The sequence below is a fragment of the Schaalia sp. lx-100 genome (genome assembly GCF_021083625.1).
Lineage (GTDB): Bacteria > Actinomycetota > Actinomycetes > Actinomycetales > Actinomycetaceae > Pauljensenia.
Genome location: NZ_JAJNRP010000003.1, coordinates 57672 through 115342 on the forward strand (window position 1 = coordinate 57672; position 57671 = coordinate 115342).

Below are 57671 nucleotides of genomic sequence, written 5' to 3' on the forward strand. Positions count from 1 at the left end.
GCGCTTCCGGTAGGTGGCTGACCCACGTCCAAGGCAGTATTGACCTGATGAGCGAAACAAAAACTATTGAAGCCCAAGCGCGCCCAGTCATTCACATCCGTCTGCCCGACGGCTGGGCGCGAGCAATGCTTTCAGGTGTGCAAGCAGCACTTGTCAGCTGGGGGCTTGTCATAGTGATGGTGATGGCAACCTACTGGAGTATCGCTGCGAATCCGTGGCTGAAATCTGCAACCTGGTCGGATGCTTTCGCTACAGGAGGCGACCTATGGGGGCTCGTCCTGGGCGGGACGCTGAACATGAGTGGCACCCACATTCGTGTGATCCCCACACTGATCTGCCTTATCGTGCTGCTATTCCTCAGAGCTTTTCTGATATCAAGCCGCCGTTTTCCTGCAATTTCACAATGGTGGGCTGTGATTGGTTTTGCTCTCACATCATGTGCGCTCGCTGCGGGAACCTCAGATCACCTGCAATGGCATACGACTATTGTGGGCAGCCTCATCCTCCCCATAATCGCTGTAATATGGTCTCTCCTGAGTTCGAGTGTCAATAAACACGTGCAGATACGGATTCCCGATTGGGTAAAACACGGGTTGCGTTTGGGTGTTCTTGCAGCTCTTGGGGCAGCGGGCGTAGGCTTTATGTCGCTCATTTGTGCAGTATGGGCGGCATGGGATCGGATCGTTCACATACACGAGCTTTTCTTTATTTCTTCAACTTATGACACAGTGATGACGGTCATGGCTCAGCTCATGTTCATGCCGACAGCTATCGTCTGGGCTGTGTCATGGCTGACCGGTGCAGGTTTTTATGTGGGGGCAGACGCCCTTCATTCTCCAACATCAACACCGGTAGCTCCAATACCGGTTGTCCCTCTTTTAGGTGCGCTTCCTGCGCAAACAACGGGCGCGTGGGTCATTGTTTTCCTTATTGCCGCCGGATGCGCATACGGAATCTATGTGCGTATGCGTGCGTGTGAACCTTCTATACGGGCACAGGCCGGAAGCCTCCTCACGATGAGTGTGACCCTGTGGCTTCTCAGTGTGGGTGTTGCCGGAGCTTCTCGTATGCATATTGGGTCTGAACGCATGAGTATCCTCGGGCCGGACATATGGCGCGCACCCAGCTTATTGGTCCTCGCAATGTGCGGGGCGATCACTGTGTGCGTTCTGATCGCTCACCCTGCCACTGTGGGATGGGCACGTACACAGTGCCAGCGCATGCGAGCAGAATACCGGGACGCTCGGGATACCTCTGTTCTTGCGGAAGCCGCTTTAGTAGACCCACTAGATTCTGCTGAGGTGAACCCTGAGGAGCCTAGCGCAGACTTTACGGAAAATACGCATGAATCAGCGAAAGAAAATTCAGAGGACGAAAAGGACAGCACAGAGCAAGAAAAACACAGCAAACCTGCCCTTACTGAAGCCTCACATATGCAAAAACAACAGGGAAAGCCAGCAGGTGTCACTGAAAATAGTGAAGTATCTGAGCCGGGCCCACAGGAAGTATCTCAATCGCGTCCCGGTGATGATCCTCGTGTGGAAAATAGCTCATCCACTGAAATAAAAACTGAAGACTCCTAACCTGCCCGCAGCATCACCTCTTTTATGCGAAAAAACTGAAAATAAGGATGTCGCCTCCACGTATAACTGGCAGACAACAGGCAGAGCGACCAGAAAACTGCGATATCACCCCTAGGAGCATAAAGGGTACTAGACTGCTAAATGCAAGAGGCTGCAACTGGCGAGGGTGGTTCACCACCGGGGAGTAGTCGCACTGCCCTTCGAGGCGTCGCCCGCCTGGGCGCCTGGGCTAGATAAACCATGGAGGATATCGTGTCCGTTCGTCTCGATCATCTGGAATCAATCGACTTTCGCCCTATCACTCGCGTACTGATCTCTGTCTACGACAAAACAGGGCTGGAAAGCCTTGCTGCACACCTGCATGAAGCTGGCGTAGAAATCGTATCGACTGGCTCTACCGCTGCTCGGATAGCGGATGCGGGAATTCCAGTAACCCCTGTGGATAACGTGACGGGCTTTCCGGAAATATTAGAAGGGCGAGTGAAAACCCTCCACCCGAAAATACATGCAGGCATCCTTGCTGACCAGCGTAAAGCCGATCATCGCCAACAACTTGATGAGCTACATATCGCACCATTTGATGCGGTAGTCTGCAACTTGTATCCCTTCTCAGATACTGTGAGCAGCGGGGCTTTACCTGATGAATGTGTCGAACAAATTGATATCGGTGGCCCCTCAATGGTGCGTGCCGCAGCAAAAAACTACCCGTCAGTTGCAGTAGTAACCTCACCCGCCCAATACGATGCTCTTGTACGAGCTGCACAAAGCAATGGATTCACTTTGCTCCAACGCCGCGCAATGGCAGCAGCAGCTTTCAAACACACCGCACTGTACGACACGGCTGTTGCCCAATGGTTTAGTGAACAAGTGAATGAAAACGGTGATACTGCTGAATTCCCAAGGCAGCTCTCAGATACTTTCACCCTCATTCAAACCTTACGTTATGGTGAAAATCCACATCAAAAAGCAGCTGTTTACAGTGCTCGCTCCGCCGAAGAAGCAGCACAAAAGAACGGAGAGTTTACTGCAGAACAAGCTGAACCCTATGAAGGCATCGCCCATGCGGTGCAACTGAACGGTAAACCGATGTCGTATAACAACTACACAGATGGTGACGCGGCTTTACGCGCAGCATATGACCATGAGGAACCATGCGTTGCCATCATCAAACACGCAAATCCGTGCGGTATCGCTATCGCTGATACTATTGCCGCTGCTCATCGTCAAGCCCACGCATGTGATCCCGTTTCAGCTTTCGGAGGCGTTATCGCAGCAAATCGCATGATTGATGCGGAAACGGCTCGGCAAATCGTTCCGATTTTCACTGAGGTCGTGATTGCTCCGGCTTACGAAGCGCAGGCCTTAGAAATCCTCAAAACTAAAAAGAACCTCCGCGTACTTGCTGTGAAACCTCCAGTGCGTGGCGGATATGAATTTAAGCAAATCAGTGGTGGTTTGCTTGTTCAACGTCAAGACGATGTAACCGAGGCAGGGGATGACCCTGCGCATTGGGAATGTGTGGCAGGCCAACCGGCTGATTCGCAGACTCTGCGTGACCTCGTATTTGCGTGGCGTTGTGTGCGCTCTGTCCGTTCAAACGCTATTTTACTTGCGAAAGATGGTGCCTCTGTTGGCGTAGGTATGGGGCAGGTTAACCGTGTGGACTCATGTAAGCTCGCTGTGGAACGAGCCAATACTTTAAGTTCACGCTCAACCGGGGATGCTGCAGCTCACGGAACCGATCAGGTGGCTAGTGCCGGTGGGGCGCGTGCAGACGACCTCTTGGATCATTCCCCACTGAAACGCAGTGAAGGGGCGGTTGCGGCTTCGGATGCTTTCTTCCCATTCGCTGACGGTTTACAAACCCTGATTGATGCGGGCGTGAAAGCTGTAGTTCAGCCAGGCGGTTCTGTGCGAGATCAGGAATCAATTGACGCGGCTACGCAGGCTGGCATCACCATGTACTTCACAGGGACACGGCATTTCGCGCACTGAAGAATAGGGGCTTGCGGGAACAGCAGGTAAACACTGCGGGCGTGAGGTTACCAGCCTAGGTGTTGGCGCGATATTTCTCTCTTAGCGGCTGTTTGAGGCGATATAGCCTGACGGGCAGGTAGCATGGGGGATGTGACTCAACAAAATACCCTTCGTCCCGTTCTTGTTGTTGACTTTGGTGCTCAGTATGCTCAACTGATTGCACGTCGTGTACGCGAAGCCTCGGTTTATTCAGAAATCGTGCCGCATACGATGCCTGTGCAGGATATGTTAGAAAAAAATCCTGCAGCCATTATTTTGTCCGGTGGGCCGTCATCTGTGTATGAAGACGGCGCGCCCAGTATTGATTCAGCTATTTTTGATGCCGGTGTGCCGGTCCTTGGAATTTGCTACGGTTTTCAAACAATGGCTGCGGCTCTGGGCGGGCGCGTAGGGCGGACAGGTACACGCGAATACGGTCATACGGATGCTCAGATTTCTCGGGATTCGTGTTTATTTTCTGGGACCCCTATGGATCAAGTGGTGTGGATGAGTCACGGAGATGCTGTTCAGGAAGCGCCAGAAGGCTTCCAAATTACGGCTTCGACCTTGCAAACACCTGTGGCGGCTTTTGAAGATCCGCAACGTCGTTTATACGGTTTGCAATGGCACCCAGAAGTAGGACATTCAGCTTTCGGGCAAGACGCGCTGAAGAATTTCCTATATGAGGGTGCTGGACTTGAACCTTCGTGGACTGCAGGTTCAATTATTGATGAGCAAGTTGCTGCGATTCGTCAGCAAGTGGGTGACGCGCAGGTTATTTGTGCTTTATCAGGCGGTGTGGATTCGTCGGTTGCGGCCGCTTTAGTTCACCGAGCAGTAGGGGACCAGCTGACGTGTTTCTTTATTGACCACGGTTTGCTGCGTCACGGAGAACGTGAGCAAGTTGAAGGCGATTATGCGCGTGGCATGGGCATTAAAGTCGTGACATGTGATGAATCTGCCCGCTTCCTTGATGCCTTGGCGGGAGTGAGCGACCCCGAAACGAAACGGAAGATTATTGGCCGTGAATTTATCCGGAGTTTTGAGGCTGCCCAGAAGCGTGTGATTGAAGAAATCGGCGCTGAGGGTGGTGAAGTGAAGTTCTTAGTTCAAGGCACCCTGTATCCTGACGTGGTTGAGTCTGGAGGTGGTGAAGGAGCTGCCAATATTAAGAGCCATCACAATGTGGGTGGCTTACCTGACGATATGACTTTTGAACTGGTTGAGCCTTTGCGTACTTTATTTAAGGACGAGGTGCGTGCTGTAGGTCGTGAACTGGGATTGCCAGAGTATTTAGTTGCTCGTCAGCCTTTCCCTGGACCAGGTTTAGGGATCCGTATTGTCGGTGAAGTGACACGTGAGCGTTTAGATATTTTGCGTGCAGCTGATGCGATTGTGCGTGAAGAATTAACGGCTGCTGGTTTGGATGAGCAGATTTGGCAGTGCCCTGTGGTTTTATTGGCTGATGTGCGCTCAGTAGGTGTGCAAGGGGACGGGCGTACCTATGGTCATCCAATTGTGTTGCGTCCAGTGTCCTCGGAGGACGCAATGACAGCGGATTGGACGCGACTGCCATATGACGTGCTTGCTCGTATTTCGACGCGTATCACAAATTCTGTTGCTGACGTGAATCGCGTAGTACTTGATGTGACGTCGAAACCTCCTGCAACAATCGAATGGGAGTGATCCAGCGTAGCCTGTTACCTACATGCTGACGCTACTATGTGAGCGGCCCTGTGGACTTGTTCTGCGGGGCCGTTAAGCGTTTGAGGATGTGGTGGGTGCAGATGCTTGGTTGCGAGGTTACGCTTCAGGGGAGCGCGTCTGGGTAGGGCTTTTGTCAGTGGGTATTTCGCGCACTTTTACCGGTCGAAATGGAGGCATGAATCCTTTGAGAATTCGGTAAAACTCTACGGCAGTAATGTCGCGTCCACGGATCATTGTGGCGTAGGTTTGTCCGGCCTCATCAGAAAGTAAAGGGGCGGGTCGAAAACTGTTACGGATGTAAAAATCCCAGCGTTTACGGCGTTGATCGGCATTAGGTGCTTCCTCATCGCATGGTTCTACTTGTAAAACAGTGACTGTGGCGGTGGGGATTTCGCTGATTTTTTTGAGGATACGTGATCCGATCCCGTGGGAGCGTGCCTCCGGGTGTACGGCTAAAAACAAGAGGAAAACCACATCTTTGCGAATAATACGATAAGTCAATCCTGCAAATTTTTCATCGTAAGTCCATGTAGAAAATGAGCATGATGGCCGCAAAGACGACAGTAGCAAATAAATTAAAGAGAGGCGTTCCTTGGGAGGAAAAGCATGAAGGTATAAGTCGCGCACATGGGGCCAGTGCTTACTCCACGGGTGTGCGGGTGATTCGTGTAGTGTCGCTGCCATAAGTGCGGTCTGTCTTTCAATCAAAGTTACGGGAACGCAGATTACATGCAATCCCTAGGGTAAAGCATGAGCTGAGGAAAGGGAGCATCAATTTTCAGATGTTCTGCTTGGTTATGAATGTGTTATCTTGCCTGTGCGTATCGAATGACGATGAGAAAATGACAGCTCACATACGTTGACTATACGGTGAATAAAAACTGCTGTCTCATACCTGTCAATGTGTACGGAGGAAATGTGGGAAAAAAGAAAACTCGTACCTGGCCTGATACTCCATTGCCATTGGCAGGACCTGTTATGGATAATCACACGCATTTGCCGGTACATGAATTACAGATTCCACGAGCTGACGGGGTGCGTATCAGTGTGGAGGAACAGATCATGAGGGCACGTGCTGTGGGGGTCACTCATCAGATTACGAGTGCATGTGAACTTCCTGAATGTGAACCTGCTTTTCGCTTAGCACGTACTTATCCGAGTGTGCGTGTAGCAGTGGCAATTCACCCAAATGAGGCGGCATTACACGGAGGATACGCGCAGGCCTCGCCTGATGGGTTACAGCCGGAAATAAAAGAACATCACATTGCCTTGGATGATGCTTTATCTCAGATTGAAAACTATGCCCGTGATCCTATGGTGGTTGCTGTAGGGGAAACGGGTTTGGACTATTTTCGCACTGCGCAGGAGGGACGCGAAGCGCAGGTGCGATCATTTGAAGCTCATGTGGAAATAGCGCACGCTCTGTCTTTGCCTTTACAAATTCATGATCGTGATGCTCATGCGGATACGCTGAGTCTTTTACGTCGTTGTGCTCATGCGGGGCAGCCCATTGTTTTCCATTGTTTTTCAGGTGATGCGTCTATGGCGCAGGTATTAGCAGAAAATGGTTGGTATGCCTCATTTGCTGGGCCATTAACATATCCGGCGAATGAGGATTTACGTAAGGCATTGAAAGCGTTGCCGCGTAATCGTGTGCTTGTGGAAACTGATGCTCCGTATTTAACTCCGGTTCCTCATCGAGGAAGCCCTAATGCTTCGTATGTGATGCCACATACGGTTCGCTATATCGCGGATTTGTGGGAGGCCTCAGAAAGCGAAACCTGTGAGCAGCTTATGCGTAATTCGTGCGATGTGTATGGCGTGTGGGATAACGCTGTGTGATACCGCGCGTGAGGCGATGCGTGAAGTAAATGGGAGAGGTGTCCGTGTGCTGTGTGTATTTATGCCCATGAGAAGGGTCACCCTTGATCTGTTGAATTCTGTGGGGCATCCATATTAGGATCGATATGTTCCTTTGTGAGAAGTCAAGGAAACCCGCTATTGAGGAGACAATTTATTGTGGATGAAATAGAACACATTAAACAAAGGTTTCCTCATCTTTTCATGTTGTCCTCGCGTATCCAATATGGCGCACGTACTATTCGTCTGGCTGCAATTGCGGCTGCTACTGCTGTAATAGGAACTGCTTGCCTTAACATCGCTTTCGCACGCACAGAAGTCACCCTTGAAGTAGATGGTGTCACTATGCCGGTCACTACCTGGCAGCCGACAACTGCTGGGGTCCTTGCTGCTGCCGGTGTAGAACTTGCGGAGCGTGATCTTGTGCAGCCAGCTCTTACTCAAAGCCTGAAAAATAATGATGCTGTCGTGGTCCGTACCTCGCACCCATACACCTTAAATATTGATGGGCGTGAACGAACTGTGTGGAGTACTGCAAGTAGCGCTGAATACCTGCTAGCTGAAAGTAGTGCTCAAGGAACCAGCGTATCAATCGCCGCAGATCGTTCATATACCCGTCCTACACTCATACCGTTAGTTTCTAGTCGTCGTCCTGTGCAGGTTCGCTTGGATAGTTCAGTAACAACAGTTATTGCACAACCGGGTGTAGATGCACGCTCAATCCTTGCAGCGTCCGGTGTTGCTTTAGCGCCGAATGATAGGGTCCGTGTGGCCTCAGAGAAAAACGATATTTTTATTCGAGTAGAACGTGTAGAACGCGGTGAAATCACTCGAAATCACGAAGTTCCTTTCACCGTTGTCGAAAAAGAAACGGATACCCTTTTCGCTGGGGAACAAGTGGTTGAAACAGCCGGAGTTAATGGTGTCTATGAACAGCGCGTATGGCGTGAAACGATCGATGGACGTCAAAGCCATGTCGCAGTACTCGGTGAAAAAACCTTAACGGAACCAACCGAAGAAGTCGTACTTAAAGGTACTAAAGAGGTAACACCACAAGCCCTTGTCGCCGCAGGAATTGATCCGAAAGCCTCTTTAGAAGAGGGGACTGAAACAGACGGTCGCCGCTCTGTACGTTACCGGGCAAAACTTGGAACAATTTCAACGAAACAGGAAATAAAAGACCTGATCGGCGATAAAGCTTCACCGGAAACAGTTGCCGCAGCAATGGCTGCAGGTGTGCCGCTGACGTATTCAGGTGAAGATCCTCGTACCCTCGCACAAGCGCAGGTAAACGCGCGCGGCTGGGACGATTCACAATTCCAATGCCTTGTTGTCCTGTGGGATCGTGAATCGCATTGGAATCCCTATGCAGAAAATTCTTCCTCAGGTGCCTATGGGATTCCGCAGTCCCTGCCTGGGTCAAAAATGGCCTCAGCCGGTGAGGACTGGCGAACAAATCCCTCGACTCAAATCAAGTGGGGCCTAGGCTATATTGCAGGCCGCTATGGTACTCCCTGTGGCGCTTTAGGTCATTCAAACTCTGTAGGCTGGTACTAGAAACTGGATCGCCTCTTGTTCATGATGAGAGCTGAGTTATGTGTGCCAAAAAGCACCGCTTGCTTTCTTCCCTTCAGCGGATACGGCTTTGACGACTGAAGTACATTAGACTTCCTGTGTGACTTCAGGATTAACACCTCGCCGACGAAAAGCCGCTTCTCATACTCGTCACTCCCGCCTGGACCCTACCTTACCTGCGGGGGTAACCCCCTGTGATACGGGTCTGTTAGGGCCATTGGAAGTCCGAGCAATTGCAGAAGCACTGGGGATCCGTCCAACGAAAGTGCTGGGACAAAATTTTGTTCACGATGCCGGGACCGTTCGCAGGATTGTTCGTGCTGCCGGCATTGAATCAGGTGACGAAGTCGTGGAAGTTGGACCCGGTTTAGGCTCTCTGACGCTTGCCCTACTTGAAGCTGGAGCTAGGGTACGTGCCGTGGAAATTGATCCGCCTTTAGCTCATGCCCTGCCAGAAACGATTCGGGCACGTATGCCTGAGGCTGCTGAACGTTTCCGTGTAGTCCTCGGTGATGCGATGAATGTGCGTTCCTGTGATGATCTTATTCCGTCCTCCCAGAAAATTATGCACACACCAGAGCAGAGCGATAAGTTTCTTCCTTCTGAACGTGCAGGAAGCATAAACGAAAACAACAGGTCTGACACTGAGGTAAAAAGGGAGGACGAATTGTGGCCGGCACCTACGAAACTGGTTGCTAATTTGCCCTATAACGTTGCCGTCCCAGTTATTTTATCCTTACTTGAACACTTACCTTCACTGAGGGATGTCCTTGTCATGGTTCAGGCAGAAGTGGCTGATCGTCTTGCAGCAGAACCAGGAAGTCGCACATATGGTGTTCCCTCAGTTAAAGCAGCATGGTACGGTCAAGCGCAACGTGTAGGCACAATTGGACGCAGTGTTTTCTGGCCGATCCCGAATGTGGATTCAGCGCTTGTACACCTGCAACGTAATGCTGAACCTCGTGGGGATCACGCTCTACGTTTAGCAACATTTGAAGTATGTGATGTGGCTTTTGGGCAACGCCGTAAAACTTTACGTGCAGCTTTACGCAGGTGGTCAGGAGGAACTGAGCAAGCCACCGAGTTAATTGAAAGCGCAGGAATTGACCCATCGGTGCGCGGGGAAACACTGAGCATCGACGATTTTGTGACCCTAGGTGTGTGCCTGCTAGATATGCGTGAAAAAGGCATTATTCCGCCTCGTCAATCAACTGAAAACATGCAGGAACGCAGGGGAGAGCGCGATGCGTGAAGTTATTGCATCAGCTCCCAGTAAAGTCAATGTTTGCCTGTATGTTGGGGCGCCTGAACCTGATGGGTACCACCCTCTTGTCACAGTATTTGAAGCCCTTAATCTGAGGGAAAAAGTAACTGTGCGAACAAGTCGCACTCCAGGTATCCACGTGAGGACAACAGCGTATTTTCCTGATGGAAGTATTGACCACCCAACTACGCGCATATTCACTGAAATGGATCCGCGTACACATCTTGCCTGGCGTGCAGCAAAACTTATGCAAAAACTTGCAATGGCAACACCATGGGCACAAACCGCAGCCGGAGTGAGTATCCAAGTAGACAAATATGTTCCCGTTGCCGGTGGAATGGCAGGCGGTTCTGCAGATGCCGCAGCCACCCTCATTGCCTGTCAAAAATTATGGGACCTGCCCTTGCAAGAAAAGCAACTTCACGCAATCGCCCGCAGCCTTGGCGCTGATGTTCCAGCTTGTCTAGTAGGCGGTCTGTCTTTAGGAACAGGACGTGGCGATCATATGCACGTCCTGAGTAATCATGTCCCTGCCCGGCACTGGGTTTTAGCGCTTTCTGATCGCGGCTTATCTACACCGGAAGTTTTCCGAGAATTAGACGCAGGCGGAGGACCTTTAGGAAAATGGCAGCCTTTACCTGCAAAAGACCCTGAACACTACATGTTTTTTGCTGATGAAAGCGAAAAAATAGCCCCACATATTCATAATGACCTATCAGAAGCAGCATGTAGACTACGCCCAGAACTGACAGAAACAATGCGCAGTGCGCGACAAGCGGGAGCGCTTGCGGCTTTCCTTTCTGGCTCAGGCCCCACAATCGCAGCTTTAGCTCGCGATGAAGAACATGCTTTACAGATTGCTCGCACATGGGAGGAAAGCCCATATGTGCAGCGGACTATTTGCGCGCATGGTCCAGCTCAAGGGGCGCGACTGGAATCGTTGTGACCCGCGCATTGTCAGAAAAACGCAAAAATACATTGAACATGTGGGTGGGCATGTATGCGCACGACCACGGATATCAGTAAGGAAAATACGTAACGATGGCACACCTTCTGGGAACGCAAGATGTGGGAGCTTTTGTTGGCTCTCGACATCTGCTATCAGCAGTGAATGTGAGTGTAGAGGACGGAAGTCGTGTCGGTATTCTCGGACCAAATGGTGCAGGTAAATCCACTCTTTTACGTATGATTGCCGGCCAGATCACTCCCGATGCTGGACTGATAACAAAACGTGAAGGTGTGCGTATTGCACTTTTGGACCAATCTGATGTTCTTGACCCATGCGCAACAGTGATACAGGCGATTCATGCTGGATCTGAAGATTATCAATGGGCTTCAGATCCGCGCATACGTGATATTCACGCGGGTTTATTAACGGGAATTGATATTAACGCGCCGATCAATTTCTTATCCGGAGGGCAAAAACGTCGTGTGGCTTTAGCTCGTGTTTTAGCAGCTGAAGCTGATGTGGTGTGTCTTGATGAACCAACAAACCATTTAGATGTGGAAGGGGTTGCTTGGCTTGCTCGCCACATGAATGATCGTTTTTCGCAGGCAGGTTCTTCAGGCGCTTTACTTGTTGTCACACATGATCGCTGGTTCCTTGACGCGGTGTGTGAGCACATTTGGGAAGTAGTTCCTGGCATTGACCCAGGGGGAAGTCGCCCACAAATCCCTGGTCATGTCGAAATATACGATGGCTCTTATGCGGCGTACACGCTTGCGCGTGCAGAACGCGCACGTCAGGCAGATGTGGCGGCTCATAAGCGCTCACAGCTATTAAAGAAAGAACTTGCATGGCTGCGTAGGGGTGCTCCTGCTCGCACATCGAAACCGAAGTTTCATATTGCGGCGGCGGAAGCCTTGATCGCGGATGTTCCTCCACCGCGTGACAATGTGGAACTTGTGCGTATGGCTACCAGTCGTTTAGGTAAAGATGTGGTTGATCTGGAGGGGGTCAGTGTTGTTTTCCCCGCATCTGACGGTCAGGACAAGCATATTCTTTCGGATGTCACGTGGCGTTTAGCTGCGGGGGAACGTGTCGGTATTGTGGGAGTCAATGGTGCAGGAAAAACCACTGTGTTGAATGTGCTGCGCCGTAAAATTGCGCCTTCGACGGGGAGAGTACGTTTAGGGAAAACGGTGCGCATGGCTACATTATCTCAAGATACGCGCGAGTTAGATGATGTAGTTGATCTGAGGGTTGTTGAAGCTGTTGCTCAAGTGGCGCAGGTGGTGATGGTGGGCGGTAAGGAAGTGACTGCTGCTCAGATGACGGAACGTATGGGTTTTACGCGTGAACGTGCGTGGACTCGTGTGGCAGAGATTTCTGGTGGGGAACGTCGTCGTTTGCAATTGATGCGCCTGTTGATGTCGGAACCGAATGTTTTGTTGTTGGATGAGCCGACGAATGATTTGGATACCGATACTTTAGCTGCAATGGAAGATCTGTTGGATACTTTTTCTGGGACGCTTGTGGTGGTCAGTCATGACAGGTACCTGTTGGAGCGAGTGACAGATCATCAGGTTGCTTTAGTGGGGGACGGGCAGATTCGAGCATTGCCGCGAGGTGTGGAGCAATACCTTGAAATGAGGGCGGAAGCTGCTGAGCTTTCTCGTGCAGTTGAACAGTCGCGTAGCACGGAAGGGCCGGTGCCAGATTCGGCTGCAAGGCGTGCAGCGAAAAAAGAGGCTGACCGTTTAGAGCGGCGTTTAGAGCGTATGCGATCCCAAGCAGAGGAATGTGAGGCGCGTGTTGCTGATTTATCGCAGCAGGTAGTGGGAGATGTGAGTGTTTTGCCGGAGCTGACGCAGGCTTCTGCGCAATTACATGCTGTGAGAGAGGAAATTGAGGAGCTTGAATATGCGTGGTTGGAGGCTGCTCAACTGTTGGAGTAAGGAAAACCTTATTCGAGGACAGCGAATTTCGTTATGTTATGTTGCGTAATTTCCTGAATTACGCAACACGGAATTAGGTCAAGTCGATTCCACTGAAGTCATCAAAAAATCCTTCATATTAAATGCGGCTTGACCTGCATAAATGCAAAAAATAGTGACAGAATCTTTTGTGTCATGTTCACTAGAAAATGACAAAACAAGCACTGGTAATGACGAATTACGTCATACATTAACGAAAGAGATCGTCATGACAACAACACGTCCTCGTATCCTTGATTGCTCCGTTGAAAGCTGCTCCTACAACAAAACAAAATCCTGTGGAGCTGCAGCTGTAACTATCGGTTACGCACAGACATGCACCACATTCATTCCACTCACAATTAAAGGCGGACTAAAAGACGCCTCCACATTCGTGGGCGCATGTCAAAAAGCTGACTGCACACACAACTCCGGTTTAGAATGCACAGCCGAAGCTATTCGCGTTGGTGCTCACACCGCTGACTGCTTATCCTACGAAGCTCGCTAAAAATCGAATACATACAGCACATACTCGCAGCGCGAGAATCATCATCGTCGACGATTCTCGCGCTGCGAGTTTTATAAGCCAAAACATGACACCGTATTTATACGACACCTATTTATTTTGCTGAACCGAAATTCTACTTCCCATCATTCAAAAGGAAGTAAAAGCGGGCGAAGCAGATTACCTAAAAGCTCTAACTCTGACTCACTCAGCGGGGACAAAATACGCTGTTCACACGCAAGTAATGTCATAAGTGCCCCATCGACACAATCCCTACCCTTATCTGTCAAAGTAACGGTAATACTTCGACGATCATTACTTTCACGAGAACGCTCAACAAGTCCTTTTGCTTCTAAACGATCAATACGATTGGTCATAGTTCCCGAAGAAACAAGAAGCTCTGTCATAAGCCGCCCAGGAGTGAGGGCAAAAGGGGCACCAGATCTACGTAAAGACGCGAGGACATCAAACTCCCACGGTTCAAGGTCATGGTCAGCAAATGCTGTACGGCGTTCAAGATCAAGATGGCGAGCTAAACGTGAAATACGTGAAAGTACGAGCATAGGGGAAGTGTCTAAATCGGGACGTTGGCGTGACCACGAATCGACAATTTTATCTACTTCATCTGAAAAGGCGGAAATAGGGCCGTTAGATGTCATGTCCTCATGATACTGGCGATCAAGATATCTGGAAAGAGTGGGAAAACTCAGAAAAAATGACGATTACAAAAAGGTCACGACTATGCATTTTATGTGGAGATACAGGTAGTATCGAAAGAAGTGCCGGATAAAACCGCATCAACTCTGGGAAATTAGACTCTAGGAAGGTATTTCCGTGAAGAAGCCGATGAAGATAACCGCTGTTGCAGCATGTGCAGCAACCTCGCTCCTCCTGGCAGCATGTGGTGCCGCTCCTGATAGTACGATGAGCTCAAAAGCAGCACAATCAGCTGGTTCCGCCTCAGGTAACGGCAACATTAAGGCCTGTATGGTATCGGACTCAGGCGGCTTTGAAGACAAGTCTTTCAATGAATCCGGCAAGAACGGTCTTGAAAAAGCAAAAGCTGAACTCGGAGTAGATGTTGCCTACTCTGAATCACAATCCGTTGAAGATTTCGCTTCAAATATTTCCGCTCAAATTCAACAGAACTGCAACCTCATTATTGGCGTGGGCTTCCTCATGGCAAAAGCTATGGATGAGGCCGCGCAAGCCCACCCAGAAGTTAAATTTGCCCTCGTAGACTCGACTTTCGAAAACGCAAAAGAAAACGCAAAAGCCCTCGTATTCAACACCGCGGAAGCTGCTTACCTTGCCGGATATGCTGCCGCTGGTATGACAGGAACAGGTAAAGTCGGTACATACCTCGGTATGAATATTCCGACCACAGCTATTTTTGCTGATGGTTTTGCTGACGGCATTGCAAAATACAACGAGGACCACGGAACCAAAGTGGAACTGCTCGGTTGGGATAAAGAAAAGCAAGAGGGAGTCGCAGTCGGTAACTTCGAAGACGCACCTAAAGGTAAGCAATTCACCATGCAGCTCATCGAACAGGGCGCAGACATTATTCTCCCTGTCGCAGGTCCTGTAGGTAATGGCACTTTGGCTGCTGCTAAGGAAAATGGCAACGTATCCGTTGTCTGGGTTGATGCTGACGGCTACCTCACCAATGCTGACTTCGGCAGTTTCATCATGACATCTGTGATGAAAGAAATTGGTGCAGCTGTCTTTGACACGGTGAAGTCCTTACGTGACGGTAAATGGGATGGTTCCGCCTATGTAGGCACCATTGCAAATGGAGGTGTCGGTATCGCTCCATTCCACGATTTCGATGCGAAAATTCCTGCAGAACTTAAATCTGAAATTGACAAACTCAAGACTCAGATCGCTGAAGGAAAACTCAAGGTTGAATCCAAGAACACTCCTCAGTGATCGTAGATTCTTTGTCTAGGCGGAAGGCACAGGGAAAACCCTGCGCCTTCCACTGTTTTTCACAACAAATCACAATAAGTCTGTAAGATAGAGCGACACGGTACCACTACTTCAAAACCACGGCATAAAGCTATATGAAGGTACGTGACTTTCTGTCGGACACTGATGCGATATAGGAGCCTTTGTGAAACTTGAATTAGAAGGAATCACTAAGGTATTTGGTCCACTCGTAGCCAACGACCACATCGACCTCGTGGTTGAACCCGGGCAGATTCATGCCTTACTCGGCGAAAACGGTGCAGGCAAATCCACCCTCATGAATGTCCTTTACGGTCTGTATCAGCCCGATGATGGACGTATCCTCATAGACGGTGTTCCACAGAAATTTCACGGTCCAGGCGACGCAGTAGCAGCCGGTATCGGCATGGTTCACCAACATTTCATGCTCGTCCCCGTGTTTACTGTGACTGAATCAGTTGCCCTAGGATACGAACCCACCAAAGGAGGAATACTCGATACTGCAGCAGCCCGTCAAAAAGTCATCGAACTTTCTGAACGTTTCGGATTCGACATAGATCCTGATGCGCTGATCGAAGACCTCCCTGTTGGCGCGCAACAGCGTGTTGAAATCATCAAAGCGCTTTCACGTGACGCGCAAGTCCTGATCCTTGATGAACCTACAGCTGTACTTACCCCGCAAGAAACAGATGAACTCATCGCTATTATGCGGGAACTAAAAGAAGCCGGAACATCCATAGTCCTCATCACTCATAAACTTCGTGAAGTCCGAGCCGTCGCAGATCACATCACAGTTATTCGTCGAGGTAAAGTAGTAGGCGAAGCAAAACCTACCGCCTCAGAAAATGAATTAGCGACCCTCATGGTTGGCCGACCGGTGGACCTTGGTGTATCGAAAACAGAATCACATGCCGGCGATATAGCCTTGTCGTATCGTGAACTGACAGTACTTAACGAATCAGGCATTCCAGTTTTAGATAACATCAACCTTGATGTGCGGCAAGGTGAAATTCTGTGTATTGCGGGCGTTCAAGGAAACGGCCAGACAGAACTTTGTGAAGTCACCCTTGGATCACGACAACCCGATGCAGGAACCGTTGAAATTGATGGCCGCGATGTCACCGCGCTCGACATTAAACGCAGACTCGCCGCAGGACTTGGCTATGTTCCCGAAGATCGCAGTCAAGATGGCATGATTTCTTCTTTCACTATCGCTGAAAATATGATTCTTGACCAGCACAAAAATCAGCCTTTTTCACACGGAATATCACTTGACCTCAAAGCAATTGACACACATGCGCAGGCATTACGCGATGAATTCGATGTGCGCGTAACATCCGTCCACGATCCCATCTCTACTTTGTCGGGCGGTAATCAACAAAAAGCCATTCTTGCACGCGAACTTTCACGTCCCCTGCGTGTCCTCGTCCTTTCGCAACCTACACGAGGCCTGGATGTAGGGTCGATTGAATTCGTTCATTCCCGTATCGTCGCAGAACGCGACAAAGGGACAGCCCTCCTCGTTGTCTCAACAGAACTTGATGAGGTCATGGCTCTAGCTGACAGGATTGCTGTGATGTACCGAGGACGTCTTGTCGGTATTGTCAACGCAGATACCCCCGCTGAAGTTTTAGGACTCATGATGGCTGGCATTCCTGAAAATGAAGCACGCGCCCAAGCTGCCCATACGAGTACTGCTTCCGAGGAGGACAAATGAGCACACAAGCCCCACCAGCGGTATCCGCACCTTCAGAAAAACAGGCACGATCATGGGCATCGACTTTTATTAAACGATGTATAAGCCCATCAACCACAACAGTCGCAATGGCTGTGATTGTCGCTTTATTCCTCGGCGCGCTCATCGTTGTTTTCTTTGATGAGAAAGTCCAACACACAGTCGGCTATTTTTTTGCCCGCCCGAGTGATTTCTTTTCAGCTTTCGGTAATGCCTGTGGAGGATTCTTCCTTTCCCTTATCCGTGGAGCCATTTTTGACTGGACACAACCCACAATTGAAGGCGCTTTCAGGCCTCTGACAGAAACAATGACCCGTTCAGTTCCGCTCATCATCGCAGGTCTAGCTATCGCGGTGTCATTTACCGCAGGCCTGTTCAATATTGGTGTGCAAGGGCAACTTATGATGGGCGCAGTTTTGGGAGGTTTCGTAGGTTTTTCCTGGGATCTTCCGCCGGTTCTGCACCTGATCGTTGCGATGATTGGTGCTGTTCTTGGCGGCGGACTGTGGGGTTTGGTCCCTGGGATTTTACGCGCGAAACTTCACGCCAATGAAGTCATTGTGACCATCATGATGAACTCGATTGCCGTGTACCTTATGCAGTACTTGTTAGCTCAGAAAGTTTTCTACGGTGAAGGCGGATACCCGTCCTTATCGCAGCGGGTACACCCCACCGCCACATATCCACTGATCTTAGGTTCCTCTTTCCGTTTACATTTTGGTTTTATTGTCGCTATTGCAGCCGCTATTTTTGTCTGGTGGCTTTTGAAACGCTCAACATTTGGTTTTGAACTACGTGCCGCTGGCGCTAATCCTGAAGCTGCCCGCACCGCTGGAATGAATGTGTCACGAATTTTAATGATGACACTCATCCTGTCAGGTGCCCTTGCAGGTCTTGCAGCCACAGGGCCGATTCTGGGGACAGAAAAAGCTATCAGTGGGTCAGTAGCAGGGTCTTATGGTTTTGATGCGATTACTGTTGCTCTGCTAGGTAAATCCAGCCCATTAGGTGTCGTTCTTGCAGGCCTTCTTTTTGGTGGTCTTGCAGCCGGTGGCGCAGTGATGCAAGCCTCCTCAGCGCAGATTCCTGTGGACATTGTTCAAATCACTCAAGCAATCATTGTGTTGCTGATCGCTGCTTCGGAAGCGATTCGTCTGCGACGAGAAAAGAAAGCAGCCGATCGTGTTTCATCAGCGCAGGCTTCTCAGCGCACATCAGCAACGAAAGGGGCCCAAGCATGAGTAGCAGCATCGTCCCTGCAATCACGCAAGCAGAAAACGGGAAAGTCCTTAAACCTGTTCAGTGGCGTGATCCTATCGTGAGTGCCATCATGACTGCCCTGAGCATACTGATGACATGCATGTCCTCAGGAAACTCACGTGTGTCTTTTATTGGTGCAACCTCGTGGTTTACCTTAGGTGAAGTAACTATTCCTGCACTTTTTACAGGAATAATTTTGAGCTCCTGCTCGCTGATTGCTACCGCTGTCATCTGGATACGTGCTCGCCAACGCCGTGAAAGTAACGGATGGCTGGTCACAATTGTCGGTGCCTCTTTCGTCCTTGTATTCCTGATATGGACAGTCGCCGGTAAAGAATCATCAGTCCTGCCAGTGGTTTCCTTACTTTCTGGTGGCCTCCTTTTTGCGACCCCCCTGGTATATGGGGCATTGACAGGTATTATCTGTGAACGCACAGGCGTTATTAATATCGCGATTGAAGGCCAACTGCTGTTGGGTGCTTTCTTTGCTGTCGTGGCCGCTTCGCTTGGTGGTAATCCTTTATACGGCCTTATTGCAGCACCAATCGCAGGTATGTTGGTTTCTGTTCTTCTGGCTTTATTTACCATTAAATTCCGTGCAGACCACATTGTTGTCGGTGTCGTATTGAATATGCTTGTTGTGGGATTGACCAGCTTCATGTTTTCAACGCAGTTGAAAAATGCGCCAGAATTAAACCAAGCATTACCATTGCCGACTATGCCCATTCCCGTGCTGAAAGATATTCCAATCATTGGGCCGGTTTTATTCAACCAAACACTGCTGGTCTACCTGATGTACGTAGCGGTTATCGCGGTTCAAATCGCGCTCTTTTCTTCACGTTGGGGATTACGTACCCGAGCTTGTGGTGAGCATCCGAAAGCTGCTGACACGGTCGGTATCCGTGTCAATGCCTTGCGTTGGAAAAACGTCATTATGGCGGGTGCTATCGCAGGTCTTGGCGGAGCTGTTTTCACTGTTGGTGAAGGTCTTGCTTTCTCAAAGAATATTGCGGCTGGAAACGGTTTCATTGCTTTAGCTGCAATGATTCTTGGTCGTTGGAATCCGAAAGGCGCTTTCGCAGCAGCATTGCTTTTTGGTTTTGCAACAAACTTGGGTGCAATTATGCAGGCCGTTAACGCGCCAATCCCCGCAGAATTCTTACTCATGATCCCCTATGTCGTCACAATCTTCGCCGTCGCAGGATTTGTTGGTGCAGTCCGTGCCCCCGCTGCAGAAGGAGTGCCTTACCCGTGAGACAGCGTGACCCTATCAGTGAACAAACATGGCAGAAACTTCATGAAGTGGCCTGCGAAGCCGCCTCATACGCCTATGCTCCGTACTCACATTTTCGCGTAGGAGCAGCAGCACTCACAGACGACGGACGCATCATTTCAGGGTGCAATGTCGAAAACGCGGGCTATGGCGTGACTTTATGCGCTGAATGTGGTCTGATTTCTGATCTTATACGAGGCGGAGGCGGGCAACTCCTAGCCTTTGTCTGCGTTGACGGACACGGAAATCCGTGCGCTCCATGTGGACGCTGCCGCCAACTTCTATTTGAACATGCAGCACCAAACATGCTTTTACTGATGCCACAGGGATACATGACAATCAATGAAGTTCTCCCCGGAGGTTTTGGCCCCTCAGATCTTCAATACGCACATACTCGCCGCGAGAGAGAAAACTCATGACAACGGAACTTTTTGACGCTGTTGACATTATCGCTGCTAAAAGAGATCGTTTCCGATTAAGTGACGACCAGATTGACTGGGTTATTGACGCTTACACGCGCGGCGTGGTCGCTGATGAACAGATGGCCGCCTTAGCTATGGCTATTTTCCTCAACGGTATGGATCGATCTGAAATAGCACGGTGGACACACGCCATGATCCGTAGCGGCGAACGGATGGATTTTTCTGCCTTGCCGCGAGTAACCGTTGATAAACATTCCACCGGAGGGGTTGGTGATAAAATCACGCTACCCTTAGCCCCACTGGTTGCAGTATTTAACGTGGCTGTCCCTCAGCTTTCTGGCCGAGGCCTTGGGCACACAGGTGGCACACTAGACAAAATGGAAGCAATCCCAGGCTGGCGCGCACTGCTCAGCAATGAGGAAATCATGAATATCCTCGGCACTGGTCCCGGAGCTGTTATTTGTGCTGCAGGGAAAAGGCTTGCTCCAGCTGATCGGAAACTGTACGCCTTACGTGATACCACATCTACGGTGAACTGTGTGCCTCTGATCGCTTCATCGATCATGTCAAAGAAAATAGCGGAAGGTACCGGTGCGCTTGTCCTTGACGTGAAGGTGGGGGCGGGGGCCTTTATGAAAGATCGTGAACAAGCGACGCAGCTTGCACGCACAATGGTTGAGTTGGGGCATGACGCTGGTGTGAACACCGTTGCCTTTTTGACCGCGATGGATGTGCCTTTAGGTCGCACGGTCGGTAATGCACTGGAAGTTCGTGAAGCATGTGAGGTCCTTGCAGGTGGCGGTCCAGCAGATGTCGTTGAATTGACACTCACATTGGCTAAAGAAATGCTGACCCTAGCCGGCCTGCCGAATGCTGATCCTGAAGCTGCTTTGAAAGACGGACGTGCAATGGATAAATGGCGCGATATGATTCGCGCTCAAGGCGGTGACCCTGATGCCCCGCTGCCGGTAGCACCTTACACAGAAGAAATATGCGCAGAAAGCAGTGGCTATCTGACATCAATGGATGCCCTTGCTCTTGGTGTTGCTTCATGGCGTTTAGGGGCAGGCCGCGCCCGTAAAGAAGATCCCGTACAAAGTGAAGCAGGTATTGAAATCCTCGTGAAACCAGGTGAAGCTGTACACAAAGGGCAACCGCTTCTGCGTTTACATACGGCAACTCCGCAACGTTTTGAACGAGCCTGCCAAGCGCTCGCCGGGGCAATAGGTATTGGTCCTGAAGCTACAGGGGAACAAGGAAGTGTCATTATTGACCGTATTACTGCTTCGTAAAGTCTGTGCTAGGTAGTACTCGGCCTACGAAAGCGTAAAGAACACAAAGGAAAATACAGAAAATACACGCATATGCGTATAAGGGGAGAAAATGCTACGTCACGAAATTGCTGCAATGATTGACCATACTTTATTAGCTCCTGAAGCAAAAAGTACGGATGTTGAAGCCCTTGTCACAGAAGCCATCGAACTTGGCACATACTCTGTATGCGTTTCACCAAGTATGTTGCCGATCCGTGTTCCTGAAGGACTGAAAGTTGCGTGTGTATGCGGTTTCCCTTCAGGGGCGCATAGCTCTGCTGTGAAAGCTGCTGAAGCTGCTGAAGCTGCCGCTCATGGCGTCGACGAAGTTGATATGGTCATTAATCTTGCATTCGCTAAAGAAGGACGCTGGGACGCAGTTGAATCAGATATTCGTGCGGTTCGTGAAGCGGCACCGCATGTCGTTTTGAAAGTCATTATTGAATCAGCAGCTTTAACAGATGATGAGATTGTGGCTGCATGTCAGGCTTCGCAAGCGGCAGGAGCAGATTTTGTGAAAACTTCCACCGGCTTCCATAAAGCGGGGGGCGCATCCACTCATGCTGTGGCCCTGATGCGAGCCACAGTAGGACAAGAAATGGGAGTAAAAGCTTCCGGTGGTATCCGTGATGTTGAAACAGCTCAAGCCATGATTGAAGCAGGTGCGAATCGATTAGGTCTTTCTGCCTCTCGACAAATCTTGGAGGCTTTAGCCGAGTAGGTGAACACCCACAACTAGGGTGAGTGCACAAAACTGTTGGGCGGTGAATGTAAAAACTCACCGCCCAATACTCTTTTACGACTTCACGTAAAAACCGTGCTTTTTATGTTACGCACGGCTACAGAAATCACATACCTAATGCCTGACGGACATCATTTTTAACGAGCTCTAAACGTTCATCCGCGTGAAGTCGTGCAGCAGCTACATTTTGTCCTTCTGCAGGAATAATAACTTCACAGTAGCATTTGAGTTTAGGTTCTGTACCCGAAGGGCGTATAACGACACGATCATGAGCTTTCGTCAGGAACAGTAATCCATCAGTCGGAGGAAGCCCATTCCAGCCCTCCAACAGATCAACACATTCCACCACCGGTGAACCCGCCAAAGAAGCAATACCATGCGCACGTACATGCGCCATTGCCTTCCCAATCAAAGATAGATCCTCCACGCGGATACTTAGCGGGCTTGTCGCATAAAGCCCGTGAGTACGCGCTAAATCATCGAGCACATCACGCAGGCTCCGCGAATTGGCTTTACACTGGGCAGCAAGAGCAGCCAAACTCAAACAGGCAGAAATCCCATCCTTATCACGCACATGCAGCGGATCAACGCAGTAGCCTATGGCCTCCTCATAACCAAAAACTAAATGAGGAACACGCGCAATCCATTTGAAACCTGTCAGCGTGTGCTGATAAGACAAACCATGCGCTGCCGCTATTTGCGAGAGTAAACGTGACGACACCACGGAATTAGCTAAAACAGCCTGCGAATCACCTTCATATGTTTGAGCTATCTGCTCGCCCAGTAGTGCTCCTGCTTCATCGCCAGTGAGCTGCCTCCACGCACCCTCGTATGCCGGATCAGGTATCGCCGCGGCGCACCTATCAGCATCAGGATCATTTGCCAAGATAATATCTGCTGAAAGTTCACGTGCCCGCGCAAAAGATAAATCAAGCGCACCAGGTTCTTCAGGATTTGGAAAGGAAACCGTCGGGAAACGCGGATCTGGATCATGCTGTTCGGGGACCACGTGAACATCTGTGAAACCAGCAGCTTTAAGGACACGTAGCATAGTTTCGCCCCCGACACCATGCATTGAAGTTAATACGATACGCAGGTCACGCGGCCCATCTGGGATGAGGGAAGCGACAGTATCAACATACGCTTGAATGATGTCTTCGCTGACAATCTCCCACCCTGACGTGGCGCGTGGCACGCAAGAAACTGAAGGAACAGCAGCAATAGCCTCATGAATACGTGAATCAAAAGGCGGAACAATTTGCGCCCCTTGGCCAGCATCCGTAATGACTCGACCACCTAGGTAGACCTTATACCCGTTATCTTGAGGTGGGTTATGCGAAGCTGTCACCATGACTGCGGCATCAGCATTCATATGGCGCAAAGCAAAGGCAGTTACAGGCGTAGGCAAAGCAGAGGGCATCAGTAAAGCACGGCCGCCAGCTGCAACAACAACAGCGGCAGTATCCTCAGCAAATTGAGCAGAACCATAGCGTGCGTCATAGCCGATAACTACGCTAAAACCTTCACCTACACATTCATGAAGGACCTGTGATAGCCCACATGCAGCACGAATAACAACGGCACGGTTCATTCGATGAGGGCCAGGTCCAAGAGTTCCCCTGAGGCCAGCAGTACCAAAATGCAGGAGCGAAGAAAAACAATCGGCGACTTCCGCATCAGCTTCCGCGTCCCCATTTATCGCTGCCTCACATAGTTCGCTGAGTTCGCGCGCAGTATCAGTATCAGGATCGTCGGCAATCCATTGGCGTACAGTGGCTTCATCAAAAGAAATCGTGGTAGTCATAGCACTACGTTAGTGCCTGAATTGTTTTTATCAGACATCAGTGAAGGTGTTGTGCGCAGATCCCTCATTCCATACCACACAAGGTTGACAACATGGGCAGCTACTTTTTCTTTACTCATATGCCGTTCATCCAGCCACCATTGACCGACTTGAGCTATGAGTCCGACAAGCATCTGTGCGTACAGAGGTGAATATCGCGGATTCATATGTGAAGCATCGAACTGTTGAGCGAGGAGGTGCTCAACTTTCGCAGCAACATCCCCAATGATGGATGAAAACGAGCCAGCATGGTGTGCTGATGGGGCGTCGCGCATAAGGACTCGGAACCCATCGGTATGCGTTTCAATATATGTTAAGAGGGCAAGCGCAGCGGATTCAACGATGACGCGGGGCCGCTGTGAACGGGTGAGCGCATTTTCAAGAGTTGTGGTGAGTGCCTGAACTTCACGGTCCACTATCACCGCGTATAGTCCTTCTTTCCCACCGAAGTGTTCATAAATGATGGGTTTTGATACTTTTGCTTTTGCTGCGATTTCTTCGACACTTGTCGCATCGAAACCTTTAGATGCAAAGAGGCTCCTACCAACGTTTATGAGCTGTTCGCGACGGGCGACACCTGTCATACGTGTGCGTTTTTCGTTCATATTCTTCACGTTATCGCAGCTTTTATTGCTCCGGCCGTATTGAGGGAAGATTAGTGGCTTTCCTCTCTTAATTGCTGAAGTGCTATTCGTGATTCGATATTGTGCCTCAGGTTGTGGCACAATAAATGTGCTTTCCGCCTTGGTGTAACGGCAGCACAGGGGTTTTTGGTGCCCTTAGTCTAGGTTCGAATCCTGGGGGCGGAGCTGCTGGTGGAGCTTTGCTTCGACGCGCACCGATTGAGCCCTTTTGGGAGGATTCATGACTCACCCTGCAGCCGTTATTGTTCTTGCCGCTGGTCAGGGTACGCGAATGAAATCAGATATCCCTAAGGTTGCGCATCCTTTAGCTGGTATCTCAATGATCGGTCATGCTGTACGTGCGGCTTTGGCGTTACAACCCGAACATCTGGTCGCGGTTGTCCGTCATCAACGTGAAATAGTTGCTGATGAGATCCTTCGTTTTGCTCCACATGCGCTGATCGCAGATCAAGATGAAATCCCAGGAACAGGTCGCGCCGTACAATGCGCTGTCAACGCATTGGAAAATGTCTGCGGAAAAATCAACGGAACGATTGTTGTGACCTACGGTGATGTGCCGATGCTATCGGTCCGTACTTTAGAGGACCTTGTTGCCGCGCATGAGGAAGGCTCACATGCGGTCACGGTATTAACTGCCGTACTGGATGATCCCACAGGCTATGGCCGTATTATTCGTAATCCTGATGGCATTGTGACCCGTATCGTAGAGCAACGTGATGCTACGCCGGACGAAGCCGCAATTTCTGAGGTAAATGCGGGTATTTATGCTTTTGATGCGCAATTTTTACGCGCCGCTTTACATGATGTGAAAGCGAATAATGCGCAAGGTGAGGTTTATCTCACTGATGTGTTGGCTGCGGCTGCCCCTGCAGGGCGAACCGTGGGAGCACTGATCGTTGAGGATCATTGGCAAATTCAAGGATGTAATGATCGTGTTCAATTGGCGCAATTAGGCGCAGAATTTAATCGCCGGATTTGTCAAGGACATATGCGAGCAGGGGTGTCAATCCCTGATCCGATGTCAACATGGATTGATGTGGATGTCACCATTGGTCCAGATACCACAATTTTCCCTGCGACCGTGTTGCGGGGGAGGACCACGATTGGTTCTCGTTGCCTTATCGGTCCTGGGGCAACACTGATTGATACGCAGGTGGGGCATGATGCTCATGTTCCAACAGCGTGGACAGTGGGTGCTCAAATTGATGAGGGCGAGGTCGTGGTTCCTTTTAGTGTTCGTGGTCAGGTCCAAGCGGGCTGACTGTTTTATTCCATTTGTGAGGAAGGAAACCTATGAGCGGGTTGGTGACCAGTGGTGAGAAGCGGCTTGTCCTTGTATCGGGACGTGCCCACCTTGAACTCGCACATCAGGTGGGTGAGGTCCTCGGGTGCGGCGTCTCGCCGACAACTGCCTACGATTTTGCGAGCGGTGAAATTTATGTGCGTTTCACTGAATCTTTACGTGGCGCTGATGTTTTTGTTTTGCAGTCCCACACCTCCCCAATTAACAAATGGCTGATGGAACAGCTTTTGATGATTGACGCGGCAAAGCGTGCATCTGCGAAACGTATTACAGCTGTATCACCTTTCTACCCCTATGCGCGTCAGGATAAGAAACATCAAGGACGTGAACCTATTTCAGCGCGTCTTATAGCAGATATGTATAAGACTGCAGGTGCTGATCGTGTGATGAGTGTGGATCTACACGCCTCGCAGGAACAGGGATTCTTTGATGGTCCCGTTGACCACCTGTGGGCTATGCCGGTTTTAGTTGATTATGTACGTACTCGTGTTGACCTAAGCAATGTGGTGATGGTTTCACCTGATGCAGGTCGTATCCGCGTGGCAGAAAAATGGTCAGCAAAACTGGGGGGCTGTCCCTTGTCTTTCGTTCACAAAACTCGTGATACGACTCGACCAAATGTTGCTGTGGCAAACCGAGTAGTAGGTGATGTTGCAGGTAAACAGTGTGTGCTGGTTGATGACATGATTGATACAGCAGGCACAATCGCTGAAGCAGTAAAGGTTTTGTACTCTGCGGGCGCGCAGTCTGTGATCGTGGCTGCGACACACGGTATCTTGTCTGACCCTGCGACACGTCGTTTAGCAGAGTGCGGTGCAACGGAAGTTGTGGTGACTGATACTTTGCCGATTACGCCGGAAAAGCGTTTCCCCACGCTCACGGTTTTACCTATCGCGCCCCTGCTGGCAACTGCGATTCATGAGGTTTTTGAAGACGGTTCCGTCACATCTTTATTTGATGGAGTGGCTTAAATATTACTATTCACGCTACACTGGTGGGGTTGCTCCGGCGAGGGCTGCTTGCATATGACTGCGCATAAGGGCAGGGTGTGAAGTAAAGCCGTTATCGACAGGGCCTCCGTGATGTGTATGCGTTGCGGGTTCTGGTGTGCTGGTGCGCGTAATGTGAACTCGCAGTTGTGAAGGAGGCTCATCATGAGTGAAAAACCGGTTCTTGTTGGTCAGGTTCGTTCAGAATTCGGTAAGGGTGCTGCTCGTCGCGCTCGTCGTGACGGATTAGTTCCAGTTTCCGTGTATGGCAAGGGCCAGGAAACTTTACACGTAGATGTACCGGGGCATGAATTATTCCTCGCTGTACGTGACCACCGTCAAGATCTTGTTGATGTGGTTGTCGATGGAACCACATACACAGTGGTTATGCGTGAGGTACAGCGTCACCCTGTTTCTCGTGTGCTCTTGCACGTTGATTTTGTGATCGCCTGATCTGTTCGATTATTTACGTGTGCCGCGCCTGTCATAGGCGCGGCACACGTGTATAGGTTCAGCAATTTTCGGTGGCAATGCGGTGGACGATACCAGCAAGTAAAGTGGAGATTCTTTCAGTGCTTTCGCGTCCGGCCTCAATTACTTCCTCGTGAGATAACGGTGTGGAACCAACTCCGGCGGCAAGATTTGTCACTAAAGACAAAGCCATCACTTCCATACCTGACTGGCGAGCAGCAATTGCTTCTAAAGCGGTAGACATTCCGACGAGATCCCCACCAAGTATTCCTGCCATGCGTACTTCGGCTGGTGTTTCGTAATGGGGTCCGCAAAATTGCGTGTACACGCCCTCAGGAAGATCAGGATTAACGCGATGAGCAATGTCACGTAGGCGCTGTGAATACAGGTCAGTAAGGTCAACGAAATGAGCGCCTTCGATAGGTGAAGCACCTGTGAGGTTGATGTGGTCACGAAGGAGGACAACGCTTCCAGGCCCCCATTCGGGTCGTACAGAACCGCAGCTATTTGTCAGGATAAGAGTGCCAGCTCCACATGCGGCTGCTGTACGAACAGCATGAGCAACCGCGCGCACACCATGACCTTCGTAATAGTGTGTGCGGGCACCGAGGACCAGGGCGTAGCGGTCTGTGCCAGCAATCTTGACAGAGATGAGGCAGGGCTGGTGACCAGGGACCGCTGGAGCGCGGAAACCAGGAATTTGGCGTGCTGGAATCGACGCGACAACTTCACCGAGTAACTGCGTGGCTTCGGCCCAACCAGAGCCAAGAACTAAAGCAATGTCATAGTGCTCAATACCTGTTCGAGAACGCAGTGAACGTGCAGCTGCTTCCGCTACCTCAAAAGGATTAGTGTCGCTTAAGGGAGCCGGACCATTATCACGTGAAGAAGACACGCGAATATCCGGTGTATGAACAAGATCAGACATGCCAGAAATTCTACTTTTTACCTTTGGTGGGTACATGTTGAAAAATATCTGCATGTCTTTTGTGATATTTCTTTTACGCAACCACAGAAGCATTTCACGATTTTTGGCGCTTTTCTGTGTCTGTCGGGGCTGTGATGCGATGCTGCGTATGCGTGTAATACGCTCAGGGGAGCTTGTAGTGCGGTTGTTACGAACTGTCATGATGCATCAACACGGAAAATAAGGGAAGCGTTGAAGGTATCTTCACACGTATCCTCTGACATAAGAACAAAATTGTGCACAAAGCATAAAGGAAGACAATGACATATCAACTGACAGCCGATGATCCAGTGACACTTACTGCTCAGCTGATTGATATTCCTTCGGTAAGCGGTCAAGAAAAACAGATTGCTGACGCTGTGGAACGACTGCTGCGCACATGCGGACATTTAGAAGTGCTGCGTGACGGTGATGCAGTACTTGCTCGCACACATCAAGGTGCATCTGAGCGTGTCATTATTGCAGGACATGTGGATACCGTGCCGATAGCTGATAATGTTCCTCACCAACGCCTGACATATGAAGGCAATGATTATTTAGTAGGCCGCGGCAGCGTGGACATGCTTGGTGGTGTGGCTATGGCTTTATACGCGGCTGTCCATGTGCGAAATCCACGCTATGACGTGACATGGATTTTTTATGACAATGAGGAAGTCGCTGCTGAATTGAATGGTTTGGGCAGGATTGAACGGAATCATCCGGATTGGTTGGATGCAGATTTCGCTATTCTTGGGGAACCGACAGATGCTCGTATTGAAGGTGGATGTAACGGGACGGTACGTATTCGCGCTGATTTTTCGGGGAAAGCAGCTCATTCAGCGCGTTCATGGACAGGGGATAATGCGATTCACAAGACAGCCCCTATTATTGCCTCGCTTGCCTCATATGGGAACCCTGAGGTGGATGTCGATGGATTGGCATATAAAGAGTCTTTATCGGTGGTCCGAATAGAAGGTGGGATTGCTGGGAATGTTGTTCCAGATAAGGCTTCTGTGTGGGTGAATTATCGTTTTGCGCCTAGTCGCACACCTGAAGAAGCAGTAGAACGTGTGTGTGAATATTTTGTTGGCTCTGGCGCGCACATATGTGTGGAAGATGTGGCCGTGGGTGCGCGTCCGGGAATGCATATGCCGATTGCTCAGGATTTTGTGTCAGCTGTTAGCTCGGTTGCCTCTGTTTATCATGGATATTCGTGCGACATTGTGGGGCCAAAATACGGGTGGACTGATGTGGCGCGTTTTGCTGCAAGGGGGGTTCCTGCTTTGAATTATGGTCCGGGAGATCCTTTGCTGGCTCATACTCGTGAAGAACGTGTACAAGTTGCTCAGATACGTCAATGTGCTCATACGTTGGCATCCTGGTTAGGCCATAAGAGCTGATATGTGAATGGGTAGGATAGGCGCTCAAATTGCTTAGGTGGGTGTGTGCGTAGTGTGATGAAGGAAAATAATGGGATGTGGAACTTGTGATATGTCAGTGGAGGCAAAGATGAATGATGCGACTATGGGGATGTCTGTTCCACAGGAACAGCGGACTGAGGATATGGCAGTCGGTTCTGATCCGCAACCTGCGCATCGTAGGGGTCCGCTTGTATTACGAGGTGGTCAGATCCCTGAAGACACGTTAGATACACAGCTTTTACGGCATCATAAAGATACTCGCTGGCTACATGATGATCCGTGGCGTGTGCTACGTATTCAGTCGGAGTTTGTTGAAGGTTTTGGCGCATTATCTGAAGTAGGTCCAGCTATTTCTGTTTTCGGGTCGGCGCGTATACCTCGCGATCATCCGTATTATGTGAAAGCTCAACGTATTGGTTCTTTGCTGGTTGAAGCAGGTTATGCGGTTATTACTGGTGGTGGCCCAGGCGCGATGGAAGCGGCGAATCGAGGGGCTTGGGAAGCCGGTGGAACCTCTATTGGTTTAGGTATTGAATTACCGCATGAACAAGGACTGAATCAATGGGTGAATCGTGGCGTGAATTTCCGCTACTTTTTTGCGCGTAAAACAATGTTTGTGAAGTACTCATCAGGTTTTATTGTGATGCCTGGTGGTTTTGGAACATTAGATGAGCTTTTTGAAGCTCTTACGTTGGTACAGACGCAAAAAATTCATTCTTTCCCCGTGGTCTTAGTTGGGCGTAGCTATTGGTCGGGGCTGGTTGAGTGGATCAGTGGGACTATGCGGGATGAAGGGATGATTTCTGAAGGTCAGGAGCTGTTATTTCATGTTGTTGATGAACCTGAGGAGGCTGTGCGTTACGTGATCGGTGAAAAGTAATTTCGCTGGTACGGGTGAAAAACAATGATAGTGTCGGGCTTTTTCATATCTTCTGTCAGGTATGCGAAAGACAGGTAGAATTAGTGTATTCATTGATAGGTGTCAATGTATTGTCAGTGAAATTCAGCTGTGAGGAGCATACACATGGCAGCCATGAAACCTCGGACCGGTGACGGACCTCTTGAAGCGTCAAAGGAAGGTCGCGGAATTGTTATGCGTATTCCGAGTGAAGGTGGCGGTCGCCTCGTCATTGAACTCACTGTTGAAGAAGCTCAGGCACTTTCGCAAGCTCTTGCTTCCGCTGTGTAAGGTGAGCCTGCGGCTGAACACTAAATCTGAGCGATATTTGATGGAGCCGTTGCAGGCCTACCTGATAAGAAAATAAAAGTCGATACGGTATCTTGATAGATCCTTTGCGGTGCTTCTTGTAGATATAGATACCAAATATAAAACCTGTAGCTACTTATAAGTAGCTACAGGTTTTATGCATGTTCGAGGCCCCTCAATGACAGGCTCACGGATGAGATATATGGGGGCTTCTTAACGTTTCACAGCGACAAGCAGGCCGTCACCTACAGGAAGTAATGAAGGAATGAAATCTTCTGATGTGCTGAGGAAACGGACAAGTTCACGGCAAACAACTGTTTCAGGATCACGACGAGCAGGATCTGCTACTTGGTCATGCCATAAAGCGTGGACAAAAGCTACAACACCGCCAGGCCTCAAAACGCGTACAGCATGATCGAGGTATTGAGGCGCTTCAAGAACATCCCCGTCAATGACCAGCATGTCGTAGGCGCGAGCGGCCATACGGGGGAGGACATCGAGTGCTCGACCAGCAATTAGGCGTGTACGCTGTGGTGAAATTTTTGCGGCGGTGAAAGCTCGTCGCGCGTGCTTATGGAACTCAACTTCGTGGTCGATAGTTGTGAGCACCCCGTCAGCAGGCATCCCATCAAGTAACCACAGGGCCGATACTCCAGCTCCGGTACCGATCTCTAAAACAGCCCGCGCACCAGAAACAGCGGCAAGCATACGCAAAGTCGCGCCAATCCCAGTTGAGACGGGAGCTGCGCCAACCTCAACGGCAGCGTCACGTGCAGCTAAAAGAACTTCATGCTCAGGAATGTAATCTTCTGCGTACACCCATGTTTGAGCCTTGTCAGTGGACATGATGCCTCCGTGTAGTAACTACAGGCACGGTAAGCGCCTGTGCGAGCGCGTATCTAAGCCTAAATCGTGTTGTGTGGGCATGTCAGACAAACACATAAAATGTACGCGTTTGAGTGCATGACTTCACTTGTGCTCCAGATATTCACCAATTGTACGCAATAATGACAGACACTTTACTTTGAAGAAAAGTGCGTGCGAGAGCCACATACACCAGCGTTCTGGCATGTCGAATATCTGATATGTGTGAAGTTTGAGTAGGGAACGAATTATGAATTCTTCGACAAAGGAGAAACTCCTAAAGGACGACCCACTAAACCACGATCACTGTGACGTAAAGAAGCAGCAAGTTCAGTGAGCACAGTAGCAGCCGGTCCTTGCGATAAAGCAACCGGTTCACCTGTGTCACCACCCTCACGTAAAGCAATATCCAGTGGAACTTGAGCGAGTAAAGGCACAGGATAGCCAAGCTGCGCAGTGAGACGTTGGGAAACCGAATCACCGCCTCCTGTACCGAAAATTTCTAAACGAGTACCGTCATTTTGTTCAAGGTATGACATATTTTCGACAACACCGATCACTTTTTGGTGAGTTTGCGTTGCAATTGAACCTGCGCGTTCAGCTACTTCTGCGGCTGCTACTTGAGGAGTAGTGACCACGAGAATCTGAGAGTTTGGCAGTAACTGAGCAATCGAGATTGCCACATCCCCTGTACCAGGCGGCATATCAATGAGGAGCACATCTAAATCACCCCAAAATACATCTGCAAGGAACTGTTGGAGCGCACGGTGAAGCATAGGCCCACGCCAGATAACAGGCTGCCCATCTGGAACAAACATCCCAATAGATACAACTTTGACTCCGGCTGCACCAACGGGGGGAATAATCATGCCATCGAGAACTTGCGGCTCGTGGGTAATACCGAGCATACGTGGCAAAGAGAAACCGTAAATATCAGCATCCATTACACCGACTTTGACGCCTGAGCGAGCTAAAGCGGCAGCAAGGTTCGCAGTCATCGAGGATTTCCCAACCCCGCCTTTACCGGATGTGACCGCAATGACGCGAGTAAGTGAGTCAGGTGAAGCGAAAGGAATTTCTCGTTCAGGCCTGCCACCATTGAGTTTTTCACGGAGGGCTTTCTTTTGCTCGTCACTCATCACACCCATGGTGATTGTGACATCATCAACGCCTTCAAGAGCTGTGAGAACAGCATGAACATCAGCATTGATTTTGTTACGCATAGGACAGCCAGCGATTGTTAAAAGAATAGTGACTGCTACTGTTGAGCCATCAATGGAGATGGAATCAACCATATTGAGTTCAGTAATGGGACGGTGAATCTCAGGGTCAATAACTGTTGAAAGGGCTTCGAGAATACGTTCATGGGACACGCTCATGCCTACCATCGTAATGTGCTGGCCGCCCTCACGCTTAGTGATGAAGAACGTGCCGACTCGCCCGCGTTCATTTTGAGGGAAAGTGAGGGGTAATTGGGGTAAAACACTTACGAGGTTGCAGTCTCCGTTGTTTCTGTGCGTGCGAGAGTTTCATCAGGGCCGCAAGCTGAAGGGCTTGTGTTTTCTTGAGTAAGAGCGCTGAGGCGTTCAATGTGTTCACGGAGTTCTTCGAGTGTGTCACGCAATTCTGAGCGAACAAAATCACGTGTAGCCATATCGCCCATTGCGATACGTAAACCAGCTATTTCACGTGTGAGGTACTCGGTGTCTGAAAGGTTTCGTTCAGCACGCTGGCGATCTTGTTGAGCTTGGACGCGGTCACGATCATCTTGCCGGTTTTGGGCTAACAAAATCAAAGGAGCAGCATATGATGCTTGTAAGGAAAGCATGAGTGTGAGCGCAGTAAAACCTAAATCTGCGCGGTCAAATTGCCATGCTTGTGGTGCGAGAGTGTTCCACCCGATCCAAGCGACAACGAAAAGCGTGAGGTACACCAAGAACTGGGGGGTTCCGCTGAAACGGGCAATGAGTTCTGCGCCACGACCTATGCGCTCAGACTCAAGGTTAATGCGAGGCAGTCGAAATTGACGGCGTTCTGCTGGTGTATCAAGACGATCAGCCATCTATGCTCCTTGCCATCAGTCGGTCCGTGACCTCGTCATCAAAGTTACGCCAATCATCAGGTAATAGTTCGTCAAGAACGTCATCAGCTGAAACTGCGCCATGTAAATGCCCGTCTGTATCAACGACAGGCAGAACCGTGAGGTTGTATGTTGCAAGCAGTCGGGTGACTTTAGCGACGTGGTCTTCGGGTGAAACTAATTCAATGTCCGTATCCACAATGGTACCGACTTGTGTGTGGGGTGGTTCGCGTAGTGCGCGTTGAATGTGGACCATTCCTAAGAATTGTCCAGTAGGTGTTTCTAAAGGTGGGCGTGTAATGAACGCAGCGGTTGCTAAAGAAACAGATAAATCTTCACGACGTACAGCGGCAAGCATTTGGGCGACAGTGGCATCAGGTGGCAAAACCACCGGTTCTGTGGTCATGAGAGCACCTGCTGTGGACTCTTGGTAACGCAGGAGGCGACGTACGTCTTTTGCTTCTTCTGGTTCCATAAGTCCCAGCAGTTTTTGTGCACGTTCTACGGGGAGCTCAGAAACAAGGTCGGCTGCGTCATCAGGTTGCATGACATCGAGAACATCTGCTGCGCGTGAAGCGTCAAGGAGTGAGACGATTTCCACGCGGATTTCTTCGCTGAGTTCTTCAAGGACGTCAGCTAAACGGGCATCGGTTAGCGCCTGTGCGACGGCGATACGTCGGTCTGCAGGTAGGTCATGTATGAAGTCCGCGAGGTCTGCGGCTTTCATATCTTCTGTTTGTTGAATGAGGGCTGTTGCTCCTTGGTTTGTGTCAGTGCGTAACAAACCGGTGATATCCGTAATATTGACGGTGAGTGTTTCGCCTCCTCGTCGGAAACCTAGAGGAGTGGTGCGTACACGCTGAACGTGTAACATGTCGATTACCCAGTCACGGGGACGGCGTTGCTGCATTGCGACGTCAAGGACACGTACTTCGCTGTCATCTTCGCTGAGGCGGACAACTCGGTCAAAAAGTTCTGAAACAACCAGTGTTTCAATGGGGCGTTGCTTAAATGAGCGAATGTTGAGCAGGCCTGTGGTGATGATGGAACCAGATTCAATGGCGGTGACTCGTGTCATGGGGAGGAATACGCGTTTGCGTGGCCCTACTTCTACAACGAATCCAATGACATTGGCCACTGTGTTGAGGCGGAAAGCTACAACGACATCGTGGATTTTACCTACTTTGTCGCCCAATGGGTCAAAAACGCCGGTGCCTACGAGCTTGCCGATGTAGATACGGCGGCGACGGGTTGCGATTTCCAAGGGTGCAGTGCTCACAAGAACAGCCTAGGCTGATATCTAAAAGAAAGTGGAGCTATACGCGCTTGTGAGCGCTTTTGTGTCCACAATGAGGAAAGGGTGCGACCTATGATTCAACGAACTGGAGAAATGATGAGTGGCCCGCATTTACCTGATGGTGTTGAGGTTGCATCATATAAAACATATGCGGAAGCGCAAGCCGCAGTGGATTATCTGTCAGATACTCAATTCGATATTAAAAATATCACAATTGTGGGGACTGATTTATTCATGGTGGAGCGGGTAACTGGACGACGCACAATGGCGACGGTGGCCTTGTCGGGTGCGATGACAGGTTTCCTGTGGGGCGGGTGTATTGGTTTCATTACTTTCTTTGGTAATCAGCAGGCAACGATGCCGTGGATGCTTTTGTCATTTGCTTTGGGTGGAGGCGCTTTGCTGGGGATGGTGATGTCAACTTTAAGTTACGCACTATCGGGCGGTAAACGTGATTTCACGTCGCGTTCACAGGTAGTAGCGGCGCGTTACGCTGTTCTGGCTTCTGCTGAAGTGGATAAGGCTTTCCAGCTTTTACAAAATACGCGGGGTAATCAGATGCGTCCGGCTCCTCGACGTTCGCGTAGGGCTGAGTTGAGTGGTCCAACAGAATATGGGTCGCGTCCTGATGAACAGCCGCGTTTTGGTGTGCGTCTGGATGGAAATGAGATGAACGATCAGCAGACGGCTTCAAGTAAGGCGACTGAGATCTCTGATACTCACGAGGTGTAGATTGTGACTGTCGCGCCACGCGGAGTATAGGGGAGTAAAAAGACAATGATTTCTTGTCCCGCTCCGTGAGGTGTTGTTGTGTAAGGCTTGCTGTTTCTATAAAGCGGCAAGCCTTACTTTTATTATGGAATTTTTGTGCCGTTTTTAAGATTTTTGTAAAAGTGCTTGTTTTTTCTTTGTGTCTGTGTCATGCTGTGTGTGAGCGTACGGTTTCTTGTTTGAGGGGCCGCGACTGAGAATATGGGTTTTGGTTTCTGTTGGGTTGGATTGGGCCGATAGTTACGCCGGTGTTTTCTTTTTGTTGAGGTGATGATGCCTCAGGGTTTATGTGTTCGTTTGTGTTTCAGAATTTCGCATGTGGGTGTTTATCGAAGGAGTAGATCATGCGTGGAAAACGTTTTATTACTGCGTGTATGTCGGTGGTGTGTTCGTGTGGGTTATTTATTGCGTCGGGGGCTGCTTATGCGGCAAGTGATGATGATGTGAAGATTGATGAGATTATTCGTTTGAATCCGTATGAGCTTACTCGTGAGGAAGTGCGTACTCATTTGGAGGAGTATTCCCAAGAGACAGGGAAAACTCAGTCTGAACTTTTAGATCAAGCATTGATGGAGCTACGCGAACAGCATGCGCTTGCTGTGGAAAGTGGAAATCAGGGAAGCAGCTTCCGATCAGCAGGACCTGGTCTTGTTTACCTTCCTACTTCATACAACAAAGGCGATATTTACTACACGGATGCGGGTAGTTCTGGGGCGAACTGGGGACATGTCGGTTTGTATTGTGATAAACGCTGGTTGGTTGAAGCCTCTGGAATAGGGAAGAAAAGTGACTGGAAATGGCACTATGACCTTCAAGTCCTCAGAGGAACACTTCTGCTGGAAGTGAAAACGAATCAGGTCAAACGTAATATTGCTGCGGATTATGCTTATAACAACCTGAGAGACTACCCCTATAACATGGTTTTCTGGGCAAATAAATCACTCAAACCGGATAAATTGAACTGCTCTCAGCTCGTGTGGCTTGCCTATTACAAATCGGTTGGTATTGATTTGGATGGTAATGGTGGTCCAGGTGTGTATCCGCGGGATATTCGTGACTCGCCTTTGACTGCAGTGAACTGGATTGTGAATTCATAAAAATTTGTGTTTATAAGAGCGAAATTTTCAGTAGGGAACAGATAGTATGTCTGGAAAACGTTTTATTACTGCGTGTGTGGCTGCTTTGTGTGTGTTGTTGGCGGGGTGTGGTCCTGCTCATCGCGTGAGTATGGAGGAAGCCTCACTGCGTGATGTTGTGATGGTTGTACAGGTAGGAAATCAGGTAGATACCCAGTCCTTTTTTCCTCAAAAGGCAGGATTCTTACTTTTAGTACATGCTGACGGTACTTACCGAACAGTAGATGTCGGGTTGATGGCTACTGCTCGGCCTCTGTGGTCTGACGCGGGTGTGTATTTTGGTGGGCCTAAAAACGAATATTTACTTTCAGCGGATGCTCTCACAACAATTGCTCGTAGTGAGGAAGAACGACATGAAATTTCGCGTTTCCTTACTCCCGACGGGAAAGGTTTTATTTCCTTTTACAACAGTGGAGGCGACCCGCATGGGTATATGCAGCGCATTGTGGCCGGTGATGCTCAAGGCGTAGAAACACTTGATGTGCCTGGAATCTACACAACAGTAGGGCAATGCGGTGATCGTATTTTTGCTCTAACAGATACAGGTATCGCACCTCAGCTTTCTGCTGAGGCTGAGCGCATGGCAAAAGAGCTGCCGGATATTGGCTCAGAAGTTCCTGAAAGTGATAAAGAAGAAGGTTACGACGTTCTTGTTCAGGTGTATCCCCGTGAAGGTGATTTACATCCAAAGATCGTTGGTGTGAGCAAGCGAGACGCGAATATGAGTGCCGGGGCAGTGGATTTTCCCTGTATTGATAACACTTTGTACATCCCCGCACATAAGAGAGGGAATTCGGATGCTCCTAAGCAAGAGCAGGACCCTCGATGGGGAAGCGTGTATATGCAGGTGTGGGATATTAGTACAGGCCAGCGCACGTACATGCCGTTACACAATGAGCAAGGCCAAAGTATTGAGCTGAATGATAACTATGCGGGGCCCTATGAAGGCGAGCAAAAAGGGAATACCTATACGTTTTTTGCTCGTAATGGTCAAGTGTTTACAACAGACCTGACAACAGGAGTCACGCATGAAAAAGTGCAAATACCGATTTATGAGAATTCTTTTTGGAGTGAATACCGTGTGCGGGATGGGTGCGTGTATGCTCTCGGACCCAGCGGGGAAGGGACAGATGCTTCTTTCGCTCTCAAGCGTTACAACGTTGAAACCGGTGAAAGCAAGGAAATTCTTACAATTCCTGAATTTCATAAGCTTCTTACGGAAGACATGTGGGTTTTTGGTATGGCTTTCAACCCTGAGTGGCTGAATAAAGTGAAGTGAGAAATTTTGAGGGGGAGTGAGACGCGAAGCCAAGGGAGAGTAAAACTATCTGTTTTTCTTTATTCCTGTGTCATGCTGTGTATGCGTAGGGTTTCTTGTTTGAGGGGCCGCGACTGAGAATATGGGTTTTGGTTTCTGTTGGGTTGGATTGGGCCGATAGTTACGCCGGTGTTTTCTTTTTGTTGAGGTGATGATGCCTCAGGGTTTATGTGTTCGTTTGTGTTTCAGAATTTCGCATGTGGGTGTTTATCGAAGGAGTAGATCATGCGTGGAAAACGTTTTATTACTGCGTGTGTGGCTGCTTTGTGTGCGTTGCTGGCGGGGTGTGGTCCTGCTCATCGTGTGAGTATGCAGGAAGCCTCACTGCGTGATGTCGTGATGGTTGTGCAGGCGGGACATGATTCTCAAGAAAAATCAATTTTGCCAAAGAACGTGGGTTACCTTGTATTAGTGCATGCTGATGGCAGTATTCAAGCTCTGAATGTTGGACGAATGGAACAGGGGCGTCCCCTGTGGTCTGATGCGGGTGTGTATTTTGGTGGGCCTGAAAATGAGTATCTGCTTTCTGATGATGGTGTGACGACTCTGCCACGTGGGGTTAAAGAAAGTCGTGAACTGTCGCGTTTTCTCAGCCCTGATGGGAAAGGTTTTATTTCCTTTTATAACAGTGGTGGCACTCCTGACGGATACTTGCAACGTATCGTGGCAGGTGACACCAGTGGTGTGGAGGTTATTGATATTCCAGGTGCTTATATGGTGATGGGACAGTGTGGGGATCGTATTCTTGCAGTCACAGATACTCGCTTGTCTCCACAACTTTCCGCTGAAGCCGCGCGTATGGCAAAAGAGCTGCCGAATATTGGTTCGGAGGTTCCTGAAAGCGAAAAGGGAGATAAATACGCAGTTCTTGTTCAGGTGTATCCCCGCGAAAGTACTTTGCATCCGAAGATTCTTGCGGTGAGTGTGGAGGATACGAATATGAATGCAGGCGCACTCGATTTTCCGTGCATCGGTAACAAGTTATATATCCCAGCCGATAAGGATGAGCCTCTTGATCCAAACGCTGAGAAAGTTAGACAGCGGCCGCTGTGGGCATCACTGTATATGCAAGTGTGGGACATGGATACCGGTACGCGAAGCTACATGCAACTACATGACGAAGAAGGTCACAACATTGAGATAGATAGAGATGATTCCGGAGTGTTCGAGGGTGAGCAAAAAGGGAATTCTTACACGTTTTTTGCTCGTAATGGTCAGGTGTTTACAACAGACCTGACAACAGGAGTCACGCATGAAAAGCCGCAAGTTCCGGTCTACAAGAGTTATTTTTGGAGTGAATACCGTGTGCGGGACGGGTACGTGTATGCTCTTGGACCCAGCGGGGAAGAAACAGATGGACCTTTCACACTTAGGCGCTACAACGTTGAAACCGGTGAAAGTGAAGAACTACTATCCATACCTCAACTCAACCAAATCCTGTCGCAAGACATGACAGTTTACGGAATGGCTTTCAAACCCAACTGGCCAGATAAAAATTGAGAAAAATCTAAGGAAAACGCGAGGAAAGGATAGTTCCACAATCATCTCATTGCACTCTGCCTGTTGGGACATCCTATGCGCAAAGAGCAAAATAATAAGCGGAACTTCGTCGCCTCCCACATTCACACTGAGGGTGTGCTGAGTACAGCAAATACACAGCACACCCCTGCCTCAATCAGCTTATAATCAGCGACATACACATAAAATCAGCCTTGAACCTGCGCAATCCATGCTTCCACATCAGCAATCGTGCGCGGAATACTTTCAGATATGCGAGTCACCGACCCATCCTCGTTGACAACAACATCATCCTCAATACGCACACCGATACCACGGAACTCCTCAGGAACGAGCAAATCATCTGCACGGAAATACAAACCAGGCTCAATGGTGAAACACATGCCAGGCTCCAGCAAAGCCTCCTGATACATTTCACGTCGCGCCTGAGCGCAATCATGCACATCAAGACCTAAATGATGGCTCGTCCCATGCGGCATCCAGCGACGATGCTGCTGACCAGAAGGCAACAAAGCCTCCTCAGGTGAAACAGGCAGTAACCCCCACTCATCTAAACGCGCCACCAACACGCGCATAGCGGCCTCATGTAAATGACGGAAACGTGCCCCCGGCTCATTTGCTCGCGCTAAAGCTGCTTCACACGCATCCAAAACAGCCTGATACACCTGAGCCTGCACCCGCGAAAAACGACCATTGACAGGTAAAGTTCGCGTAATGTCGGCAGTGTATAGAGAATCCACTTCCACACCGGCATCGACAAGTACAAGATCACCTTCACGAACAGGGCCATCATTATCAATCCAATGCAACGTATTTGCATGATTACCGGAAGCAGCAATCGTGTCGTAGCCTAAACCATTGCCTTCCTCACGCGCATGAGCACCGAAAGCTCCCTCAATGACACGCTCGCCGCGCTGATGATTCACTGCACGTGGCAATTGACGAATAATCTCATCAAAACCCTTATGGGTGGCTTCAACCGCTTTTTTGAGTTCCGCGATCTCCCACGGATCTTTACGCAGGCGAATCTCAGACAAATGCTCCTCTAAACGCTCGTCATATTCACGTGCGTCATTTCCTGCGGGCAAACCTGCCTGTGCCCGTACCTCATCAACCATTGCTTGAATCTGCGTATCCACGTCACGGATTACACGCAACGACACCTGACCGGCATCTTTAGCTAAAGCATCACGCAATGTATCAATATGAGCACAACGCAGGCCCGTAGCCGCTGATACTTCCTCTAAAGAAGGACGTGCACCCACCCAAAATTCTCCATAACGCGCATCCGCATAAAATTCTTCCGAAGAACGTGAGGCACGAGGTTTGAAAAATAAAACAGCCTCATGTGGGCCTTGGGGATTACCGTCCTCATCAAGCGAAGCAGGCTCAAGGACGATGACAGCATCAGGCTCACGTTCTGCTCCTAAACCTGACAGGTGAGCAAAAGCTGAATAAGCTCGGAAACGGTAAGCACAATCATTGTTGCGCGTCTTGTAAGTTCCTGCTGGTATGACAAGGCGTTCCGCAGGAAAAGGAGCTCCCGCATATTCTGCGCGGGCAGATAAGTAATCGGCAACCGGTTCACGTTCAGGTAAGGCACCCTGACGTGGCCCCCAATTTGAGCCAATAAAATCCTTAAAAGCAGCAGAATCAGGACGATGAGAGCGGTTCTCTCCACGGCTGGCCATTGATTGATTGACAGTGGCAGAAGTTTCAGTATCTGAGGTGGAATCAGCAGTCATGCTATCTATTATCGCACCGATGAAGCCTGCAATGCGGCGCCACTTTCCTATAGTCTCGACATATGCTTCGTATTGATCCTCACGCGCACACAGCCATATCTGACGGAACCGATACTCCGAAAGAACTGATGTATGCTGCCGCTCGCGCTGGTCTTAACGTAGTCGGCCTGACCGATCACGACACGATAGACGGATGGGATGAAGCAGCGCAACATGTCAGCGCTTCAGGGGTTGCTTTGCTGCGAGGCGCAGAAATTTCGGCTTCTGCTGACGGTATAACAGTGCATATTTTAGGATTCCTTTTTAATCCGACAGATCCCGGTATCATGCGTATATGCGAACGAACTCGCCATGATCGTCAGACACGTGCGCAACGTATCGTCGAAAGAATTGCCGCCGATTATCCGATCACTTTTGCAGATGTCCAGCGTCAGGCGCATGGAAGCGCAGTTATTGGTCGCCCACATATTGCCGATGCCCTCGTTGAAGCAGGAATTTTTCCTGATCGTTCAGCGGCTTTTGTGCACGTGCTTCACCCGCGTGGCCCTTACTATGTTCACCATTGGGCACCTGACCCAGTTGAGGTGGTCCAAAAGATTCGCGCAGCAGGAGGGGTACCGGTATTGGCCCATCCTCGGGCAGCGGCGCGTCAACGTCTTTTAGGGGAAGACGTTATTGCGCACATGGCAGAGGCCGGTCTTTTCGCCATGGAACGCGACCACCGCGATCATGATGAACAAGGAAAAAAAGATGTGGAACGTTTAGCGCGTGACCTGCGCATATGCGTGACAGGTTCTTCTGATTATCACGGAAGCGGTAAACCGAATCATTTAGGTGAAAATCTGACATCAGAACATGTTTTTCGTCAGATTGAGGAACAAGGCTTCTTAGAGGTGCTTTATCCTCATACGTCTCATGAAGTGTAAAAAAAAGTTTTAATCATTTCTTATGAGGGATTTGTAAGGCTCTGCAGAAGGACCAGCTATTTCCACCTCATGTGAGTGTCTGCACATCATTAGGTTACGTGTCAAAGGAAGTAAGCGTTTACAGTATGACTGGATCGTACTTTACGACTCCGAATACAAGGAGGACATATGACGCATAACCTGACCGAGACACTCTCATCTCAGGTACGCGCAGGATCAGGACGTCCACTGCGTGCTGCAACAACAATGGAAGTATGGCAAGGACTTTCCGCCGCAGTCGTTGATCGAATTGCTGATCGCTGGCACGCAACCGAACGCACATACGCTTCAGGACGCCTCGAACATTACTTTTCCGCAGAATTCCTCATGGGGCGTGCCCTGCTGAACAACCTCTCAAATCTTGACATGCTTGACGAAGCACGTGAGAGCCTCAACGCTTTCGGACAAGACCTTTCTGTTGTCCTCGAACAAGAACCAGATGCAGCACTCGGCAATGGCGGTCTTGGCCGCCTCGCCGCATGTTTCCTGGACTCATGCGCAACACTGAACCTTCCCGTTGCAGGGTACGGAATTTTGTACCGATACGGCCTTTTCAAACAGCTTTTTGATAATGGATTCCAAACGGAACATCCAGATCCGTGGATGGAAGAAGGCTACCCCTTCGTTATTCGCCGTGAAGAAGACCAACGGATTGTTCACTACGCTGATCTTGACGTGCGTGCCATTCCTTACGACATGCCAATTACTGGTTACGGTACGCAAAACGTGAATACTTTGCGCCTGTGGAAAGCCGAGCCGATGGAAGAATTCGACTACGATGCTTTCAACTCGCAGCGTTTCACAGATGCCATTGTTGACCGTGAACGCACGAATGATATTTCACGTGTTCTTTACCCCAATGACACAACCTACGAAGGTAAAGTCCTGCGCGTGCGCCAGCAGTATTTCTTCTGCTCGGCTTCACTTCAAGCGATCGTGGACAACTACATTGAACAGCATGGGAATGACCTCACCGGTTTTGCCCGATACAACTCCATTCAACTCAACGATACTCACCCTGTACTCGCTATCCCTGAACTCATGCGTCTACTGATGGACGAACACGGTCTTGGATGGGAAGAAGCATGGGCTGTTGTCAGCCGCACTTTTGCTTACACGAACCACACAGTATTGGCTGAAGCCTTAGAAACATGGGAAATGACGATTTTTGATCGATTGTTCCCACGTATCGTTGAAATTGTCCGCGAAATTGACCGTCGTTTCCGTATTGACATGGAGCAACGCGGTATTGACCAAGCAACGATTGATTACATGGCTCCGGTAGCAGGCAATACGGTGCGCATGGCGTGGATCGCATGCTACGCCTCGTATTCCATTAATGGCGTGGCAGCCCTGCATACAGAAATTATCAAGCGTGAAACACTGAAACAATGGCATGATATTTGGCCGGAACGTTTCAATAACAAGACCAATGGTGTCACCCCTCGCCGCTGGCTCAAACAATGTAATCCACGACTAGCAGCTTTGCTCGATGAAGTGACCGGTTCAGATGAATGGGTGACAGATTTATCGGTGCTGAAAAAGTATTCCGACGCTGCTGACGATGCTTTGCTTGATCGCCTCTGGCAAATTAAACATGACAATAAAGTGGATTTTGCTCGTTGGGTGAAAGAACGTGAAGGCATTGACATTGATCCGGATGCTATTTTTGACGTTCAAATAAAACGCCTCCACGAATACAAACGCCAATTGTTGAACGCATTGTATGTGTTAGATCTGTATTTCCGTTTGAAAGAAGACCCAAGCGTTGAAGTACCTCCGCGTGTTTTCATTTTCGGTGCGAAAGCAGCCCCCGGATATACGCGAGCGAAAGCGATTATTAAACTCATTAACGCTATCGCTGACCTAGTAAATAATGACCCTGATATTCATGGGCGTATCACAGTGGTCTTTATCCACAACTACAATGTTTCGCCAGCGGAGCACATCATCCCAGCTGCCGATGTTTCTGAACAGATTTCAATGGCAGGTAAGGAAGCGTCCGGAACCTCCAATATGAAGTTCATGATGAATGGCGCATTAACGTTGGGAACCCTCGATGGTGCCAATGTGGAAATCGTGGAAGCCGTAGGCCATGAAAACGCCTACATTTTTGGCGCCACCGATGATGAGCTGCCAGAACTCAAGAAAAACTACGATCCACGGTGGCATTACGAGAATGTCCCTGGTTTGCGTCGAGTTCTTGATGCGCTGGTTGACGGTACTTTGGATGACAACGGTTCAGGATGGTTCCACGATTTGCGTTGGTCCCTGCTGGAATCAGGGTACGAGCCTGCGGATGTCTACTATGTGCTCGGTGACTTTGTTGCCTATCGTGAGGCTAAAGATCGGATGGCTGCAGACCATGCTGATACGCGCGCATGGGCACGTAAAGCATGGGTGAATATCACGAATTCAGGTCGATTCTCCTCTGATCGAACGATACGTGATTATGCTGATGAGGTATGGAAACTGCAAGCGATGCCGATTCATTAATCAGATGAAAACCGTGAGGGTTATCCCTCCTGAATGCTTGTACCCCCAGAGATTTCCGGTGAAAATCGGTTCTCTGGGGGTATAACAATGAATGAGAATAGCACTGATAATGCTTCTCGTACATGGCATATGCGGCCTATCCCCAACGTCAGTGAATAGGCGCACTAGCTCATAAATGTCATTACCCTTCAGAACGAGTTTTACGACGGCGAATCCGTGAACGTTTCTTTTGAGGTACCTCGTAGGTATCATGCTCAGATGAAGGAATCGGACGCGCATGAGAGCGTGAAACGTCACGAGTATTGCGTTTACGTGAGCGAGTAGGTGCGTCCTGCTTATCTTCACTTTGTGGTGTACGTGTTTTCTTTGAAAGTGTGCGTTTAGGATGACGTGTCCTCGCAGTACGAGAAGAACGTGCAGATGAGCGTCGTCGTCCCCCTAAATCTTCCATAGCCTCTGCACGAAGCCCCGCACGTATGCGCTGGGATTGCGGTAAACGACCTGTGACAGAAGGATCAATATTCAGGTCAGTAAACAGATGAGGGGACGTATGGTACGTTTCAATCGGCTGAGGCATATTCAAATCTAAAGCCTGCGAAATAAGGGACCAACGTGGCTGATCTTCCCAATCCACGAAAGTAATTGCGGTACCTGAATGGCCTGCTCGACCGGTACGTCCAATGCGATGAATATAAATATTTTCATCTTCAGGACACTGATAGTTAATGACATGCGTGACATCGTCCACGTCGATACCACGTGCAGCCACATCGGTAGCAACAAGGATGTCAATTTTCCCATTACGAAAGGCGCGCATGGCTTGTTCACGAGCTGCCTGACCTAAATCGCCGTGTAAAGAACCGACAGCGAAACCGCGTTCTGTAAGATCCTCATTTAAACGTGCCGCGGTGCGCTTTGTGCGACAGAAAATAACGGTCCGATCACGATGAGCAGCCTGCAAAATACGAGCGATAACTTCGACCTTATTTAACGCATGTACACGGTAAACCACTTGTTTTACGCTAGTGACGGTTGCCCCTTGATCTTCAGGGTCTTGCGCCCGAATATGTGTGGGTTGAACCATGAATTTCCGTGCCAAAGCGATGACAGGCCCCGGCATAGTGGCTGAAAACAGCATAGTGTGACGATGTGCGGGGGTGCGTGACAAAATGGTTTCTATATCAGGTAAGAATCCAAGGTCAAGCATCTCGTCAGCTTCGTCAAGGACAACTGTTTCCACACCGCTGAGATGCAAAACCCCTTTGCGCAGCAGATCAAGGATACGGCCAGGTGTCCCCACAGCAATGTCACAGCCTCGTTGTAATGCCGCGATTTGAGGTTCAAAAGGTACGCCACCGTAGATTTCAACAATACGAGTAGATAAATATGTGGAAGCTAAAGCTAAATCATGAGCCACCTGTTTACTGAGCTCACGAGTTGGCAAAATAATGAGAGCTTGAGGGGCGCCAGGATTAAGTAATTCCTCGTACCCGTCCTCGTCAGGGGCAATCACATCTTCTAATACGGGGATAACGAAACCGAGGGTTTTCCCTGTTCCTGTTTTAGCTTGGCCAATAATGTCATGGCGCTCAAGGGCAGGTGGCAAAGTCAGTGCTTGGATAGGAAAAGGATGGGTGATTCCTTGGTCAGCTAGTGCATCAACAACAGGATCACTCACACCGAAGTCAGCGAAAGAACGTTTATCACTGGGGGCAGGTGAAACAGGTTTATCTGCTTTTCCTGCCTCCGTTTGTTCACCCGCATGGTGAAGGGAGGAATTAGTCACGGTCAGCCTTACCTTTTAGCGAATATGGCGTAGGTATATTCGGAAGCCGATCGTGTAATTACCTGAAAGCACTGTGTATATGCGTAGAAGAAAAACCAAAACGATCGGGCATCAGTACTCTCTCATTGTAATGCACGTTGAGGGTGGGTGAGCGTTTTTCTTTTCAGCCACTTCACGGCGAGGTAAGCCCGTCTACATGAAAAGGTTGTTAGGGTGTCGGTATGGAGCAAAACTATCAGCCAGTGAATGCGCGTGAAAGTGAAGTAATTGGGTTAGTTGCATATGCGGCACTTGCTGCAATGACGCGCTTAGCGAAAGACGGAGATCAAGCCCCAACAATTGAAGCTCATGTGGCACATGCGCGAATGTCGGCTGCAACTTTTGCTCACTTCCAAGAACTTGAAGTGTGGGCTGCTCACCGGCAGTGTGACTTGCTGAAAGCAGCAGAAGCCTACTCGGGTATTTTTGATGATTTGGATGCGCGTACTCGTCCAACGACATGGCGTGAACGCTCAGTGAAAACTTACGTCACTCTTGGAATCTTGACAGATTTTCTTGCCGAGCTTACTGCACACCATGATGTCTTACCTGAAGCTACCTGGGATCTGGGTCAAGGGCAATGGGTGAGGGAGCATGTTGCTTCGTATCTAAGCACTGAAGAAGAATCTGCTCGGATGTCCCTGTGGGCGCGTCGTGTTGCTGGGGAAGTTCTTGCCCTGATGCGTTCAACGATGTTTACTCATCCCACTTTGGTTGATACTCCAGAAAAAGCTGATGAGATTGCCGAAAAAGTTACACGCCAACACAGTGATCGTATGGCAGGGTTAGGGCTACACGCGTAGGAATTTTGTGGATTTTTTGGGTATTCGCCCGAATTTTGCCGCTGAAGAAAATAAGGAAATAAGAGAAATGCCCTCAACCCAGATAATTGGGTGAGGGCGAGGGCGTGTGTTTTATTGAATGGAAAAGCCCACTCGGTGTTTTTGCTGTGCTGCTACCTGTACGTAGCCGATGGATTGGGCTGGGAAAAGAAATTTTTCACCTCGCGTATCAGATAGGCGTAATGACACGCCTGATTGAAGTGCGGCATCAACGGCATGAAAGAGGTCGTCGTGGGTCATATCAACATCGAGAGTGATTTCGCGGGGGACTGCACGTAGACCAACAGTGATATTCATAGATTCTCCTCAAGTTTGACACAAATGTCTTTAATCCATGGTAAGCGTACGCAGATGTAGGTGCCGTCTGAGAGTATGGAACTATGACAGAAACGCCGATACGTATTTACGCCGCTCGCAGTGAAGAATACGCATTGCCACAGCTGAATGAACAACAGCAATGTGTGCTTGAACGAGCAAAAACATCACATGTTGTTGTTCGTGGTGCTCCCGCGTCAGGTCGAACAACGTGCGCCATAGCACTCATTGAATCTATTTCTCGCGCGCAGGAAACATCAGAGTCACATGGAAGTGTCTCTGTTTCATCGAATTATTCGACAAATCCAGATACGGTGCTTCTTCTTGTGCCAGATCGTTTGCGAGCCACACATTTGACACCTCAGGTACAGACTTTGCTCCCTGATGCAGTTCGTCCTGTACGTACACCTGCTGCTTTGGCTTATCACATTGTGAATACTTGGCGTGTAGAGCGTAATGATCCTTTAGGGGACCTTGAACTGATGACAGGTGCTCGAACAGATCAACGTTTAGAGGAAATGCTTGCTCAGATTGATGCACCTTGGCCTTCTCACGTTACTCCCCAGTTACGGGAGCTACCGCATTTTCGTGCAGACTTACGAAACTTATTTGCGCGAGTAGGGGAAGCAGCACTCAGTCCGAAAGAACTGAATGACTTAGGACAAAAATACGGGTATGACGAATGGGTGGCGGCTGCTCGACTGTTGAAAGAATGGGAAGAATCTGACGGTTTTTCAGTACACACGCGCGGTGTGATGAACGCGGATGTATCACGTTTACAGCATATTGCGGGCATGCTTTTACGTCATTGGCATGAATGGGCTCCACAATATGGTGTATTCGCTGAGCCGCCTATTCCTGCTGTGATTGTTATTGACGATTTGCAGGACTGTACTCCCTCAACAGTGGAATTATTGTGTGCTGCGGCTTCTTTAGGAAGCAGAATCGTCGCTTTTTCTGACCCTGATGTGGCTATTGCGACTTATCGAGGTGGTGAGCCTCAATTAGATGGACGTCTTGCTCAAGCCTTAGGCGTTGACATAATGGAATTGGGGCCGGTTTATCTGGGTAATGCGCCTTTACGTGATCTTGTGCGTCGCGTGGTTAGCAGGATCGGACAATCAGGACCTTTTGGGCGGCGCATGGTTGAATGTGTGCAAGCAGATACACCTGAGGAAACCTGTGAATTACAGGAAAAAACTGATGATGAAGATTCAGGTATTTCTTTGCATATTCATGGGTCAGGGCCACAGTTAGGAGCCGCAATATCTCGACTTCTTCGCCAACATTATTTGCATGATGGTATCGCGTGGGGACAACAAGTTGTGATTGTAAAATCAACAGCTCAAGTTGAAGAATGGCACCGGTACTTACGGCGTGCAGGCATACCCATCAAAAATACGCGCCAAGCTTTTACTTTCTCTGCGGAGCCAGCCGCGCGCACGCTACTTGACGTGATTGTCAATGCTTATGGTGATGATGAAGAACAATGGGTGGAAGCTCTTTTAGATTCGCCGTTTATCGGAACTGACTCTTTAGATCTCAATAGGGCATTACGCTGGCTTAATCGTCAAATGAATATCAGCGAAATGACAGGTGATTGTGAACAAGAAAATCAGCATACGTACACGATTACTGACCTGGTTGGGAACCCGGATCTTTTATCCTCGACACTTGTGGATCCCGAAGTAGAATCCCCTTTCAGTGTCTTATCTGAGCAAATGACACGCGCGCACGCAGTGTGGAAGTTACGTGGAAAATTAGGGGATATGAACCCTAGCGCTGCTTTATGGAGCGTATGGGAGGCCACAGGGGTTGCACAGCAATGGCAAGAATACGCTTTACGTAATGACAGTGACAGCGTGTACTACGACGATCAGTTAGATGTTGTCCTTGCTTTATTTCGTGTGGCTGATACGTGGGAAAAACATTATCCGCATAGTTCTGCTGCCGATTTTGCTGAGCAAATTTTGATGCAAACACTTCCTGTTGACACATTGACGAATGTGGGTATTCGACCTGAGGGAGTCGAAGTGCTGACTCCGGCCCAATCGGTTGGTCGCCACTGGGAAGTTGTGTGCATATGTGGGCTGGAAGAAGGAACATGGCCTGATCTGCGTTTACGTAACCGCATACTTCACGCTGAACTCCTCGCGTATATTACTCAGGGCACTTATGATACAGCCGATGACGCACACGTACTTCATCAAGGACATGTGCATGTAGCTAGGCGTTCTCTCCTTGACGATGAAAGGCGACTTTTTGCGCTCGCTCTTTCACGAAGCACACACTTCATTCATTGTGGGGCAGTGCAACAAGAAAATTCTGCGCCTTCACAGTTTTTAGATGTCTTTACTTCCTCAGAATCTAAAGGAAACGAGGAAGAAGAAATAATGTGGGTTCAGCAAACGCCTCCGCCTTTGGATTTTACTGGACATGTCGGTCGATTACGTCACCGTGCTACACAAGAAACATCAAGTGTTGAACGTGAATATGCGACGCAGCTTCTGGGGGAACTTGCTTCTTGTCATTTGTGGCGTGCGGATCCGCAATATTGGACAGGAAGTGGAGGTGTGACAAGTGATGACCCGGTTTATACAGGTCATAAAATTCGTATTTCTCCGTCTAATTTTGAAAAAGCTCGACAGTGCAGTGCCAAATGGTTTTTAGAAAAATACGCTGCTGAACCGGCTATTGGGAGCGCTCAAGCACTTGGAACACTTATTCACGCAATCGCGCAGGAGAACCCCCACGGAACAGATGAGGAATTACAGTCAGCATTCGAAAAACGTGCAGGAGAACTTGAACTTGATGAGAATACTGGCTCAGGTCGTAAAGCAAAAATTCATGCAGAAAAAGTTGTTCAGGCTTTAGGGGAGTATCTTGCCACAGTTCCAGGAAAAGTAGACGTGGAAATACCCGTTGAACTTCCTTTAGGGAATGCTGTCATTAAAGGGAAAATTGACAGAATTGAATATGTTGATGAAGGCATAAGGATTACGGACTTAAAAACCGGTAAAGGTGGGAATAAAAGAAAACCTGCTGATGCTTCAGATAATCCTCAACTTGCTTTGTACCAGCTTGCTTTACGCGCTCAAGGGCATAACGTTACCAGCGCACGCTTGGTGTTTTTTGGTAATGAAGATGTGCGTTACGCGCATCAACTGGGCCTTGACGAAGAAACGACTCAGCAATGGGAAGAAGAAATACACGCGGTATCTGAGAGTATGCGTGGTCCTTACTATGCTGCAACACCTTCAGAGGAAAATTGTCGATACTGCTCTTATGCGCATATGTGTCCTGCAAATGATGAAGGAAAGAGGACGATCGAATGAACCACTCGATAGTTAATATGCCCGAGGCGCATCCTTTCACAGGAGATTCTTCTTTAACTGCTAAAAAGGTCCAGGCCCTTGCTACACCACAGGGAGAAAAATTTTACCCACCTACTTGTGAACAAGCCAAAGTCATTGAATCAGAAACGCTTCCTCTGCTCGTTGTTGCTGGTGCTGGAGCAGGGAAAACCACAACAATGTCTATGCGAGTGCTATGGCTTATTGCAAATAAAGGTTTCGCGCCAGAGAGTATTCTTGGTCTGACATTTTCGCGTAAATCTGCAGGTGAACTCGGGTATAAAATGCGCCAAGATTTGCAGAATTTTATTGCGAATACAGGATATTCCATTGAAGGCGAACCGATCGCTGCCACTTACAATTCTTTCGCACAAAATATTGTTCGAGAACACGGTATGCATATCCATCTGGACCCTGATTTGCAGCTTATCGGTAGTGCGCGAGCCTGCGAAATCATGACACATATTGTGGAGTCATGGCAGGATGATTTACCGGAGGACATGGCTCTATCGGTCATAGTGAATAAAACTCTGCAACTTTCAGGGCAAATAGCAGACCACAACCTCAGCGTTGAATCAGCAAGAAAAGAATTGGAATACCTCAACGATGATTTTGCTGAGATTTCACCAAAGCCTAGCGATCCTCTCAAAAAAATTCTGTCAGTCAATCGTGCGCGTCTACAGCTGCTTGATTTCGTTGAAGCATACGCCGCCTATAAACGCGAAGAAGGACTGATTGATTTTTCCGATCAGTTACTTCTTGCAACTCAAATTGTGCATAAAGCCCCTGAAGTAGTTCAATCATTACGCCAAGAATACCGCGCAGTACTCTTGGATGAATTTCAAGATACTTCAGTTGTACAGATGGAACTTTTATCCACAATTTTTCACGATCATCCTGTGACAGCTGTCGGGGACCCAAACCAGGCCATTTATGGGTGGCGTGGGGCTTCTGCATCCTCATTAGAATCTTTTCTTCACCGATTCCACACAGGTACCCCCCATATGAAAAGCCAATCTTTGACACTATCAACAGCTTGGCGTAACAGCAGGCAGATTCTCGTTGCAGCAAATGCGATTGCCCAGCCACTGCGCAATCACTCTACCTACGCAAAATCACCTATTTTGAATCCTCAACCTCAGGCAGAAAACGGCACTGTAACTCTGACATACCCGCTTGAACGTGAAAAACAAATACAAGACCTCGTTGATTTTGTGAAAAAAGTTCACCATCCTTTGCCTCCCTCAGATCGGCACGATAATCGACGGTGGACTTCAACAGCAATATTGTGTCGGCGTAGACGCGATATTCCTGAAATAGCTCGCGCACTTCGTGATGAAGGAATCTCCACCTATGTTTTCGGTTTAGGCGGTTTACTTTCTGAACCAGCAGTACGGGATGTGCGTGCAGCACTGGAGCTGAGCGCAGATGTAGGGGCTTCCCGATGGATTATGCGTTTGCTTGCTGCACGCGATATCGGCACATCAGATATTGCCGTATTACACGCCTATGCGCGTGAACTTGCTCGTCAGCGCGATCCTGAAGCTGAACATGTGAACGTATTCCTCTTGGACGCCATTGATAATGTTCCCCCCGTGGGATGGTGCAAAGATAGCCGTGGACCACGCTTTACTCAAGCAGCACATACGCGGGTACGCATACTCGGACAGCAATTAAGGAAAATACGTGAAGGTAATGGTCGTAGTCTCACTGAACAAGTAGAACGTGCCATCCGCATACTTGGAATGACAGAAGACCTCATTGCCGATCCCCTGCAAAATAATGGGCGTGAAGCCTTGGATGCTTTTGTTGACACAGCATTGAAATATGAAACAGAAGTACCTTATGCGCATATGCGTGGTTTCTTGTCATGGCTGGAAATAGCAGAAGAAGAAGAAAACGGCTTGGAAATGCCTTCGACTGTTCCCGAGGAGAAAGCCGTTCACATATTGACCGTGCATGCAGCAAAAGGGCTGGAATGGGATTCGGTGGCAGTAGCTTCCCTCGTGGATTCTTTATTTCCTGAGCATCGTTCAAGAACCTCTGTACCTTGGACTGATAATCCGCCAAAGAACAATGGGTGGCTGATGAAACATGAGGAACTTCCTGCCCCATTACGAGGCGACTACAAGGACTTACCTTCACTGTGCGAACATGAAGAAACAGAAAGCATGTCCGCATACTTCAGTGAAAAATTCCGTGAAGTACAAGCGAGTAATAGCAGAGCCACAGAATCATCTGTTTTTAAGCAGCACCTGGAATCTGAAGTATTACCAGCTTTTGGTGCCCACGCGGAACGTGAAGAACGGCGTTTAGCGTATGTTGCTTTTACACGGGCACGAACACATATGTTCCTAACAGGATCATGGATGGGTTATGGGAAACAACCACGTTATCCTTCCCGTTACCTTATGGAAGCTCAAGCAGAGTTACTGAGCGCATTTCGACAAAAACACGACGAAAGCTCACCGTGGATTGCGCAGATTACACAGCTACCCGTAAAAACGAATGAATACGATAACGACATACGTGAGGAAGCAACGAGTTTAGAAAATGCTGGCCCCTTACCCTCAGGAAATAACAGTGAGACCAGTACGCACAAGGGCACATGTGAAACATTACTGGCTGCAGCGCCTGAAAACATTCGCGCCGACTACGCGCAAGCATGTGAGCAACGCGAACACATTACTGTAGGTCTGACAAGCCAAGAACAACAAGAATCCTTAGATAGGCTCACACAACATGTAACCCACTATCCCAATGAGGATGACATCCGTGCAACAATGACTGAACCTCATATCAAACTTTTTCCACCAGAAGCAGGACGAAGCCGTCACGACACCGCTCAAGCTGCGCAACGAGTGTACGAACATATGGAGCGTACACATATACGGCAAGAAAAAGATCTTCTGATGACACTACGTTTGCGTGAAGAAAAACTTAAAGAAGCGTTACGAATGTCAAATGAACAAGAAATGCGTAGAGCCTTAATAGGAATAATTCCCCTACCAGCTAATGAAGGGCCTGTTATTAGTACGCATTCAGAAAATGAGGAGCAAACACTCCAGATAGAAAATGACTCTTTCATTCAGTATGTCAGCGAAAGTTTAGAACTGACACAAGATACGCGCGCATTACTTGAAGAACGGCAATATCAAGCTGAGCAAAGAAAACAGAACCTTCTTCCAATTCATCAGGTTGCGGCAACACGACTGTCCGCATTAACCACAGACCCTGAAAAATTTGCTCGAATGTTACGTAGACCGATCCCCACAGAACCAATATCGAGTGCGACTTTAGGAACTATTTTCCACAAATGGGTGGAAAAACAGTTAAGAGTATCAAGTGCGCTTTTATGGGATGAAGCTTTACCCGAAGCGGAATCTTTAAGTGAAAAAGAACGAGAAAAACTTGAACGCCTGCAAAAACATTGGAAAAAATTAGATATTTTAATAGACCGTAATCCGGTGGCTGTCGAAGAACCTTTTTCCATCGAAATTGCAGGTATATCAGTACACGGTCGAATGGATGCTGTCCTGCGGGATCGTAATGGTCATGACATGGTTATTGACTGGAAAACAGGACGACCTGTTGGGCCAAAAACCCCGCCTGAACATCTCATGGAATACGTCCTACAGCTACGCCTGTACCGTAAAGCATGGGCGAGACGCCAAAGAAAAACAGAAAAACAAGTGGAAGCCTGTATTGCATTCTTAGACGGTCCACGCGTGTTTTCTTTGCAAGAACTGGAACAATTCCTTGGCTCATATGCGCATACCAGCATTGAAGAAATGGTTTCCACAGTATTTGGTCAAAACACAAAAACAGGCACCTTCAAAGAAAACGACAATGAGTAGGACAACAGGCAGCACGCGCGCGCTCTACACATACACGCATAAGCACGGCTGCTTGTCCACCCTCGGCTTATCCAGTCCGTGCGCTCTACACATACGTAGGAAAGGGATGTTAGGTACCTTAACAAACGACGTATATGACGCAGGCGCATAACCTATCCGTTTATCTGTACGACCACTATGACCTGTTATCGGAAAGGAACTCAAGCCTGACAGTAGGCAGATCGTCACTATCAACTACATCATCACTATCCGATGCACTGCTATATGACTTACCCGAAGTTACAAAGAGCGCTTCGTTATCTGCGGAAATAGGAGAAATCTTATCTGTGTCAGAAAGTAAACGAGGATCAACGAAAGGAGCCGTATCTGCAGAATCATCAGGTAAATAAGTATCAACATCTTGCAAAAGATGAGCGCTCGAATGAATAACCTGATGTGCCTGCGGTTCCTGTGCCTGTGCAGACTCATCCGTTGCACTGGAAGGAACTAACGCAGTAGGGGAAGGACGACGATTCACTAGCTGCTCATCACCAAGATCATCAGCTAACTCACGTATCATCTTTTCTGCATCACGCTGAATATCACGATCTTCAGCATGAACACCGTGAACAAACCAGCGAACCAACGCCAATTCAGATACCAGCTGGGCGCGAGTAAATAAATGCAAATCAGGTGTTGACCGCTCCATAGCATACGCTTCACGGAAACGATCCAAGAAACCATCACTTGCTTGAGCGAGCACCCAGGCAATATCTGTAGCAGGATCGCCCACATGCGCCCCATGAAAACCAGATAAAGCAATAACAGAACCACGGTCCACGCTAATAGACCGTAACTGCAAATCCGCATGCAACGGCACAGTGGAAAAACGCCACAAAGACACATCCTCTAAAGCGGCTTCCCATCGGCTCCACAAATTTGACGGCAATAAAGTAGATTGAGCAGCCTCATCAAGAATCGCCACATGACGACGACGACATTCCTGCGCGTCATATACGGGCAAACCAGCACCCGTATACGCTAAAGCAGATAAATTGTGAAGGGAAGCTAACGCGCGTCCCAACGAAGCGGGCAGTAAATGCTCATCATCAAAATCAGATTCTTCAAGGAAACGCCCACCAAGATCTTTATGAACAAGGACTCGGTCCCCTTCAGGGGTCACCGTAGAACCCGCAGGACGCGGCACATCAAAAGAAATTTTACGGTAATCATAAGCCTGTCCCAGGCGATGAAGAACTGTGGACTGTGAATGTAAATCCAAGCCGCCAATAGTGTCATGAGGGCATGTAACAAGCCACTTATCACCGCGCGTATCAACAATGCCAGTCACAGAGACAACGTCATCACTATAAGAAGGAGGGCGAATAGCGACAACTTTCAGACCAGGGACAGCTACTGTGGCAAGTGCGGCTAATTCAAAAGGGCTCTTTGTGCGACTCACACATCCACCGTACCGCTCAACACATAAATAAATGAGCATCACGGCCGCGTAGTTGCAGATTAAGCGACAAAAAGACAGTACAAGGCAATGAAAGAAAATGCGTATTGATTTCGTCACTCATCGACAGATAAAGTCCGAATACTGGAAGGTAATATGAAGGCAAAATATTTTTTGTAAGAATTTTGATATGACTCATCTTCAGACTGATCGTATCCACCCGTCATTGCGCTCCCAATATCAAGCGGTCATTGACCGTAACCCCGACCAAGCAGAATTTCAGCAAGCTGTATTTGAAGTTTTCCTTTCCCTTGCGCCGCTCGTTGATCGCAAACCTGAATATCAAGAACTTGCCATCCTTGACCGGATCGTTGAACCAGAACGTCAAATCATGTTCCGAGTCCCATGGGCTGATGACTCAGGAAAAATACACGTAAACCGCGGTTTCCGCGTGGAATTTAATTCCGCGCTCGGCCCATATAAAGGCGGTTTGCGTTTCCATCCTTCTGTGAACCTTTCCATCATTAAATTCTTGGGTTTTGAACAGATTTTCAAGAACTCTTTAACAGGATTACCTATCGGTGGCGGCAAAGGTGGCTCTGATTTTGATCCGAAAGGCAAATCAGATGCGGAAATCATGCGTTTTTGCCAATCATTCATGACAGAACTTCAACGACATATCGGTCCTGACACAGACGTTCCTGCAGGCGACATCGGCGTAGGCGGCCGCGAAATCGGTTACCTTTTTGGACAATACAAACGAATCCGTAACCGCTTCGATGCTGGCGTTTTAACAGGTAAAGGCCTGACATGGGGTGGCTCCCAGGTGCGTACCGAAGCTACCGGATACGGACTTGTGTTCTTTGCGCAAGAAATGCTTGCAACCAAGGGACAAGTATTTGAAGG

At 49.1% G+C, this 57671-nt stretch carries 45 protein-coding genes, 1 tRNA gene and 1 riboswitch (1 of these 47 only partly in view); of the genes, 33 read left to right on the top strand and 13 right to left on the bottom strand.

All coding sequences use genetic code 11. From position 1 onward, the window contains the following. The first annotated feature begins 47 nt into the window (after positions 1-47). From LRP54_RS03070 to guaA, 3 genes are all read left to right on the top strand, one after another. On the top strand, positions 48-1583 hold the full coding sequence (locus tag LRP54_RS03070) for a cell division protein PerM (protein ID WP_231234920.1): 1536 nt from the start codon (positions 48-50) through the stop codon (positions 1581-1583). A gap of 143 nt (positions 1584-1726) precedes the next feature. Continuing rightward, positions 1727-1812, top strand: a riboswitch (ZMP/ZTP riboswitch). 23 nt (positions 1813-1835) lie between these two features. Further along, positions 1836-3578, top strand: coding sequence for a bifunctional phosphoribosylaminoimidazolecarboxamide formyltransferase/IMP cyclohydrolase (gene purH, locus LRP54_RS03075; RefSeq protein WP_231234921.1), 1743 nt, complete (start codon positions 1836-1838; stop codon positions 3576-3578). Positions 3579-3710: 132 nt separating this feature from the next. After that, positions 3711-5285 carry a glutamine-hydrolyzing GMP synthase gene (gene guaA / locus LRP54_RS03080; protein WP_231234922.1) on the top strand — a complete coding sequence of 525 codons (1575 nt, stop codon included), beginning with the start codon at positions 3711-3713 and terminating at the stop codon, positions 5283-5285. A gap of 117 nt (positions 5286-5402) precedes the next feature. On the opposite strand, the gene LRP54_RS03085 is transcribed toward guaA, so the two are convergent. After that, positions 5403-5990, bottom strand: coding sequence for a GNAT family N-acetyltransferase (locus tag LRP54_RS03085; RefSeq protein WP_231234923.1), 588 nt, complete (start codon positions 5988-5990; stop codon positions 5403-5405). 234 nt (positions 5991-6224) lie between these two features. Between LRP54_RS03085 and LRP54_RS03090 the strand changes: the two genes are divergently transcribed. The 6 genes from LRP54_RS03090 (at position 6225) to LRP54_RS03115 (ending at position 13429) form a co-directional block, all read left to right on the top strand. Beyond that, the gene (locus LRP54_RS03090; protein WP_231234924.1) at positions 6225-7148 is read left to right on the top strand and encodes a TatD family hydrolase; all 924 of its coding nucleotides are present in this window, start codon (positions 6225-6227) and stop codon (positions 7146-7148) included. A gap of 177 nt (positions 7149-7325) precedes the next feature. Beyond that, entirely contained in the window at positions 7326-8723 is a 1398-nt protein-coding gene (locus LRP54_RS03095; protein WP_231204267.1) for a ubiquitin-like domain-containing protein, read from the top strand. 118 nt (positions 8724-8841) lie between these two features. Continuing rightward, positions 8842-9993 carry a ribosomal RNA small subunit methyltransferase A gene (locus LRP54_RS03100; RefSeq protein ID WP_231234925.1) on the top strand — a complete coding sequence of 384 codons (1152 nt, stop codon included), beginning with the start codon at positions 8842-8844 and terminating at the stop codon, positions 9991-9993. Beyond that, positions 9986-10951 (top strand): 4-(cytidine 5'-diphospho)-2-C-methyl-D-erythritol kinase, encoded by a 966-nt coding sequence (locus LRP54_RS03105; protein ID WP_231234926.1) that lies wholly within the window; start codon positions 9986-9988, stop codon positions 10949-10951. Before LRP54_RS03100 ends, LRP54_RS03105 begins: the two co-directional genes overlap by 8 nt. A gap of 95 nt (positions 10952-11046) precedes the next feature. Further along, the gene (locus LRP54_RS03110) at positions 11047-12903 is read left to right on the top strand and encodes an ABC-F family ATP-binding cassette domain-containing protein (protein ID WP_231234927.1); all 1857 of its coding nucleotides are present in this window, start codon (positions 11047-11049) and stop codon (positions 12901-12903) included. 247 nt (positions 12904-13150) lie between these two features. After that, on the top strand, positions 13151-13429 hold the full coding sequence (locus LRP54_RS03115; protein ID WP_231204591.1) for a DUF1540 domain-containing protein: 279 nt from the start codon (positions 13151-13153) through the stop codon (positions 13427-13429). 143 nt (positions 13430-13572) lie between these two features. Here the strand turns inward: LRP54_RS03115 and LRP54_RS03120 are convergent, their stop codons facing one another. Beyond that, a complete protein-coding gene (locus tag LRP54_RS03120) occupies positions 13573-14085 on the bottom strand; it encodes a MarR family winged helix-turn-helix transcriptional regulator (RefSeq protein ID WP_231204275.1) in 513 nt (170 codons plus the stop codon). Between the two features lie 175 nt (positions 14086-14260). Here LRP54_RS03120 and LRP54_RS03125 point away from each other — a divergent pair, with 175 nt between their 5' ends. The 7 genes from LRP54_RS03125 (at position 14261) to deoC (ending at position 22100) form a co-directional block, all read left to right on the top strand. Continuing rightward, entirely contained in the window at positions 14261-15358 is a 1098-nt protein-coding gene (locus LRP54_RS03125) for a BMP family lipoprotein (protein WP_442984587.1), read from the top strand. Between the two features lie 184 nt (positions 15359-15542). Then, a complete protein-coding gene (locus tag LRP54_RS03130; RefSeq protein ID WP_231234928.1) occupies positions 15543-17093 on the top strand; it encodes an ABC transporter ATP-binding protein in 1551 nt (516 codons plus the stop codon). Next, the gene (locus LRP54_RS03135; protein WP_231234929.1) at positions 17090-18352 is read left to right on the top strand and encodes an ABC transporter permease; all 1263 of its coding nucleotides are present in this window, start codon (positions 17090-17092) and stop codon (positions 18350-18352) included. Before LRP54_RS03130 ends, LRP54_RS03135 begins: the two co-directional genes overlap by 4 nt. Further along, positions 18349-19626 (top strand): ABC transporter permease, encoded by a 1278-nt coding sequence (locus LRP54_RS03140; protein WP_231234930.1) that lies wholly within the window; start codon positions 18349-18351, stop codon positions 19624-19626. The genes LRP54_RS03135 and LRP54_RS03140 overlap by 4 nt, the downstream gene beginning before the upstream one ends. Further along, a complete protein-coding gene (locus LRP54_RS03145; RefSeq protein ID WP_231234931.1) occupies positions 19623-20063 on the top strand; it encodes a cytidine deaminase in 441 nt (146 codons plus the stop codon). The genes LRP54_RS03140 and LRP54_RS03145 overlap by 4 nt, the downstream gene beginning before the upstream one ends. Beyond that, positions 20060-21358 carry a thymidine phosphorylase gene (locus LRP54_RS03150; RefSeq protein ID WP_231234932.1) on the top strand — a complete coding sequence of 433 codons (1299 nt, stop codon included), beginning with the start codon at positions 20060-20062 and terminating at the stop codon, positions 21356-21358. The genes LRP54_RS03145 and LRP54_RS03150 overlap by 4 nt, the downstream gene beginning before the upstream one ends. A 91-nt stretch (positions 21359-21449) precedes the next feature. Further along, positions 21450-22100, top strand: a complete 651-nt coding sequence (gene deoC / locus LRP54_RS03155; RefSeq protein ID WP_231204595.1) for a deoxyribose-phosphate aldolase — start codon at positions 21450-21452, stop codon at positions 22098-22100. 127 nt (positions 22101-22227) lie between these two features. Here deoC and LRP54_RS03160 read toward each other — a convergent pair whose 3' ends face one another. Beyond that, a complete protein-coding gene (locus LRP54_RS03160) occupies positions 22228-23925 on the bottom strand; it encodes a phospho-sugar mutase (protein ID WP_231234933.1) in 1698 nt (565 codons plus the stop codon). Continuing rightward, the gene (locus LRP54_RS03165) at positions 23922-24569 is read right to left on the bottom strand and encodes a TetR/AcrR family transcriptional regulator (RefSeq protein WP_231234934.1); all 648 of its coding nucleotides are present in this window, start codon (positions 24567-24569) and stop codon (positions 23922-23924) included. The genes LRP54_RS03160 and LRP54_RS03165 overlap by 4 nt, the downstream gene beginning before the upstream one ends. 133 nt (positions 24570-24702) lie before the next feature. Between LRP54_RS03165 and LRP54_RS03170 the strand changes: the two genes are divergently transcribed. From LRP54_RS03170 to LRP54_RS03185, 4 genes are all read left to right on the top strand, one after another. Then, positions 24703-24773 (top strand) — tRNA-Gln (locus LRP54_RS03170). Positions 24774-24828: 55 nt separating this feature from the next. Beyond that, positions 24829-25869 (top strand): bifunctional UDP-N-acetylglucosamine diphosphorylase/glucosamine-1-phosphate N-acetyltransferase GlmU, encoded by a 1041-nt coding sequence (locus LRP54_RS03175; protein ID WP_231234935.1) that lies wholly within the window; start codon positions 24829-24831, stop codon positions 25867-25869. A gap of 32 nt (positions 25870-25901) precedes the next feature. Next, the gene (locus LRP54_RS03180) at positions 25902-26882 is read left to right on the top strand and encodes a ribose-phosphate diphosphokinase (RefSeq protein ID WP_231204292.1); all 981 of its coding nucleotides are present in this window, start codon (positions 25902-25904) and stop codon (positions 26880-26882) included. 183 nt (positions 26883-27065) lie between these two features. Further along, entirely contained in the window at positions 27066-27353 is a 288-nt protein-coding gene (locus tag LRP54_RS03185) for a hypothetical protein (protein WP_231204293.1), read from the top strand. A gap of 58 nt (positions 27354-27411) precedes the next feature. Here LRP54_RS03185 and LRP54_RS03190 read toward each other — a convergent pair whose 3' ends face one another. Then, a complete protein-coding gene (locus LRP54_RS03190; RefSeq protein WP_231234936.1) occupies positions 27412-28299 on the bottom strand; it encodes a purine-nucleoside phosphorylase in 888 nt (295 codons plus the stop codon). Between the two features lie 299 nt (positions 28300-28598). On the opposite strand from LRP54_RS03190, the gene dapE reads away from it, so the two are divergent. From dapE to LRP54_RS03205, 3 genes are all read left to right on the top strand, one after another. Beyond that, the gene (dapE, locus tag LRP54_RS03195) at positions 28599-29717 is read left to right on the top strand and encodes a succinyl-diaminopimelate desuccinylase (RefSeq protein WP_231234937.1); all 1119 of its coding nucleotides are present in this window, start codon (positions 28599-28601) and stop codon (positions 29715-29717) included. Positions 29718-29880: 163 nt separating this feature from the next. Next, entirely contained in the window at positions 29881-30618 is a 738-nt protein-coding gene (locus tag LRP54_RS03200) for a TIGR00730 family Rossman fold protein (protein ID WP_231204597.1), read from the top strand. Between the two features lie 144 nt (positions 30619-30762). Then, positions 30763-30927, top strand: coding sequence for a DUF3117 domain-containing protein (locus tag LRP54_RS03205; RefSeq protein WP_231204299.1), 165 nt, complete (start codon positions 30763-30765; stop codon positions 30925-30927). A 231-nt stretch (positions 30928-31158) separates the two neighbouring features. Here the strand turns inward: LRP54_RS03205 and LRP54_RS03210 are convergent, their stop codons facing one another. The 4 genes from LRP54_RS03210 to LRP54_RS03225 all read right to left on the bottom strand — a co-directional run bounded on the left by LRP54_RS03210 (position 31159) and on the right by LRP54_RS03225 (position 35168). Beyond that, positions 31159-31791: an O-methyltransferase gene (locus LRP54_RS03210; protein ID WP_231204301.1), complete on the bottom strand. Its 633-nt coding sequence runs from the start codon at positions 31789-31791 to the stop codon at positions 31159-31161. 266 nt (positions 31792-32057) lie between these two features. Further along, complete coding sequence (locus LRP54_RS03215) at positions 32058-33188, bottom strand: Mrp/NBP35 family ATP-binding protein (protein ID WP_231204303.1); 1131 nt, start codon at positions 33186-33188, stop codon at positions 32058-32060. A 107-nt stretch (positions 33189-33295) separates the two neighbouring features. Further along, positions 33296-33871, bottom strand: coding sequence for a DUF1003 domain-containing protein (locus tag LRP54_RS03220; RefSeq protein ID WP_231204305.1), 576 nt, complete (start codon positions 33869-33871; stop codon positions 33296-33298). Then, entirely contained in the window at positions 33864-35168 is a 1305-nt protein-coding gene (locus tag LRP54_RS03225; protein WP_231204307.1) for a magnesium transporter MgtE N-terminal domain-containing protein, read from the bottom strand. The genes LRP54_RS03220 and LRP54_RS03225 overlap by 8 nt, the downstream gene beginning before the upstream one ends. Positions 35169-35258: 90 nt before the next feature. Here LRP54_RS03225 and LRP54_RS03230 point away from each other — a divergent pair, with 90 nt between their 5' ends. The 4 genes from LRP54_RS03230 (at position 35259) to LRP54_RS03245 (ending at position 39911) form a co-directional block, all read left to right on the top strand. Next, positions 35259-35918: a general stress protein gene (locus tag LRP54_RS03230; RefSeq protein WP_231204309.1), complete on the top strand. Its 660-nt coding sequence runs from the start codon at positions 35259-35261 to the stop codon at positions 35916-35918. Positions 35919-36301: 383 nt separating this feature from the next. Further along, entirely contained in the window at positions 36302-37054 is a 753-nt protein-coding gene (locus LRP54_RS03235; protein WP_231204312.1) for a hypothetical protein, read from the top strand. Positions 37055-37100: 46 nt separating this feature from the next. Beyond that, on the top strand, positions 37101-38372 hold the full coding sequence (locus LRP54_RS03240; RefSeq protein ID WP_231204314.1) for a hypothetical protein: 1272 nt from the start codon (positions 37101-37103) through the stop codon (positions 38370-38372). A 264-nt stretch (positions 38373-38636) separates the two neighbouring features. Further along, a complete protein-coding gene (locus LRP54_RS03245; protein ID WP_231204316.1) occupies positions 38637-39911 on the top strand; it encodes a hypothetical protein in 1275 nt (424 codons plus the stop codon). A gap of 206 nt (positions 39912-40117) precedes the next feature. Here the strand turns inward: LRP54_RS03245 and LRP54_RS03250 are convergent, their stop codons facing one another. After that, a complete protein-coding gene (locus LRP54_RS03250) occupies positions 40118-41674 on the bottom strand; it encodes an aminopeptidase P family protein (RefSeq protein ID WP_231234938.1) in 1557 nt (518 codons plus the stop codon). Between the two features lie 62 nt (positions 41675-41736). Between LRP54_RS03250 and LRP54_RS03255 the strand changes: the two genes are divergently transcribed. Beyond that, a complete protein-coding gene (locus LRP54_RS03255) occupies positions 41737-42600 on the top strand; it encodes a PHP domain-containing protein (RefSeq protein WP_231234939.1) in 864 nt (287 codons plus the stop codon). Positions 42601-42768: 168 nt separating this feature from the next. After that, a complete protein-coding gene (locus LRP54_RS03260) occupies positions 42769-45135 on the top strand; it encodes a glycogen/starch/alpha-glucan phosphorylase (protein ID WP_231234940.1) in 2367 nt (788 codons plus the stop codon). Positions 45136-45316: 181 nt separating this feature from the next. Here the strand turns inward: LRP54_RS03260 and LRP54_RS03265 are convergent, their stop codons facing one another. Further along, positions 45317-46921, bottom strand: a complete 1605-nt coding sequence (locus tag LRP54_RS03265; RefSeq protein WP_231234941.1) for a DEAD/DEAH box helicase — start codon at positions 46919-46921, stop codon at positions 45317-45319. A 221-nt stretch (positions 46922-47142) separates the two neighbouring features. Here LRP54_RS03265 and LRP54_RS03270 point away from each other — a divergent pair, with 221 nt between their 5' ends. Further along, complete coding sequence (locus LRP54_RS03270) at positions 47143-47763, top strand: ferritin-like fold-containing protein (protein ID WP_231234942.1); 621 nt, start codon at positions 47143-47145, stop codon at positions 47761-47763. A gap of 111 nt (positions 47764-47874) precedes the next feature. Here the strand turns inward: LRP54_RS03270 and LRP54_RS03275 are convergent, their stop codons facing one another. Further along, positions 47875-48099 (bottom strand): DUF3107 domain-containing protein, encoded by a 225-nt coding sequence (locus LRP54_RS03275; protein WP_231204328.1) that lies wholly within the window; start codon positions 48097-48099, stop codon positions 47875-47877. 83 nt (positions 48100-48182) lie between these two features. On the opposite strand from LRP54_RS03275, the gene LRP54_RS03280 reads away from it, so the two are divergent. Together LRP54_RS03280 and LRP54_RS03285 are read left to right on the top strand one after the other, a co-directional pair. Further along, a complete protein-coding gene (locus LRP54_RS03280; RefSeq protein ID WP_231234943.1) occupies positions 48183-51452 on the top strand; it encodes a PD-(D/E)XK nuclease family protein in 3270 nt (1089 codons plus the stop codon). Further along, a complete protein-coding gene (locus LRP54_RS03285) occupies positions 51449-55327 on the top strand; it encodes an ATP-dependent helicase (protein ID WP_231234944.1) in 3879 nt (1292 codons plus the stop codon). The genes LRP54_RS03280 and LRP54_RS03285 overlap by 4 nt, the downstream gene beginning before the upstream one ends. A gap of 175 nt (positions 55328-55502) precedes the next feature. Here the strand turns inward: LRP54_RS03285 and LRP54_RS03290 are convergent, their stop codons facing one another. Next, positions 55503-56768, bottom strand: coding sequence for a phosphotransferase (locus tag LRP54_RS03290; RefSeq protein ID WP_231234945.1), 1266 nt, complete (start codon positions 56766-56768; stop codon positions 55503-55505). Between the two features lie 187 nt (positions 56769-56955). Between LRP54_RS03290 and gdhA the strand changes: the two genes are divergently transcribed. Beyond that, positions 56956-57671 carry the 5' portion of an NADP-specific glutamate dehydrogenase gene (gene gdhA / locus LRP54_RS03295; protein ID WP_231234946.1) on the top strand. It continues 646 nt past the right edge of the window, so 716 of the gene's 1362 nt are visible here — the first part of the coding sequence; its start codon is at positions 56956-56958; its stop codon lies beyond the right edge, outside the window.

Excerpts from the sequence above, each read along its gene's own strand:
- LRP54_RS03070 (WP_231234920.1), top strand. The coding sequence starts at position 48 with ATGAGCGAAACAAAAACTATTGAAGCCCAAGCGCGCCCAGTCATTCAC.
- LRP54_RS03085 (WP_231234923.1), bottom strand. The coding sequence starts at position 5,990 with ATGGCAGCGACACTACACGAATCACCCGCACACCCGTGGAGTAAGCAC.
- LRP54_RS03105 (WP_231234926.1), top strand. The coding sequence starts at position 9,986 with ATGCGTGAAGTTATTGCATCAGCTCCCAGTAAAGTCAATGTTTGCCTG.
- LRP54_RS03110 (WP_231234927.1), top strand. The coding sequence starts at position 11,047 with ATGGCACACCTTCTGGGAACGCAAGATGTGGGAGCTTTTGTTGGCTCT.
- LRP54_RS03115 (WP_231204591.1), top strand. The coding sequence starts at position 13,151 with ATGACAACAACACGTCCTCGTATCCTTGATTGCTCCGTTGAAAGCTGC.
- LRP54_RS03120 (WP_231204275.1), bottom strand. The coding sequence starts at position 14,085 with ATGACATCTAACGGCCCTATTTCCGCCTTTTCAGATGAAGTAGATAAA.
- LRP54_RS03135 (WP_231234929.1), top strand. The coding sequence starts at position 17,090 with ATGAGCACACAAGCCCCACCAGCGGTATCCGCACCTTCAGAAAAACAG.
- LRP54_RS03140 (WP_231234930.1), top strand. The coding sequence starts at position 18,349 with ATGAGTAGCAGCATCGTCCCTGCAATCACGCAAGCAGAAAACGGGAAA.
- LRP54_RS03150 (WP_231234932.1), top strand. The coding sequence starts at position 20,060 with ATGACAACGGAACTTTTTGACGCTGTTGACATTATCGCTGCTAAAAGA.
- deoC (WP_231204595.1), top strand. The coding sequence starts at position 21,450 with ATGCTACGTCACGAAATTGCTGCAATGATTGACCATACTTTATTAGCT.
- LRP54_RS03160 (WP_231234933.1), bottom strand. The coding sequence starts at position 23,925 with ATGACTACCACGATTTCTTTTGATGAAGCCACTGTACGCCAATGGATT.
- LRP54_RS03165 (WP_231234934.1), bottom strand. The coding sequence starts at position 24,569 with ATGAACGAAAAACGCACACGTATGACAGGTGTCGCCCGTCGCGAACAG.
- LRP54_RS03175 (WP_231234935.1), top strand. The coding sequence starts at position 24,829 with ATGACTCACCCTGCAGCCGTTATTGTTCTTGCCGCTGGTCAGGGTACG.
- LRP54_RS03180 (WP_231204292.1), top strand. The coding sequence starts at position 25,902 with ATGAGCGGGTTGGTGACCAGTGGTGAGAAGCGGCTTGTCCTTGTATCG.
- LRP54_RS03185 (WP_231204293.1), top strand. The coding sequence starts at position 27,066 with ATGAGTGAAAAACCGGTTCTTGTTGGTCAGGTTCGTTCAGAATTCGGT.
- LRP54_RS03190 (WP_231234936.1), bottom strand. The coding sequence starts at position 28,299 with ATGTCTGATCTTGTTCATACACCGGATATTCGCGTGTCTTCTTCACGT.
- dapE (WP_231234937.1), top strand. The coding sequence starts at position 28,599 with ATGACATATCAACTGACAGCCGATGATCCAGTGACACTTACTGCTCAG.
- LRP54_RS03200 (WP_231204597.1), top strand. The coding sequence starts at position 29,881 with ATGGCAGTCGGTTCTGATCCGCAACCTGCGCATCGTAGGGGTCCGCTT.
- LRP54_RS03205 (WP_231204299.1), top strand. The coding sequence starts at position 30,763 with ATGGCAGCCATGAAACCTCGGACCGGTGACGGACCTCTTGAAGCGTCA.
- LRP54_RS03210 (WP_231204301.1), bottom strand. The coding sequence starts at position 31,791 with ATGTCCACTGACAAGGCTCAAACATGGGTGTACGCAGAAGATTACATT.
- LRP54_RS03215 (WP_231204303.1), bottom strand. The coding sequence starts at position 33,188 with ATGAGCGTGTCCCATGAACGTATTCTCGAAGCCCTTTCAACAGTTATT.
- LRP54_RS03220 (WP_231204305.1), bottom strand. The coding sequence starts at position 33,871 with ATGGCTGATCGTCTTGATACACCAGCAGAACGCCGTCAATTTCGACTG.
- LRP54_RS03230 (WP_231204309.1), top strand. The coding sequence starts at position 35,259 with ATGATTCAACGAACTGGAGAAATGATGAGTGGCCCGCATTTACCTGAT.
- LRP54_RS03235 (WP_231204312.1), top strand. The coding sequence starts at position 36,302 with ATGCGTGGAAAACGTTTTATTACTGCGTGTATGTCGGTGGTGTGTTCG.
- LRP54_RS03240 (WP_231204314.1), top strand. The coding sequence starts at position 37,101 with ATGTCTGGAAAACGTTTTATTACTGCGTGTGTGGCTGCTTTGTGTGTG.
- LRP54_RS03245 (WP_231204316.1), top strand. The coding sequence starts at position 38,637 with ATGCGTGGAAAACGTTTTATTACTGCGTGTGTGGCTGCTTTGTGTGCG.
- LRP54_RS03250 (WP_231234938.1), bottom strand. The coding sequence starts at position 41,674 with ATGACTGCTGATTCCACCTCAGATACTGAAACTTCTGCCACTGTCAAT.
- LRP54_RS03255 (WP_231234939.1), top strand. The coding sequence starts at position 41,737 with ATGCTTCGTATTGATCCTCACGCGCACACAGCCATATCTGACGGAACC.
- LRP54_RS03260 (WP_231234940.1), top strand. The coding sequence starts at position 42,769 with ATGACGCATAACCTGACCGAGACACTCTCATCTCAGGTACGCGCAGGA.
- LRP54_RS03270 (WP_231234942.1), top strand. The coding sequence starts at position 47,143 with ATGGAGCAAAACTATCAGCCAGTGAATGCGCGTGAAAGTGAAGTAATT.
- LRP54_RS03275 (WP_231204328.1), bottom strand. The coding sequence starts at position 48,099 with ATGAATATCACTGTTGGTCTACGTGCAGTCCCCCGCGAAATCACTCTC.
- LRP54_RS03280 (WP_231234943.1), top strand. The coding sequence starts at position 48,183 with ATGACAGAAACGCCGATACGTATTTACGCCGCTCGCAGTGAAGAATAC.
- LRP54_RS03285 (WP_231234944.1), top strand. The coding sequence starts at position 51,449 with ATGAACCACTCGATAGTTAATATGCCCGAGGCGCATCCTTTCACAGGA.